This window comes from Aeromonas sp. QDB68 (assembly GCF_027707405.1).
In the GTDB taxonomy this organism is placed as follows: domain Bacteria; phylum Pseudomonadota; class Gammaproteobacteria; order Enterobacterales; family Aeromonadaceae; genus Aeromonas; species Aeromonas caviae.
The window spans coordinates 1-57,671 of record NZ_JAPCIQ010000013.1 but is presented as its reverse complement, the minus strand read 5'-3'; the positions used below and the strand labels follow the sequence as shown (position 1 = coordinate 57,671).

Here is a 57,671-nt window from a genome sequence, read left to right as displayed (position 1 = left end):
AGGGCCATTCCACCTGCCGCCTTGGCGGCCAGCAGCCGTTGCAGGGTCTCGGGCTGGATCAGCGGGGTATCGCCATAGAGCACCAGCACATCGTCTTCGTCGTTCCAGAAGGGGATGGCCTGAGCCACCGCGTGGCCGGTTCCCAGCTGCTGGGCCTGCAGTACCCAGTTCACATCTTCCGCGACGATCCGCTCCTTCAGCAGCTCGGCACCGTGGCCATAGACCAGATGCAGCTGTTCGGCACCGATCTGGCGAGCGGTATCGATCACATGGGAGACCATGGGCTTGTTGGCCACGGGGTGCAGCACCTTGGGGAGAACAGAACGCATACGAGTACCTTTACCCGCAGCCAGGATCACGACATTGAGAGACATAGCTAGCCTTTGAAACAGGTGGAAATGCTGGGCGGAGTCTATCCAACGGGCAAAAAAAAAGCGACCCGAAGGTCGCTTTTTGCATCACCGTGATTAGCGGTAATTCTTTTTGACGATATCGATAACCCGCAGCTGGGCCATCGCTTTGGCCAGCTCGGCAGATGCCTGAGCGTAGTCGATATCACCATGGGAGCTGTTGATCCGCTCTTCGGCGCGACGCTTGGCTTCCTGGGCTTTCGCCTCATCCAGGTCGTCGGCACGAATGGCGGTATCGGCCAGCACGGTCACGGCTTCGGGTTGTACTTCCAGCATGCCGCCGGAGATGTACAGCACCTCTTCGCTACCATTTTGCTTGATCAAGCGGACCAGGCCCGGCTTGATGGCAGTCAGCAACGGAGCATGACCGTGGCGGAGACCCAGCTCACCTTCGGAGCCTGATACCTGGGCAGATTGCACCCGACCGGAAAACAGTTTCCCTTCGGCGCTCACCACATCCAGGTGAAAGGAGATCATCTCAGCCATGGGCCCTCCTATCGAGGCTTACAGTTTCTTGGACTTCTCGACGACTTCGTCGATGCCGCCAACCATGTAGAACGCCTGCTCGGGCAGATCGTCGTACTCACCCTTCAGGATGCCCTGGAAGCCACGGATGGTTTCCTTCAGCGGCACGTACTTGCCCGGAGAACCGGTAAATACTTCGGCCACGAAGAACGGCTGGGACAGGAAACGCTCGATCTTACGGGCACGGGCTACGGTCAGTTTGTCTTCTTCTGACAGTTCATCCATACCCAGGATGGCGATGATGTCCTTCAGCTCCTTGTAGCGCTGCAGTACGGTCTGAACGCCACGAGCGGTCTCGTAGTGCTCCTTGCCTACCACCAGCGGATCCAGCTGACGGGAGGTGGAGTCCAGCGGGTCAACGGCCGGGTAGATACCCAGTGCCGCGATCTGACGGGACAGTACGACGGTCGCATCCAGGTGGGCGAAGGTGGTCGCCGGAGACGGGTCGGTCAAGTCATCCGCAGGGACGTAAACGGCCTGTACGGAGGTGATGGAACCGGTCTTGGTGGAGGTGATGCGCTCTTGCAGAACACCCATCTCCTCGGCCAGGGTCGGCTGGTAACCTACTGCGGAGGGCATACGGCCCAGCAGTGCGGATACCTCAGTGCCCGCGAGCGTGTAACGGTAGATGTTGTCCACGAAGAACAGCACGTCACGACCCTCGTCACGGAACTTCTCGGCCATGGTCAGGCCGGTCAGCGCCACGCGCAGACGGTTTCCGGGCGGCTCGTTCATCTGACCGTAAACCAGAGATACCTTGTCCAGTACGTTGGACTCCATCATCTCGTGGTAGAAGTCGTTACCCTCACGGGTACGCTCGCCTACACCGGCGAACACGGAGTAACCGCTGTGTTCGATCGCGATGTTACGGATCAGCTCCATCATGTTGACGGTCTTGCCTACACCGGCGCCGCCGAACAGACCAACCTTACCACCCTTGGCGAACGGACATACCAGGTCGATAACCTTGATGCCGGTCTCCAGCAGCTCGGTGCTGTTGGACTGATCTTCGTAGCTGGGGGCTTCGCGGTGGATGGACCAACGCTCTTCTTCGCCGATCGGACCCTTCTCGTCGATGGGGTCGCCCAGTACGTTCATGATACGGCCCAGGGTCGAGGTACCGACCGGTACCTGGATGGCCTTGCCGCTGTTAACTACTTCCAACCCACGACGCAGACCGTCGGAGGAACCCATGGTGATGCAACGCACGACGCCGCCGCCGATCTGTTGCTGAACTTCCAGTACCAGACCCTGGCCTTGGCCTTCGCTGACAACCTTCAGTGCATCGTACACCTGGGGCACGGCATTCTGTGGGAACTCGATGTCCACCACAGCGCCGATGATTTGGACGATGAAACCGTTACTCATGTCAAATCCTCTAAACCTTTGATAACCCTTGCCTTACACCGCAGCAGCACCGGAAACGATCTCTGTGAGCTCCTGGGTAATACTGGCCTGACGGGCCTTGTTGTATACCAGTTGCAGATCGTTAATCAGGTTGCCGGCGTTGTCAGTCGCGGCTTGCATGGCAACCATTCGGGCTGCCTGTTCACTTGCCAAGTTTTCTACCACACCCTGGTAGACCTGGGATTCGACGTAGCGAATCAGCAGGGTATCCAGCAGTTGCTTGGGATCCGGCTCATAGAGGTAGTCCCAGTGGTGCTTCTTGGCGAGCTTGCTGTCTTCTGTTACGGGCAAAGGCAGCAGTTGATCGACTTTTGGTTGCTGAACCATGGTGTTGACGAACTTGTTGTACACCAGATACAGCCTGTCAATCTCACCGTTGTCGTAAGCCTTCAGCATGACCTTCACTGAACCGATCAGGTCATTGACGCTCGGGTTGTCACCCAGTCCGGAGACGTGGGCTTTCACCTTGGCGCCGTGCCGTTCAAAGAAGTTGGAGGCCTTGTTACCGATCAATGCCAGGTCAACCTTGGCACCTTTCGCGCTCCATTGCTTCATATCATTGAGGGCAGCCTTGAACAGGTTGATGTTCAGACCACCACACAGGCCACGGTCGGTGGAGACGACGATGTAACCCACTCGCTTCACCTCACGTTCGATGAGGTAGGGGTGCTTGTATTCCAAGTTCCCCTGAGCGATATGGCCGATCACCTTGCGCATGGTTTCAGCGTACGGACGGCTGGCAGACATGCGTTCCTGCGCACGGCGCATCTTGCTCGCTGCCACCATTTCCATAGCGCTGGTGATCTTCTGAGTGTTCTTCACACTCCCGATCTTGTTACGTATCTCTTTTGCGCCGGCCATCTCTTCTCTCCATCAGGTGGCAGCTTGCGCTGCCACACACGCTTACCAGGTCTGGGTTGCCTTGAAGTCATCCAGCAACGCAGTCAGCTTGCCAACGATCGTGTCGTTGTAGTCGGCCTTGGCATTGATTTCAGCCATCAGCTCGGCATGCTGGGTATTGGCGTAAGAGAGCAGAGCGGCTTCGAAGTCGACGATCTTGCTCAGTTCGACATCGGCGAGATAACCCTTCTCGGCGGCGAACAGCACCAGGGATTGCTGGGCCACGCTCATCGGAGAGTACTGCTTCTGCTTCATCAGCTCGGTGACTTTCTGACCGTGATCCAGCTGCTTGCGAGTGGCATCGTCCAGGTCGGAAGAGAACTGGGCAAATGCCGCCAGTTCGCGGTACTGGGCCAGCGCGGTACGGATACCACCGGACAGCTTCTTGACGATCTTGGTCTGAGCAGCACCGCCCACACGGGATACGGAGATACCCGGGTCAACCGCCGGACGAATACCGGAGTTGAACAGCTGGGAGGTCAGGAAGATCTGGCCATCGGTGATGGAGATCACGTTGGTCGGAACGAACGCGGAGACGTCACCGGCCTGGGTTTCGATGATCGGCAGGGCGGTCAGGGAACCGGTCTGGCCTTTCACGGCACCATTGGTGAACTTCTCTACGTACTCGGCGTTGACGCGAGCAGCACGCTCCAGCAGACGGGAGTGCAGATAGAAGACGTCACCCGGGTAAGCTTCACGTCCAGGCGGACGGCGCAGCAGCAGGGAGATCTGGCGATAGGCAACGGCCTGCTTGGACAGGTCATCATAGATGATCAGTGCGTCTTCGCCGCGGTCACGGAAGTACTCGCCCATGGAGCAACCGGCGTAGGGAGCCAGGTACTGCAGAGCAGCCGCTTCGGAGGCAGAAGCCACGACCACGATGGTGTTGGCCAGGGCGCCGTGCTCTTCCAGCTTGCGCACCACGTTGGCGATGGTGGAGGCCTTCTGGCCGATCGCAACGTAGACGCACTTAATGCCGGAATCTTTCTGGTTGATGATGGTGTCGATGGCGATGGCGGTCTTACCAACCTGGCGGTCACCGATGATCAGCTCACGCTGGCCACGACCGATAGGGATCATGGCATCGATGGCTTTCAGACCGGTCTGGACTGGCTGGTCAACAGACTTACGCTCGATAACGCCCGGGGCGATCACTTCGATCGGCGAGAAGCCGTCGTTGTCTACCGGACCCTTACCGTCGATCGGCTGACCCAGGGTGTTGACCACCCGGCCCAACAGACCACGACCGACCGGCACTTCCAGAATGCGGCCGGTACCCTTTACCTTCATCCCTTCGGCCAGATCGGCATAGGGACCCATTACTACGGCACCAACGGAGTCACGCTCCAGGTTCAATGCCAGAGCGAAGCGGTTGCCCGGCAGCTCGATCATCTCACCCTGCATGGCATCGGCCAGACCGTGGATACGAATGATACCGTCGCTTACAGAAACGATGGTACCTTCGTTACGCGCCTCGCTTTTGACATCAAACTGCGCAATGCGCTGCTTGATCAGCTCGGCGATTTCAGTGGAATTCAGTTGCATGCTCTAATACCCCAATCAAGATTGCAGCGCATCGGCCATGCGATCCAGCTTACCGCGGACCGTGCCGTCGATAACGAGATCACCGGCCTTGATGAGCACCCCGGCCATCAAGGACGCATCTGTGCTGCAATTCAGCTTCACTTTGCGCGCGAGACGTTGTTCCAGAGAAGCCTGAATATTGGCTTTCTGCTGGTCGGTCAGTTCGATCGCCGAAATCACGTCAGCCTGAACTTCTTTGTCCAGTTCAGCCTTGAGTACGACGAATTCGGTAACGACCGCCGGCAGCACACCCAAGCGACCATTCTCGGCCATCACCCGGATCAGGTTCTGACCGTGCTCGTTGAGCTGCTCACCGCAGACACCGACAAACAGCTTTGCCAGTTCTTCGGCAGCAACGGAGCCGTTTACCAGGCTGTGCATGGTCTCGTTCTCTGCCACCTGAGCGGCGAAATCGAGCATCTCCAGCCATTGGTCAACCGCCTTGTGCTCAACGGCAAACTCGAAAGCAGCCTTGGCGTAGGGGCGAGCGATTGTAGTCAGTTCAGACATAGCCCCGTTCCCGTTACAGTTCTGCTACCAGTTTGTCGACGATGTCGCTGTTGGCAGCCTGGTCGATTTGGCGTGCCAGGATCTTCTCTGCACCCGCGATGGCAAGAGCAGCAACCTGCTTGCGCAGTTCTTCTTTGGCACGATGACGTTCAGCTTCGATCTCTGCACGGCCCTGAGCCAGGATTTTCTCCCGCTCAGCTTGGGCTCCGACAGCGGCCTCATCAATGATCTGGGCCTTGCGTTTGTTGGCCTGATCGATGATTTCAGCAGCCTGAAGCTTGGCTTCTTTCAGCTGATCGGTGGCGTTGGCCTTGGCCAGCTCCAGATCTTTCTTGGCACGCTCTGCAGAAGAGAGGCCGTCAGCGATTTCTTTCTGACGGGCTTCGATGGCAGCCATCAGCGGCGGCCATACGTACTTCATGCAAAACACTACGAAGATGAAAAAAGCAACTGCTTGGCCGAGGAGGGTGGCGTTGATATTCACAGCCGATGTCCTCTTTAGTTAGTTAATGGGTTCTGCGTGAGTCGTAATGACTTAGGCAACCGCAAACATCACATACAGACCCAGACCAACGGCGATCATCGGGATCGCATCCACCAGACCCATCACGATGAAGAACTGGGTACGCAGAACAGGGATCAGGTCAGGTTGACGAGCTGCACCTTCCAGGAACTTGCCACCCAGGATACCGATACCGATGGAGGCGCCGATAGCCGCCAGACCCATCATCATTGCAGCAGCGATGTACAGCAGGTCCATGTTCAAGTTTTCCATGAGGATCTCCATTTATTTAGATGTAATTGATTGTATAAAAAGGATTATTTGAGTTGCATCAACCATGGTCTTCCTGCGCCATCGACAGATAGACGATGGTCAGAACCATGAAGATAAACGCCTGCAAAGTGATGATCAGGATGTGGAAGATTGCCCAAGGCACGGACAGGATCCACTGTGACCACCAGGGTAACAAACCCGCAATCAGGATGAAGATCAGTTCGCCAGCATACATGTTGCCGAACAGTCGCAGACCCAATGAAACAGGCTTGGAAATCAACGTGACGGTTTCAAGGATGAAGTTAACCGGGATGGCAGCAGGGTGGTTGAAAGGCTGAAGCGTCAGCTCCTTCACGAACCCGCTGATACCCTTGACCTTGATGCTGTAGTACAGGATCAAGAAGAACACGCCCAAAGCCATGGACATGGTGATGTTAACGTCAGCAGAGGGAACCACACGCAGATAGGGAACACCCATCAACTGTGCAGCGTGAGGGATAAAGTCAACGGGGATCAGGTCCATGAAGTTCATCAGGAAGATCCACACGAACACCGTCAGGGCCAAAGGTGCTATGACCTTGTTGCGACCATGAAAGATGTCCTTGACGTTACCATTCACAAACTCGACCAGCATCTCCACAAAGCACTGCAGCTTACCGGGCACACCGCTGGTGGCCTTGACGGCAACCTTGCGGAACAACCAGATAAACAGGGCGCCTAGCACGACGGAAAATATCATGGAATCGATATTCACCGTCCAGAACCCGGACCCTACCTGCAGGTGGGTCAGGTGGTGGGAGATATATCCCTGAGGAGTCAGGACTTCTCCGGTTGCAGACATGAGTTTTCCTAATAGTGGTTGTTAAGCGTGAATGAAACTATCCACTGTACAACGAGGGCGAGGATATAAGTGGCGAAGAACGAGGCGGTGTCGACCTCAATCCCGGCGCCAAACAGCAGGGCGAAAAGTCCTGTTGTAGTAATGAGCTTAATCCCTGCCCCACCATAAAAGTCCCGCAAAACCAGGCCTACGCTCTCTTTCGTCACCTTGCGGCGCAGAACCCAGAGCGTGAACAGGGCTTGAGGAACCCAGTACATCCCCCCTCCGTAGAGAGAGGATTGTCCGGCGAACTTTCCCGCCTGATAAAACCAGACGGTGGCGATCGCCAGGATCAGGACCAGCTGACAAACGAGCATAGCCAAGGCCAGCGTCAAACCTTCCAAGGCTATTTTCTGCTTCACCAACCTACCCCTGAACATTACAGAACTGTAAAAAATCGGGATCCGAAGACCCCAGGTTCACAGCTCGAAAAGCCGGTCAAATTATACCCGTGAAGACGGCTATTGCAACATGGCAAAAATCCTTAATTTTTGCGGCTTTCCGCGCGAAATTAAGGTTATGTTCATATCGAAAGTAATGGATGTTTTATTACTACAAAAAGCGTAAAAATCACGATTCTGACAGGCCAAAATAGCCCAATACCCGGTCCAAATCTGCCAAGTTATCGTAACTTATTACTAACTTGCCGCTATCTTTCTTACCCGGCTGAAGTTGCACCTGATTGCCAATTTTTTCAGAAATCTGGCGCTCGAGATAACCAAACTGCGGATCGCGGACGGGTTCAACCCTGGTTTTTGCCGGTTCCAGTGCTTTTTGCACCAGCTTCTCGGTATCTCGCACTGTCAGCCCCTTCTGGGCCACCAGTTTGGCCAGCTCTGACTGGGCCTGGCCGCTCAGGGCCAGCAGGGCACGGGCATGCCCCATGTCGAGGTCGCCGTGTTCCACGAAGCGCTTCACGTCCTCGTTGAGCTGGTTGAGACGCAGCAGGTTGGTGACCGTGGTGCGGGACTTGCCTACCGCCTCGGCAACCTGCTGGTGAGTCAGTTCGAACTCCGTCAGCAGGCGCTGAAGGGCGACGGCCTCCTCGATGGCGTTGAGATCTTCACGCTGGATGTTCTCGATAAGTGCGATGGCGACGGCCGCCTCGTCGGCGACATCCTTGACCAGGCAGGGCACCACTTCGAGACGGGCCAGCTGGGAGGCGCGCCAGCGGCGTTCACCTGCAATGATTTCGAAACGGTTTTCACCGATGGAGCGTACCACTATGGGCTGGATCACCCCTTGTGCACGGATGGAGTTGGCCAGCTCCTCCAGCGCATCCTGGGACATATCCTTACGCGGTTGGTATTTGCCGGACTGCAACCACTCCACCGGCAGCTTGCGCAATTCCCCCTGATTGGTCGGGGCCATGGCCTGTTCGGTGCGCTGGTCGCTCATCACCTGTTTCTGGCGGGCGGCCGTGCTGGTGCTGAGCAGGGCGTCCAGCCCCTTGCCCAGCCCACGTTTCTTCGGCGTCATATGCTCTCTCGATCTGCGGTGAGCGGCTGGGACTCCTGCTCCTGGCGGCGCAGGATCTCGCCAGCCAGGGCCAGATAGGCCTTGGCCCCCACCGATGATTTGTCATAGTGCATGGCTGGCGCGCCAAAGCTCGGCGCCTCCGCCAGTCTTACGTTGCGGGGAATGATGGTGCGATAGACCTTGTCCCCGAAATGCTGTTTCAGCTGATCGGACACATCATTGGCCAGCCGGTTGCGATGATCGAACATGGTGCGCAGCACCCCTTCGATCTTCAGCTCCGGATTGACCACGGCTGCCAGCTTGCTGATGGTGTCCACCAGGGCGGTCAGCCCTTCCAGCGCATAGTATTCGCACTGCATGGGCACCAGCACGGAGTCGGCGGCGGCCATGGCGTTCACCGTCAGCATGTTGAGAGAAGGCGGGCAGTCGATGAAGACGTAGTCGTACTTGTCCCTGACCGAGGCCAGGGCGTTGCGCAGGCGGATCTCGCGGGCAAAAAACTCCATCAGGCGGATTTCTGCCGCGGTCACGTCGGCATTGGCGGCGATCAGGTGATAGCCTCCCGAGGTTTCGGGGATGATCACCTCGCCGATGGGGGCATCTTCGATCAGCAGTTCATAGGCAGTGCGTTCGACATCGTACTTGTCGACGCCACTGCCCATGGTGGCATTGCCCTGCGGATCCAGATCGATCACCAGCACCTTGCGCCGGGTAGCGGCCATGGAGGCGGCCAGATTCACACAGGTGGTGGTTTTACCCACTCCACCCTTCTGGTTGGCTATGGCAATGACTTTTCCCACACTGTCCCCTAAATGAATACGGCGGCCCTATTCGGGCTGGATGGCTTTAAACTCCAGCAGATGGCGTTCGCCTTCCAGTTCCGGCACCACCAGCTTGTGGGTGGCAACCAGACGAATGCTGTCAGGCAACTGTGCCAGCTCCTGCTCGGGGTATTGTCCCTTGAGCGCCAGGAAGCTGCCCTCGGGTGACGGCAGATGATGACACCAGCTCAGCATGTCCTCCAGGGAGGCGAAAGCCCGGCTCAGCACGCCGTCAAATCCCACCTCGGGCTGATACTCCTCCACCCGGGATTTGACGGGGGTCACATTGGTCAACCCCAGCTCCAGGATCACCTGGCGGATGAAGTTGATCCGCTTGCCCAGGCTGTCGAGCAGCACGAACTGTTTGTCCGGATTGATGATGGCCAGCGGTAGTCCGGGCAGACCCGGACCCGTTCCCACATCGATGAAGCGTTCACCGTGCAGGTGAGGACTCACCACCAGGCTGTCGAGGATATGCTTGACCAACATGGCGTCCGGATCTCGCACCGAGGTGAGATTGTAAGCCTTGTTCCACTTGTGCAGCAACTCGACCAACTGCACCAACTGGGTCTTCTGGGTTTCGGTGATAACAATTCCGGCCTGCATGAGCAGGCCGTTCAATCTTTGCAGCATGTTGTCCAACGGGGAATTCCTCAGGCGGTTTTACGCAGCAGGCCGTGTTTCTTCAGGTGCACCAGCAAGATGGAGATGGCGGCAGGGGTGATGCCGGAGATGCGAGACGCCTGACCTATGGTCTCTGGCTTGGCATCGTTGAGCTTGGCGATCACCTCGTTGGAGAGACCGTTCACGTCGCGGTAGTTCATATCCAGCGGCAGCAGGGTGTTTTCGTTGCGCAACTGTTTCTCCACCTCGTCGTGCTGACGCTCGATATAACCGGCGTACTTGATCTGGATCTCCACCTGATCCGCGGCAGCCGCATCGGTCAATGCAGGCCCCACACCCTCGATGGCCATCAGGGCATCGTAGGTCACCTCGGGGCGACGCAGCAGCTCTTCCAAGCTCTGCTCCCGGGTCAGGGGAGTGTTGACCAGGGCGTTGACGGCCTCCAGAGACGGATGCTGCGGGTGGATCCAGGTCGAGCGCATGCGCTGACGTTCCTGCTCCACCTGTTCCACCTTGGCATTGAACAGGCTCCAGCGATGATCATCCACCAGACCCAGCTCGCGGCCGATAGCGGTCAGGCGCAGATCCGCATTGTCTTCCCGCAGCAGCAGGCGATATTCGGCACGGCTGGTGAACATGCGATAGGGTTCGCGGGTTCCCAGGGTGGAGAGATCGTCCATCATCACGCCCATGTAGGCCTGATCCCGGCGTGGGTGCCAGGCTTCCTTGCCCTGGGCGCGCAAGCCCGCGTTCAGACCGGCCATCAGGCCCTGGGCAGCGGCCTCTTCATAGCCGGTGGTGCCGTTGATCTGGCCGGCGAAGAAGAGGTTCTCGATGCACTTGCTCTCCATGTTGGCCTTGAGATCCCGCGGATCGAAGAAATCGTACTCGATGGCGTAGCCAGGGCGAGTGATATGGGCATTCTCGAAGCCACGGATCGAGCGGACGATCTGCACCTGCACGTCGAACGGCAGGCTGGTGGAGATCCCGTTCGGGTAGAGCTCGTGGGTGGTCAGGCCTTCCGGTTCCACAAAGATCTGGTGCGCCGTCTTGTCGGCAAAGCGGGTGATCTTGTCCTCGATCGACGGACAGTAGCGCGGGCCTATCCCCTCGATCACCCCGGCGTACATGGGGCTGCGATCCAGGTTGTTGCGGATCACCTCGTGGGTCTGCTCATTGGTATGGGTCACGTAGCAAGGCATCTGGCGCGGATGCTGGCTGGCGTTGCCGATAAAGGAGAAGACCGGGCGAGGATCGTCGCCATGTTGCTGCTGCATCACGGAAAAATCGACGGTGCGTGCATCGATGCGTGGTGGTGTGCCCGTCTTGAGGCGATCGATGCGCAGCGGCATTTCACGCAGGCGCTGGGCGAGGGCAATCGAGGGAGGATCCCCGGCGCGGCCCCCTTTGTAGTTCTCCATGCCGATGTGGATCAGGCCGTTCAGGAAGGTACCCACGGTCAGTACGACCGTCTTGCCGCTGATGCGGATCCCGCTCTGGGTGACAACCCCGGCGACGCGATCCCCGTCCATGACCAGATCGTCGCAGGCCTGCTGGAAGATCTTCAGGTTCGGGTAGTTCTCCAGCATCTGGCGCACGACTGCCTTGTAAAGCAGACGATCCGCCTGGGCGCGAGTGGCGCGAACCGCCGGGCCCTTGGAAGAGTTGAGCGTGCGGAACTGGATCCCGCCGAGATCGATGGCCTGCGCCATGATCCCGCCAAGGGCGTCGACTTCCTTGACCAGGTGTCCCTTGCCGATCCCGCCGATCGCCGGATTGCAGGACATATGCCCCAGCGTATCTATGTTGTGGGTGAGCAACAGGGTATTGAGACCCATCCGGGCTGCCGCTGTTGCCGCTTCGGTTCCTGCATGACCGCCACCGACGACGATCACATCAAATTGTTCATGGTATTGCATTGGGGATCACCTTGATCTGCACGCCTGAAGATCTTTGTTTGCCTGGTCTGAAGGGCGGATCATTCTATCTGTTTAGCATCCGGAGGGGAACGTCTACTTCAGGATCAGTATGGATCAGGGAGCGGTTAAATAGATCTTAAGGATCTTTAGATCGATCTTTTATTGGATCTTTTATTAGGATCCACGACTTCTGTTGATAAGGCATTTTTGATCATAAAGATCATTCGGTTAAGGTCGATCGCTGCTTGTGGAAAAGCTTGGATCCGGAGGGGGCGAACGGGGGGATAACATGGGTTTTTATACACAGATACATGGTTGGCAAGATCTAATACATGAATAACTATAGGTTTTACAGAGCTTGGTACCGAAGTTATGCACAGTTATCTTGGCTTATGTGGGGAATAATCGGGAAAAACTTATCCGGATCCCCCTGTTAATAACCTGGTGGATAGGGATCTGGGGATAACCAGGGAGATCGGGGGTCGTGACCGGATCTCCCTGGCCCTGATCAGCCGATCAAGGTCATCCAGTCGTGGATCCAGGTTTCTGCGGCATCTTCCGGGATCTCGTGCTGGGTGACGTCTATCTCCAGACGCTCCCCGATCCGGTTTGCCCCGCACTCTGCCAGCAGCCGATCCAGCGTCTTGCCGCCCTGGCAGAAGGTGTCATAGCTGCGATCCCCCAGGGCGATCACTCCGTACTTGAAGGCGGCGAGATCCGGCTTCTGTTCGGCAAGATCCTGGGCAAAGGGCTGCAGATTGTCGGGTACATCCCCCGCACCATGGGTGGAAGTGACCACCAGCACGATGGCTCCTGGCTCGGTCAGGATCCTGGCCAGGCTGGCGGGGTTGTGGATCTCCGCCTGGTGGCCCGCCTGTTCAAGCAGGCCGACCACATGATCTGCGACATATTCGGAGGCCCCCAGCATGGAGCCGACGACGAGGTTGAGTTTGGCCATGGAATGGATCCTGATGTCATCGAAAAAGTGAAGAGCGGGGATCTTACCGCCAAAGCATGTGGATAAATATGGATAAAGCTTGGGGATAAGGATCCTGTCCACTTTTTTGTTGCCAAAACCGGTCTCGTGGCCGTCATGCTGCCTTCTTTCCGCCTGTTGGGACCTCATCGCACCTTTCGTTGTCAAACGACACTTTAAAACATCAATTAACAATGCAGATGCAAATGATTAGCAATTATTGAATCGATTCGATCACGGCACCTGTAGTAGCATGGCGCTGCTTTATTCGCCTGAGGCGCCGGGCTGACCGGTCCAATTGGGCACCCATAATAAGAAATCAAACATAACTTATTGATATTTGAGACACTTATATGATTGCGCAAAAAAATACCCCGAATGCCGTGATGCGAAAGAGAGGCGCACAGCTGCTGCCGCTCTCCTGTCTGCTGGCGTCCCTGCCCGTGTTGGCGGCGGAACAGGCGGATAAAGAGTTGCCCAAGGCGGGCGAAACCATGGTCGTGACCGGGACCGCCATGAAGGTCGAGGTCCCCATGGCAGAGACCCCCCGTGCCGTTTCCGTGGTCAATCGCGAAGAGCTGGACCAGCACGCCGTACTCAAGCTCGACGAGTCCCTACGCTATCGCTCCGGCGTCCTGTCCCAGTCCTATGGTTCGGACACGGATGCTGACTGGTTCAAGGTGCGCGGCTTCGATGCGGCTTCTTACCTGGATGGCAACCGCCTGTTCAGCACCGGTTACTATGTCTGGACCCCGGAACCCTTCGGCCTTGAGAGCGTGGAAGTGCTCAAAGGCCCGGCCTCCATTCTGTATGGCGAAGCCCCTCCCGGAGGCGTCATCAACGCCATCAGCAAGCGTCCGACAGCGACCCCGCAGGGTCTGGTGAACCTGCAACTGGGCAACCGGGATCTGCGCCAGGTCGGGGTGGATGTCTCTGACTCTCTTACCGACAACAGCCGTTATCGTCTGGTGGCCCTCTACAACGAGCGGGACGGCGTGCTGGATGGCACCTACAACGAGCGCGCCTATCTGGCGCCGAGCGTAACCCTGGATATTTCGGATCGCACCACGCTGACTCTGCTTTCCAGCTTCAAGCACGATGAAGGGGTGCCGACCAACGGCTTCTTCCCGGTTTACGGCACCCTGAATACCTCCGGCGGCCAGCTCGATCCCTCCACCAACCTGAGCCAGCCGGATTACGACCGCAATCGCAATACCCAGATCTCCGCCGGGTACGAGCTGGCCCACCAGCTCAACCAGACCTGGGAGTTCAAGCAGAACGTTCGCTTCAACTACAACGATCTGCTGCTGCGCCAGACCTACATCTTCCCGACCTATGAAGGCACCACCGCCTACCGCGGCCTGGTCTACCGGGATGGGGATACCAAGAGCGCCACCATGGACAATCAGATGGTGGGCTACTGGAACACCGACAGCACGGAGCAGACCCTGCTGCTGGGGGTGGATCTGCAGCGCCATGTGAATGAAGGTCAGGAAGCCGACAACTATGGCATGGGCGCCATCAACACCATGAACCCGGATTACAGCGGTTTCCCCGGTTTTGATGAATCCACCGCGACCCATCAGAAGAGCACCAAGGGCCAGAGCGGCCTCTATGCCCAGCACCAGATCCGCTGGGATGATCGCTGGCTGCTGACCGCGGGCGGTCGTTTCGACTACGTGGAAACCCACAACATCAGCGAAGCCAAGAGCAAGAACGAGAAACAGTACGACGACAACCTCTCTCTCTCCGGCAGCCTGATGTACCTGGCCGACAACGGTCTCTCCCCTTACTTCGCCTATGCGGAATCCTTCGAAGTGCTGCCGGGGATAGACCCCAACACCGGCAACTCCTACAAGCCGCTGGAAGGCAAGCTCTACGAGACCGGGGTCAAGTACGCACCCAGCTTCCTCGATGGCTACATCAACCTGGCGCTGTTCGATCTGGAGCAGACCAACTCCCTGGTCTCTACCGGCTCCGGCCAGCAGACCCAGGCCGGTGAAGTGACCTCCCAGGGGGTCGAGCTGGAAGGGAGCGTGCAGGCCACCGAGGCGTTGCGCCTGACCGCTGCCTATACCTATACCGATGCCAAGACCAACGACACCGGCAACGGCGATCGTCGTGCGAGCCTGATCCCGCGCCACCAGGCCTCCTTCTGGGGCAACTACAAGGTGCAGCAGGGCCCGGTATCCGGTCTTGAGCTGGGTTCCGGCGTGCGCTATGTGGGTTCCAGCGTCGGCATCGGCGCGGTGAATGCGGACTACACCCCCATCTATGGTTCCGCCCAGGTACCTGCACACACCGTATGGGATGCGATGATCGGGTATGACTTTGCCAAGAACTGGCGTGCCCAGATCAACGTCAACAACCTGCTGAACGACACCTATGTGGCGAGCTGCGACTACTACTGCTACTACGGCGAGCCGCGCAGCATAGTCGGCACCGTCAACTACCGCTGGTAAGCGACAGGCCGGGCGGGGGCGAAGGCTCCCGCCCTCCTTCCATTCATCTACAGGCCTGTCATGGAACTCTTGTCACTGGTTTATCGCCAATACCGTTGGCCCTTCATCGCCATTACCCTGCTCAGCCTGTTGAGTGCTGTCAGCGGGATAGGCGTCATTGCCTTCATCAATCAATCACTTATCGAATCAGTCGGGGATCCGCTGCCGATCCTGGGTCAGCTTGTCGGCCTTGTCTTGCTGCTGCTGGTGATCACGCTCGGATCCCAACTGGCCCTGACCACCCTGGGTCACCATTTCGTCTACCGGTTGCGTGGCCGCCTGCTCAAGCAACTGCTGGATACCGACGTCGCCCGTCTGCGTCAAATAGGGCAGGGGCCGCTCCTGGCCTCCCTTTCCAGCGACATCGGTCAGATCACCATCGCCTTCGTGCGCCTGCCGGAGCTGGTACAGGGCCTGGTGCTCACCCTGGGCTCCATCATCTACCTTGGCCTGCTCTCTCCCGCCTTGCTCGGTGTTACCGCCCTCTGGGTCACCGTGACCATGGTGGTGGGCTGGTTGCTGGTGAACCGGGTCTATCGCCACCTGGCGCACATGCGCCAGGCCGAAGACAGGCTCTACCAGAACTACCAGTCCATCATCGCCGGGAGCAAGGAGCTGGCGCTCAACCGCGAGCGTGCCCACTTCGTCTACCACCAGCTCTATGAGCAGAATGCCCGGGACTACCGGGAGCAGATCATCCGCGCCGATACCTACCACCTGAGCGCGGTGAACTGGTCGAACATCATGATGCTGGGTGCCATCGGCCTGGTCTTCTTCCTGGCCAACGGGCTGGGCTGGGCCAACACCAATGTGGCCGCCACCTTCGCCCTGACCCTGTTGTTCCTGCGCACTCCCTTGCTGCAAGGTATCGGAGCCTTGCCGACCCTGATCGCCGCCCAGGTGGCGTTCGACAAGATAGCTGCCCTCAATCTGGCAGAGCCGGACGAAGCGTTCCCGTTGCCGCCTGCGCCTCGCTCCTGGCAGCGCATCGAGCTGGAGCAGGTGAGCTTTCACTACCAGGGGGAGGGCGGTTTCTCCGTGGGCCCCATCAATCTGGTGATCGAGCGGGGGGAGCAGATATTCCTCATCGGTGGCAACGGCTCCGGCAAGTCGACCCTGGCCATGCTGCTGACCGGGCTCTATCAACCGGTCTCTGGCCGGATCCTGCTGGATGGGGAGCCGGTCACCGATCGCAACGGCTATCTGGGGCTCTTCTCCGCCATCTTCACCGACTACCACCTGTTCCAGCATTTGCTGGGGCCCGAGCCGAAAGAGGCGCTGGTCGCCGAGTGGCTTGAGCGGTTGCAGATGGGCAGCAAGCTTGCCATCGAGGATGGCTTCATCGCCGATATCGACCTCTCCCAGGGCCAGCGCAAGCGGGTCGCCCTGCTGCTGGCCCTGGCAGAGCAGCGGGAGGTGATGCTGTTTGACGAATGGGCCGCGGAGCAGGATCCCCAGTTCCGCCGCATCTTCTATCAGGTGCTGTTGCCGCGTCTCAAGGAGATGGGCAAGACGGTGATCGCCATCAGCCACGACGATCACTACTTCTCTCTGGCCGATCGCCTGCTGGAGATGCGCCAGGGCCGCCTCACCGAACTGACCGGCGAGCAGCGCAAGCAGGTGAGCCGGGATGCGGTCGCCCATCTGGATGGCAAGGTGCCGGCCTGATGCTGGCACCGATGAGACTGGCAGCAAGCCAGCACAGGAATTGCTTATGTTCGAGATGAAATCCGCCAGCTTCGCGGTCAATGACCGCATGCTGCTGCACCCCACCAGCCTTCGCTTCGAGCAAGGTCGGGTCTATGGCCTCATCGGCCACAACGGGTCGGGCAAATCGACCCTGATCAAGCTGCTGGCGCGCCAGCAACCCCACAGCGGCGGGGAGATCCTGTTCGATGACCAGCCGTTGTCTGCCTGGGGCAACCGGGAGTTTGCCCGTCAGGTGGCCTATCTGCCCCAGCACCTGCCGAGTGCCGAAAACCTGCTCGGCCGCGAACTGGTGGAGATGGGGCGCTACCCCTGGCGCGGACTGCTGGGCCGGATGGGAGCGGAAGATCACCGTCAGGTGGAGCGTGCCATCGCCCTGACCCACACCGAACGCTTTGCCGATCGGCTGGTGGATACCCTCTCCGGCGGTGAGCGGGGGCGAGTCTGGCTCGCCATGCTGCTGGCTCAGGAGAGCCGTTTCATCCTGCTGGACGAGCCGCTGGCCGCCCTGGACGTGGCCCATCAGGTGGAGGTGCTCACGCTCGTCAAGCAGCTCAGCCGCCAGCTCAACCTCGGGGTCATCATCGTCATTCACGACATCAACATGGCCTCCCGTTTCTGCGATCGGCTGGTGGCGCTGCACTCCGGCCGTCTGCTGACCCACGGCGAGCCCGAACAGATCATGACAGGGGAGACCCTGAACGCCATCTATGGCATCCCCATGGAGGTCATTCGCCATCCGGCCCATGACCACGCCATCGCCATCGTCTGACCGGGGGCCGCTCTTGAACCGTTTATTGAAGATGGCGCCCTGTCTGCTCAGTCTGCTGCTGCCCCTGGCAGGGGAGGCCGGGCAGCTTGTCACCGCCACCGACGCCACCAGCGCCACGCCCCGCATCGCCACAGTGGACTGGACCATAGCCGAGACCCTGCTGGCCCTGGGGGTCACCCCGATGGCGGTGGGGGATGTGGCCCCCTATCGCGCCTGGGTCGGTGAACCCCAGCTTCCTGCCGGGGTGATCGATATCGGGCTGCGTGCCCAACCCAACCGGGAACTGCTGGCGGAGCTCAAACCGGATCTTGTTCTCATCTCGCCGCTGGCGGCCCCCCTGGCGCCGACCCTCTCCCGCATCGCGCCGGTGCACTCCATCGCCCTGTATGAACCGGGCACCGATCTGTGGCAGCGACTGCGGGAAGCGACCCTGACCATAGCCGCCCTGGTCAACAAAGAGGCGGAGGCCGAACGCCAGCTCGCCGCACTGGAGCTGGATCTGGCACAGATGCAGGTGGCGCAGCCCGCCGATCTGCCCCCCTTGCTGGTGGTGCAATTCATTGATGAGCGCCATGTGCGGGTGTTTGGCCGTGGCAGCCTGTTCGAGGCAGTGATGCAGCGGCTTGGCCTGCGCAATGGCTGGCAGGGGGAAACCAATGCTTGGGGCTTTGCCGTGGCCAGTCTGGAGCAGTTGATGGCGCTGCCGCAAGCGCAGCTGGTGGTGGTCGATCCGATCCCGGTCGGGGTGAGCGAGCGGCTACAGGAGCCCGGTCTGTGGCAGCAGCTACCACAGGTGAGGGCGGCGGCCGTGCTGCATCTGCCTGCGGTGTGGAGTTTTGGCGGCGTGCTGGCGGCGCGCCGCTTTGCCGTGCAGCTCAGTACTGCGCTGCAGAGGGATGGGCAAAGCGGGGAGGGGCTGCAATGAACCAGATTTTTCCGTCGCAGCTGCGACTACCTGTCAGCCTGCTGCTGGGGCTCACGCTGGCGCTCGCCGGTTGGGAGCTGGCCGGTCAGTTGCCGGTGGCGCGTTGGCTGGCGACCCTGTTGTCGCCGGATCTGACCGATGCCCGCCAGGCGGTGGTTCATTTCAGCTGGCTGCCGCGCCTAGCCATCTGCCTGCTGGCCGGTGCCGCCCTCGGGCTCGCCGGTACCCTGATGCAGCAGGTGCTGCGCAATCCCCTGGCCTCGCCCACCACCCTGGGGGTGGCCTCCGGCGCCCAGCTGGCGCTGATGATGGTGACCCTGCTCGCCCCCTCCTGGCTGCTGATCGGGCGGGAGTGGATCGCCATGGCCGGGGGAAGCCTGGCCATGGGGCTGGTCTTCGCCCTGGCCTGGCGCCGCCAGCTCAATCCCGTGGTCATCGTCTTTGCAGGGCTGGTGATAAACCTCTATCTGGCCGCCATCAGCATGGGATTGCTGCTGTTCTTCCAGGAGGAGCTCAAAGGGTTGCTGGTGTGGGGGAGCGGATCTCTGGCCCAGAACAGCTGGAGCGGCGTCGGCTATCTGCTGCCACGGTTGCTGCTGGCCGCGATGCTGGCGGCGGTGCTGGTGCGCCCGCTGGCTGTGCTGGAGCTGGACGATGCCAGCGCAAGCAGCCTGGGGGTCTCCCTCAAGCATCTGCGCCTGGCTGGTCTGGGTCTCGCCGTGTTCGTCACCGCCTGCGTGGTGAGCGTGGTGGGGCTGATCGGTTTTATCGGGCTGGCGGCGCCCGCCATGGTGCGGTTGTTGGGGGTCAGAAAACTGGCCCAGCGGCTGCTGTGGGCACCCATCCTCGGCGCCCTGTTGCTGGCGGCCACCGATCTGCTGCTGCAGACCCTGAGCCGGTTCTGGCCTGTGCTGATCCCGACCGGCGCTATGACAGCCCTGTTGGGGGCGCCGCTGCTGCTCTGGCTGATCCCGCGTCTTGGTATCAAGCAGAGTGCGCCTAAGGCGAACTCCTCCCTGCAGTTGGCCCGCCATCCGGCGCCGACTCGCCTTGTCGGCCTGATGGTGTTGGGGCTGGCTGCGGCGGTGATCGCCTCCCTGTTGTTTGGGCAGGGGATGGGCGGCTGGGGCTGGCCGAGCTGGCTGCGGTGGCAGGCCCAGCTGGAGTGGCGCTTGCCGCGCACCCTGGCAGCGGGTGCCGCAGGCGTGTTGCTGGCGCTGGCTGGCACCTTGTTGCAGCGAGTCAGCAACAACCCCATGGCGAGCCCCGAACTGCTGGGGGTGAGCGGTGGCACCTTCATGGGGGTGATTGCGGCGGCCCTGTTGCTGCCCGCCTTGCCGCTGCCCATGATGCTGCTGGGGGGGCTGGTGGGCGCCTTCGCCTGCCTGCTGCTGCTGGTGCTTATCAACCGGCGCAACGGCTTCCAGCCGGAGCGGATACTGCTGTCTGGCATCGCCATCACGGCGCTGTTCGAGCCGTTGCAGGCCATCGCCCTGGCCAACGGTGACCTGCGGGTGCAGCAACTGCTCTCCTGGATGTCCGGCTCCACCTATTACGTCACCCAGCCGGTGGCCCTTGCCCTGGTGGTGTTGGCGCTGCTGATGCTGGCAGCCTGCCTGCTGGTGAGCCGCTGGCTCGATCTTATGCCCATGGGGCCGGCGGTAGCGACGGCTCTGGGGATCCATCTCGGCCGTGCCCAGCTCACCATCCTGCTGCTGGTGGCCGTGCTCACCGCCAGTGCCACCATGGTGATAGGTCCGCTCTCCTTTGCTGGTCTGCTGGCGCCGCACCTGGCCAGATTGATGGGGCTGGTGAGGGCGCGCTGGCACCTGCTCGGCGCTGCAGGCTGTGGCGCTTTGCTGATGGTGTCGGCGGACTGGATCGGCCAGCAGATCCTCTTTCCCCAGGAGGTGCCCGTCGGTCTGGTCTCCACCCTGTTAGGGGGTGCTTACTTCATGTGGTGCCTGCGCCGCCTCTAGGTCGATGGATGAAAAGCGCACAAAAAAAGCCCGGGATGAACCCGCAATGCTGTTCAGATAAGCACTTTTTTGACTGATTATTCATAAATTGGATTTGAGTTGAGGGGGCAAGGCTGTGTCCAGTCGATCTTCCTCCAGCCTTTATCCAGCGGGGCTTGCAATAGAAAGAGGGAGGCATCATGCCTCCCTCGCTTTTTTGTCCTGATACTACGTGGACTGGAACTCAAATTCTCTTAAGTGAACAGCATTGCGGGATGAACCCGGGCTTTTCATTGCCTGCTCTGCGGACTTACTTGCCGATGCAGAAGCTGGAGAAGATGCGGCCCAGCAGATCGTCGGAGCTGAACTCGCCGGTGATCTCGGACAGGGACTCCTGGGCCAGGCGCAGCTCCTCGGCCACCAGTTCACCAGCCACATAGACCTCAAGCTGCTCCCTGGCTACCAGCAGCCGTTCGGCGGCGCGCTCCAGTGCGTCTAGGTGGCGGCGGCGGGCCATGAAGCCCCTTTCGGTGTTGCCCTGGAAGCCCATGCAGGCCTTGAGGTGCTCGCGCAGTGCGGGCAGCCCCAGCTCGGTCTTGGCGGAGATGCGATAGACGGCATGGCCCTGCTCCTGGCTCGGTGCCAGATCCTCGCCGGTCAGGTCCGCCTTGTTGCGCACCACGGTGAGGCCGATGTTTTTTGGCAACCGATCAACGAATTCCGGCCAGATGTCGTGGGGGTCGACGGCATCCGTGGTGGTGCCGTCCACCATAAACAGCACCCGGTCGGCCTGTTCGATCTCGGCCCAGGCGCGCTCGATGCCGATCTGTTCCACCTTGTCCTGGGTATCGCGTAGGCCCGCGGTGTCGATGATGTGCAGCGGCATGCCATCCAGATGGATGTGCTCGCGCAGCACGTCGCGGGTGGTACCGGCGATCTCGGTGACGATGGCGGACTCGCGGCCTGCGAGGGCGTTGAGCAGGCTCGATTTGCCGGCGTTGGGACGACCGGCGATCACCACCTTCATCCCCTCTCGCAGCAGGGCACCCTGCTTGGCCTCGCTGCGCACGTCGTCCAGCTCGGACATGATGGCGTAGAGGTCACCCGCCACCTTGCCGTCGGAGAGAAAGTCGATCTCTTCATCCGGGAAGTCGATGGCCGCTTCCACATAGATGCGCAGCCGGGTGAGGCTCTCCACCAGCTGTTGCACCTTGCCGGAGAACTGCCCCTGCAGGGAGTGCATGGCGCTGCGGGCGGCCTGCTCGCTGGAGGCTTCGATGAGATCGGCGATGGCCTCGGCCTGGGCCAGATCCAGCTTGTCGTTGAGGAAGGCGCGCTCGCTGAACTCGCCCGGGCGGGCGGGGCGGATGCCGTCGATCTGCAGGATGCGGCGGATCAGCATGTCGAGAATGACGGGGCCGCCATGGCCCTGCAGCTCCAGCACGTCTTCGCCAGTGAAGCTGTTGGGGGCCTTGAACAGCAGGGCGATGCCCTGATCCAGCGCCTGGCCCTGCTCGTCCCTGAACGGCAGATATTCGGCATAACGCACCCTGGGGAGCTTGCCGAGCACTATCTCGGCGACCCGCTCGGCGGCAGGGCCGGAGACGCGGACTATGCCGACGCCGCCACGGCCGGGGGCGGTGGCCTGGGCCACGATGGTATCTGTTGTCATCTTGCTTGACTCGCTGGTTGGCTGAATGAGTAAGAGGGTGGGGGACATTGTAATAAAAAAGGCGGCCCGAAGGCCGCCTCTTTTGTCATCAGGAAAGATGGGCTGCGCATCAGTTGCGTGAGTGCAGGCCTTTCTTCTCCAGCTGACGATAGATGATGGTCTGCTGGATGATGGAGATGACGTTGCTCACCAGCCAGTACAGAGTCAGACCTGCCGGGAACCAGAGGAACATGAAGGTGAAGATGATCGGCATGAACTGCATCACCTTCTGCTGCATCGGGTCCGTGATGGTGGTCGGGCTCATCTTCTGCAGATACCACATGGAGGCACCCATGAGGATTGGCAGCACGAAGAAGGGGTCCTTCACCGACAGGTCGGTGATCCACAGGACGAACGGCGCGTGGCGCAGCTCGACAGACTCCATCAGTGCCCAGTAGAGGGCGATGAAGATGGGCATCTGTACCAGGATGGGCAGGCAGCCGCCCAGCGGGTTGACCTTCTCCTTCTTGTACAGCTCCATCATGCCCTGGGACATCTTCTGGCGATCGTCACCGAAGCGTTCCTTGAGCGCAGCCAGCTTGGGCTGGAGCATGCGCATCTTGGCCATGGAGGTGTACTGGGCCTTGGTCAGCGGGAACATGATGCCGCGCACCAGCAGGGTCAGCATGATAATGGCCAGACCCCAGTTCTGGACGAAACCGTGGAACACGGTCAGCAGCCAGTGCAGCGGTTGGGCGATGAACCAGAGCCAGCCGTAGTCGACGGTCAGATCCAGGTGGTTTGCCACCTTGGCCATCTGATCCTGCAGCTTGGGACCGATCCACAGCTTGCCGCTCACTTCGGCCTGCTGGCCGGCAGCGACGTCAACCAGCGGCGCCTTGTAGCCGATGATGGCCTGGTCCTTGCCCGGGATCACGCGGCTGTAGAAGCTGTTGGTGTCGTTGGCATTCGGGGCCCAGGCAGAGACGAAGTAGTGCTGCAGCATGGCGACCCAACCACCCTGGGTGGTCTTGTTCAGGTCGGCATCCTTCATCTCGTCGAAGGTGTACTTCTTGTAGCGGGAGTCTTCGCTGGAGAAGGCACCACCACGGTAGGCACTGGCCACCATGGCATGACCTTCCTGATCCTTCGGCGTGGTCATGGTCTGCTTCAGCTGACCGTAGAACTGTACCTGGACCGGCTCGGCAGACTTGTTGTCGATCTTGTAGTCGACGCCCACGGCGTAATCACCGCGCTTGAGCACGAACTCCTTGGTGAAGACCACACCCTTGCTGTCGGTCCAGGTCATCGGAACGACGACTTGATCCTGACCATCGGCCAGCTGATAGCTGGTCTGGGCGGCTTCATAGGTGGGACGACCCTGGGCCTGGCTGTCCGGACCATTGCGACCGACCAGACCGCTCTGGGCCACATAGAGGTGTGCAGGTTGGCTGGTCAGCAGGGTGAACGGCTGTTCCTTGCCTTCTTCCAGCTTGTGAGCCAGCAGTTCGGCAGATACGATGTCACCGCCCTGGGTGTCCAGGGTCAATTTGAGCACGTCGGAGGAGACGGTGATCAGCTTGCGCGCGGCGTTACCATTTGCTTGCTCGGAAACCTGAGGAATATCACCGGTCTGACCGGCTTCAGGTACGAAATGTTCGGTTTGGGCCACGGTAGTCGGGGCCGGCTTCGGAGCCTTGTCGGACTCCCACTGTTGCCAGAGCAAGAAGCTCACGAACAGCAAACCGATCAGGAGTAAATTGCGTTGTGATTCCATAGTCTTCAGTTTCTTCGCTTTGGTTGCGGAACCGGGTCATAACCACCCTCGGATAAGGGATGGCATTTTAATAGACGTTTGCTGGCTAACCAAACGCCTTTTATGAAACCGTGAAGTCGGATTGCTTCTATCGCAAATTGGGAACAAGTCGGGGTGAAACGGCAGCGCGGCCCGAGCAGGGGACTAATGATTAGCTGATACAGGCGTATCAGTTTGATTGCTACCCATTGCAACGGCGTGACAGAGTGCGCCATAGCTTTTCCAGTAACTTGAACAGCGCTTCGTTGTCCATCTCCTTCACGCCACCCTTGGCGATCACGACGATGTCGATAGCGGGCAGATTGGCTTGATTGAGGCGAAAACTTTCCCGAACCACTCGTTTTACACGGTTGCGCCAGACGGCACGCTTGAGCGCCTTTTTGGGCACGGCGAGGCCAAGACGGGGGTGTTCGAGGGAGTTGGGGCAAGCAAGAAGCGTAATTTGCGGAGAAGCGGCCCGGACAGGCTCGGCGAAAACGCGTTTGAAGTGTTCGGGAGTTAACAGACGTAACTCCCGAGAGAAGGTGTGCTGGGTAGGCATTAGACTACCAGGCGGGCACGACCCTTGGCACGACGAGCGGCCAGAACTTTGCGGCCGTTGGCAGTAGCCATGCGAGCGCGGAAACCGTGAGAGCGCTTGCGCTTCAGGTTGGACGGTTGAAAAGTACGTTTCATGATTCGATTCCGTATTTCTGTACAGTTTTGATTGTCACACTTAGCCGACGCGCCAGCTATAGCGTGTGACGACTAGCAAAAGAGGCCGAATTCTAAACAGAGTTCAGCTTCTCGTCAATCCGCCGTTCCTTTCCATCTCGCCCCGTTCGTCGACCGAGCGGGATAATCTGGCAGGATCCGGAGGATCAAGGGCCCCGAATTATACTGGCAACCCGGGGTTAAACAAGGATCCCTCAAGAAAAAAGGCGGCAGAGCCGCCAAAGAGAGAGCTATTTAAGTACTTTGCGCAGGAATTCCCGGGTACGGGGATCCTGCGGATCGACCAATATCTGATCCGGCGGGCCCTGCTCCACGATCCTGCCTCCTTCCATGAAGATCACCCGAACGGCGACATCACGGGCGAACTCGATCTCGTGGGTCACCACCACCATGGTCTGGTGCTGGCGGGCGAGCTGCTTCATCAGGCCCAGCACCTCGTCGACCCACTCGGGATCGAGGGCGGAGGTGGGCTCGTCAAACAGGATCACCTTGGAGTGGGCCGCCATGGCCCGGCCGATGCCGACGCGCTGTTGCTGGCCGCCGGAGAGGGAGGCCGGGTAGGCATCCTGTTTCTCGGCGAGGCCGATATCCTTGAGGATGCCAAGGGCGGTGGCGCGGGCCTCCGCCTTCGGCTGCTTCCAGACGGTGATCAGCCCCTCGGCGATGTTGTCCAGCGCCGTCTTGTTGGCAAACAGGGCGTAGTTCTGGAACACGAAGGAGGCGCGCTTGCGCAGCTCGATGGCCTGCTGGTCGCTGGCCTTGGCCAGATCCAGTTGCAGGTCGTCGATGGCGAGTCGGCCGGCATCCGGGGTTTCCAGCAGGTTGAGGCAGCGCAGCAGAGTCGACTTGCCGGTGCCGGAGGGGCCGATGATGACAACAATCTCCCCCTTTTTCACCTCAAGATCGATGCTGTTCAGCACCTGATTTCCGTCATAGGCCTTGGAGAGGCCGGTTAGCTTGATCATGACTGGCCTCCTTTAATAAGCACGGTTGAGCCGCACTTCCAGCAGGTGCTGCAGGCGGGTGAAGAAGATGACCACGACCCAGTAGACCAGTGCCACCGCCATGAAGCTCTCGAAGAACTTGAAGGAGGAAGAGGCCTCCATCTGCGCCTTGCCCATGATCTCCGCCACTCCCAGGGTAAACGCCAGGGAGGTGCTCTTGATCATGTCGATGAAGTAGTTCATCAGCGAAGGTGTCGCGATGCGTGCAGCCTGCGGCAGGATGATCCGTTGCATCGCCTGCAGCCGGCTCATGCCGATGCTGAGGGCGGCCTCCATCTGGCTCTTGTGGATGCCGAGGATGGCGGCCCGGATGGACTCGGCCATGTAGGCGGCAAAGTGCAGGGTCAGGCCGATGATGGCGGCGGTGAAGGCATCCATTCCCACGAAGATGGGGAAGAGTTGCGGCAGCCCGTAGTAGAGCAGGAACAGCTGGACGAGCAGGGGTGTACCTCGGAAGAACGAGATATAGAGCATCGCCAGCCAGTGAATTGCAGGAACGCGAAAGACCCGTACTATCGCCAGGATCAGCGACAGTACGAGTGCCAATACGAATCCCCACAGGGCCATTTCCATCGTGGTGCTCAGGTATTTGAGCAGAATGGGAAACAGCCCTAGCGTGTACTCGAGGTCAAATTCCATCATTTATTTGCTGGAGATGTCCGCTGCGAACCATTTTTCGGAGATTTTGGTCAGGGTGCCGTCTTTGCGCATGGCGGTGAGGGCATCGTCAACCTTCTTCAGCACGGCCTGCTTTTCCGGGGTCTTCAGGAAGGGCAGGGCGTTCTCGATGGTTTCGAACGGTGCACCGGCCTGTTGCAGCGGCAGCTTGGATTCCTTGATCAGCTGGGCGGTGGAGACGCGGTCCATCACGAAGGCGTCGATGCGGCCCAGGGCGACATCCTGCTCGAAGGCGGAGTCATAGGTGCGGATGTCGATCTTCTTGTTGGGGTCGTTCTTGCGCAGCAGCTCTTCGAAGTTGGAGCCCAGGTTGACGGCGACCTTCTTGCCTTCCAGATCCTTGATGCCGTGGATGGTGTTGTTGCCCTTGCGGACCACGATCTGGGCACCGTCATAGACATAGGGCTGGGAGAAGGCGTACTTGGCCTTGCGCTCGTCGGTGATGGTGATCTGGTTGGAGATGGTGTCGACGCGGCCGGTTTCCAGCATGCCGAACAGGCCGGAGAAGCTGGCGGTCACGAACTCGACCTTGTAGCCGGTGCGCTCACCGATCTGGTTCCACATGTCCACTTCGAAGCCCTGCAGCTTGTCCTGCTTGACGAAGGTGAACGGGAAATATTTGCCGGACATGCCGACCTTGATGGTTTCCTGGGCGATGGCCTGGCCGGACAGGCTGGCCAGCAGAATGGCGGCGCCGGAAATCAGTTTGATGGTGGATTTCATGGGGATTCCTCTCTCTGTAGTGCTGTATTTTTAGTTGTAATCACGGGTTGGCGCTGATGTTATTGGAATAAAATATAAAAAATAAATGATATTTGGTTATATAAAATAACTATGGTTGCAGCGCGCCATTCTGTCCACATTGCCGATATCCGGCTGTGGGTAACTTTGGGGATGAAATGGGATCCTGGGGCGTTGGATCCTTGAAAGTCAAGGATCTTATTTGCTGGATCCGTGCGGCAGCAACTGGAGATCCGGCCACTAAAAACGTAGAATAGCCGGTCTTTACTTAATCAATTGACGGGAGTCTAGAGTGACTGCTTCGCTATGGCAGCAGTGCCTTAACCGGCTGCAAGATGAGTTGCCCTCGGCAGAATTCAGCATGTGGATCCGGCCGCTTCAAGCGGAGTTGAGTGACAATACTCTGACCCTGTATGCACCGAACCGCTTTGTTCTGGACTGGGTACGCGACAAGTACCTGCTCCGGGTCAACGGCATCATCAACGAGCTGTGCGGAGCCGACGCTCCCACCCTGCGTTTTGATATCGGCAATCGCCCTCATCCCGTCGCGGTCGCCAGGGCGCCGGCCCGTGGTGTCGATCCTGTGAATAACTCTCCCAAGAGCTGGGAAAACAAGGCCGAAAACAAGCCCGAGCCAAACCACAAGAGCAACACCAACGTGAACTATACCTTCGAGAATTTCGTCGAGGGTAAGTCCAACCAGCTGGCCCGTGCGGCCGCCCGTCAGGTGGCCGACAATCCGGGTGGTGCCTACAACCCGCTGTTCCTCTATGGCGGCACTGGCCTTGGCAAGACTCACCTGCTGCACGCCGTTGGCAATGCCATCAAGGATCGCAAGAAAGACGCCAAAGTCATCTACATGCACTCCGAACGGTTCGTGCAGGACATGGTGAAGGCGCTGCAGAATAACGCCATTGAAGAGTTCAAGCGTTATTACCGTAGCGTCGATGCCCTGCTCATCGATGACATCCAGTTCTTCGCCAACAAGGAGCGCTCCCAGGAGGAGTTCTTCCACACCTTCAACGCCCTGCTTGAAGGCAACCAGCAGATCATTCTGACCTCGGACCGTTATCCGAAAGAGATCAACGGGGTGGAAGATCGTCTCAAGTCCCGCTTCGGCTGGGGACTCACTGTGGCGATCGAGCCGCCGGAGCTGGAGACCCGGGTTGCCATCTTGATGCGCAAGGCGGACGAGAACCAGATCCATCTGCCGGACGAAGTGGCCTTTTTCATCGCCAAACGGCTTCGCTCCAACGTCCGTGAACTGGAAGGTGCCCTCAACCGGGTGATCGCCAACGCCAACTTCACCGGCCGCGCCATCAACATCGACTTCGTGCGCGAGGCGCTGCGCGATCTGCTGGCCTTGCAGGAGAAGCTGGTCACCATCGACAACATCCAGAAGACGGTGGCGGAGTATTACAAGATCAAGCTGGCGGATCTGCTCTCCAAGCGTCGCTCCCGCTCCGTTGCCCGCCCGCGCCAGCTGGCGATGGCGCTGGCCAAGGAGCTGACCAACCACAGCTTGCCTGAGATAGGGGATGCCTTTGGTGGCCGTGACCACACCACGGTTCTTCATGCCTGCCGCAAGATCGAGCAGCTGAAGGAAGAGAGTCACGACATCAAGGAAGATTATTCCAACCTGATCCGTACCCTTTCTTCCTGATAACGGAACGGAGTGCACAGATGCAGATTGCATGTTCCAGCCTGATCCGAATCCTTTCCTCCCAATAACAACGGAGAGCACAGATGCAGCTCGAAATTAGCCGTGAGGCCCTGTTACGTCCCCTGCAACTGGTGTCCGGTGCCCTGGGTGGCCGGCCGACCCTGCCCATCCTCGGCAACGTCCTGCTCGATGTCAGCAATGGCCTGCTGTCGCTGACCGGGACCGATCTCGAGGTGGAGATGATCGGACAGGTCTATCTCAACAGCGACAGCCAGGATGGCCGCACCACAGTGCCGGCGCGCAAGCTGCTGGACATCTGTCGCGGTCTGCCGGAGGGGGCGGAGATCCGTCTCAGCACCGAGGGAGAGCGCCTCATCATCCGTTCCGGCCGCTCCCGCTTCAACCTGTCGACCCTGCCGGCGACCGAATACCCGAACATCGAGGATTGGGAATCCGTGCTCGAGTTCGACATCAGCCAGCTGGAGCTGAAAAAACTCATCGACGCGACCCAGTTCTCCATGGCGAGCCAGGACGTGCGCTACTACCTGAACGGCATGCTGTTCGAGAGCGAAGGACACGGCCTGCGTACCGTGGCGACGGACGGTCACCGGCTGGCCACCTGCCGCCGCGAAGTGGTGGGGGAATCGCTGCCCGATCATCAGGTCATCCTGCCGCGCAAAGGGGTGCTGGAGCTGGTGCGCCTGCTGGAAGCGGAAGACAAGCCGGTACGGCTGCAAGTGGGCCGCAGCAACCTGCGCGCCGCCCTGGATGGCTTCATTTTCACCTCCAAGCTGGTGGATGGCCGTTTCCCGGACTGGCGCCGCGTCATCCCCCGGGGGAGTGACAAGGCCCTGATCGCCGGTCGCGAGGATCTGCGCCAGGCCTTTGCCCGTGCCGCCATCCTCTCCAACGAGAAATTCCGTGGGGTGCGTCTCAATCTGCAGGAAAACCTGCTGCGCATCACCGCCAACAACCCGGAACAGGAAGAAGCCGAAGAGCTGCTTGACGTACAATACGCCGCTGGCGAGATGGAGATCGGCTTCAACGTCTCCTATGTGCTGGACGTGTTGAATACGTTAAAATGTGACCAAATCCGGATCAGCCTGAGCGATTCCATCAGCAGCGCCATTATTGAGGATTTTGAGAACCAAGATGCCCAGTATGTGGTGATGCCGATGCGGATCTAGTCGTGTCCCTGGTCAAACTCCAGCTCAGCGACTTTCGCAACATTCAGCACGCCAGTCTCGCGCTGTCTCCCGGCCTCAATATCCTGGTCGGGAGCAACGGCAGCGGCAAGACCAGCGTGCTGGAAGCCATTCATTACCTTGGTCTCGGCCGCTCGTTTCGTACCCATTTGACCGGGCGGGTCATCCGCCAGGGCGAGCGGGCCTTTACCCTGTTTGCCCAGTGCGAGCTGGAGGGGCGTCAGGTGCCCATCGGGCTTGCCAAGGACAAGGGGGGCGAAACCCAGCTCAAGATCGCCGGTGCCCAGGCCCAGCGCCTGGCCGATCTGGCGGAGCTGTTGCCGGTACAGTTGATCCACCCCGATGGTTTCAGCCTGCTGACCGGTGGGCCCCAGGCCCGCCGTGCCTGGCTCGACTGGGGTGTTTTCCATCAGGAGCCGACCTTCTTCTCCCTCTGGGGGCGGGTGCGTCGGCTGCTGAAGCAGCGCAATGCCTTGCTGCGCCAGAGCACCCAGTATCGTCAACTGGCGTTCTGGGATCAGGAGCTGGTGCGACTGGGTGGCGAGCTGGCGGGTTTTCGCGCCAGTTATTGTCAGGCCATTACACCCCTGATCAAGGAGATGACGGCAGATTTTCTGCCGGAGTTCGATATCAGTCTTGGATTCTATCGAGGCTGGGAAAAAGACACTCCCCTCGACGCATTGCTGGAGGCGGGGTTCGAACGGGATCGTTCGCTGGGGTACACTGGGGTCGGTCCGCAGAAGGCGGACGTGCGGCTCAAGGCGAACGGCGTGCCCGCGCAGGATATTTTGTCCAGGGGTCAGCTGAAGTTGCTGGTCTGTGCCATGCGGCTGGCCCAAGGGCTCTATTTGAATCAACATAGCAGCCGCGGCTGTATTTTTTTAATTGATGATTTTGCCTCTGAACTGGATGTCGACAAACGTCGTCTGCTGGCCGCAAGGCTGAAGCAGTGCGCGTCCCAGGTGTTCATCACCGCCATCGATACCGGTCAGCTCGCAGACATGATGGATGCGAGTGACTGCAAGCTGTTCCACGTGGAACAAGGCAAGATCTCCGAAACGTTAGAGAAGGCAGAGAGTAAGCTATGAGTGAAAATACTTACGACTCCTCGAATATCAAGGTGCTCAAGGGCCTGGATGCGGTCCGCAAGCGCCCGGGGATGTATATCGGCGATACGGACGATGGATCGGGCCTGCACCACATGGTGTTCGAGGTCGTCGACAACTCCATCGACGAGGCTCTGGCTGGCTACTGCTCCGATATCCAGGTCAAGATCCATTCCGACGGCTCCGTCTCCGTGCGCGACAACGGTCGCGGCATTCCGGTGGACATCCACCCGGAAGAGGGCCGCTCCGCCGCCGAAGTCATCATGACCGTGCTGCACGCCGGCGGCAAATTCGATGACAACTCCTACAAGGTGTCCGGCGGTCTGCACGGTGTGGGCGTCTCCGTGGTAAACGCGCTTTCCGACAAGCTGCTGCTGACCATCCGCCGCAACGGTCATGTCTACGAGCAGACCTATCACCTGGGCGAGCCGCAGGCACCCCTCAAGCAGATTGGTGACAGCACCGGTACCGGGACCGAAGTCCGCTTCTGGCCGAGCCCGACCATCTTCAGCGACACCCTGTTCCACTACGAGATCCTGGCCAAGCGTCTGCGCGAGCTATCCTTCCTCAACTCCGGCGTCTCCATCCGTCTGATGGACGAGCGTGACGGCCGCGAGGCGCACTTCTGCTACGAAGGGGGCATCAAGGCCTTCGTCGAGTACCTGAACCAGAACAAGACCCCGATCCACCCCAAGGTGTTCCACTTCACCACTGAGCAGGACGGCATCGGTGTCGAAGTCGCCATGCAGTGGAACGACGCCTATCAAGAAGGGGTCTACTGCTTCACCAACAACATTCCGCAGCGGGATGGCGGTACCCACCTGGTGGGCTTCCGTACCGCGTTGACCCGGACGCTGAACAACTACATGGACAAGGAGGACTACAGCAAGAAGGCCAAGTCCGCCGCCAGTGGTGACGACGTCCGTGAAGGTCTGATTGCCGTTATCTCCGTCAAGGTGCCTGATCCCAAGTTCTCCTCCCAGACCAAGGACAAGCTGGTCTCGTCCGAGGTGAAGACCGCCGTGGAACAGGCGATGGGTGAGAAGCTGGCGGACTTCCTGCTGGAAAACCCGGGCGACGCCAAGATCGTGGTCAACAAGATCATCGATGCGGCCCGTGCCCGCGAAGCGGCCCGCAAGGCCCGCGAACTGACCCGCCGCAAGGGCGCGCTGGATATCGCCGGTCTGCCCGGCAAGCTGGCGGACTGTCAGGAGAAAGACCCGGCGCTCTCCGAACTCTACATCGTGGAAGGGGACTCTGCTGGTGGCTCCGCCAAGCAGGGTCGCAACCGGAAGAACCAGGCCATCCTGCCCCTCAAGGGCAAGATCCTGAACGTGGAGAAGGCCCGTTTCGACAAGATGATCTCCTCCCAGGAGGTGGGTACCCTGATCACCGCTCTGGGCTGTGGCATCGGTCGCGACGAGTACAACCCGGACAAGCTGCGCTATCACAACATCATCATCATGACGGATGCGGACGTCGATGGTGCGCACATCCGTACCCTGCTGCTGACTTTCTTCTATCGTCAGATGCCGGAAATCATCGAGCGTGGCTATGTCTTCATCGCCCAGCCGCCGCTCTACAAGGTGAAGAAGGGCAAGCAGGAGCAGTACCTGAAAGACGAAGACGCATTGTTGCAGTACCAGACCGCCATGGCGCTGGACGGTGCGACCCTGCACGTCAACGAGTCTGCCCCGGCCATCGGTGGCGAGGCGCTGGAGCGTCTGGTCAACCAGCATCGCTCCGTGACTCACCTCATCACCCGCATGTCCCGCCGCGCCCCGGAAGCCGTGCTGACCCAGCTGATCTATCAGCCTGAGTTGAACGAAACCCTGCTGGCCAGCGAGAGCGATCTGCAGACCTGGTGCCAGAGCATGGAAGCCGTGCTCAACGAGAGCAACCACGGTATCCAGTACCAGATGCAGGTACGCCGCGACGAGGAGCGCAGCCTGTTCGTGCCCCACGCCGTGGTACGCCAGCACGGGGTCGACCGTGAATATCCGCTGAGCTACGACTTCCTGCAATCCTCCGAGTACCGTCAGCTGGTCTCCCTGGGCAAGGAGATCGCCAACCTGATCGAGGAAGGCGGTTACATCAAGCGTGGCGAGAAGGTGAAGCCGGTCGCCAGCTTCGTTGAAGCGGTCGAGTGGCTGATGGGCGAAGGCAAGCGTGGCATCTACATCCAGCGCTATAAAGGGCTAGGGGAGATGAACCCGGAGCAGTTGTGGGAAACCACCATGGATCCGGAAGCCCGTCGCATGCTACGCGTCACCATCGACGACGCAGTCGGCGCCGACCAGCTCTTCTCCACCCTGATGGGTGACGCCGTAGAGCCCCGTCGCGACTTCATCGAGACCAACGCCCTGCGGGTTGCCAACCTCGACGTCTAACAGACGGTCCGACAACCATCAAAAGCCGCTCCTCGTGAGCGGCTTTTTGTTTTCTGGGGCAAGGAAAAGGGCGCGTTCCACGTGAAACATGTGGGACCTAGACTCTGTCACCGCGAAAGGTGCGGCGCCACTCCCGCGGCGACACTCCGAAGCGGGCGCGAAAGTGCTTGCGCAATATGGTGGCAGATCCGAGCCCCACCAGTTCGGCGATGCGTTCCACGGTGTGGGAGCTGGACTCCAGCAGCGTCTGGCTGCGGCGCAGACGCTCCGCCATCAGCCACTCCCCGAGGGAGAGACCGGTGGCGAGCTGGAAGCGGCGGCTAAAGGTGCGTCGGCTCATCATGCAATGTTCCGCCAGGCTGTCCAGGGTGTGGGGCGCGGCCAGGTGCAGGCGCAGGTGATCGAACAGCTGGTTGATCCTGGCATCCCGGGTGGAGGCGGGTACCGGCTGCTCGATGAACTGGGCCTGGCCACCCTCCCGGTGGGGAGGCACCACCAGCCGCCTGGCCAGCTTGTTGGCAATCTGGCTGCCGTGATGCTGGCGAACCAGATAGAGGCAGCAGTCCAGGCTGACGGCGGTGCCAGCCGAGGTGATGAGCCCGTCGTCGTCGACGTAGAGGGCATTGGTATCGAGCCGCACCCGGGGGAAGCGCTGGACGAACTCCTGTTCAAATTCCCAGTGGGTGGCTGCACCGCGCCCGTCCAGCAGGCCGGCATAGGCCAGCACATAGGTGCCGAGACAGAGCCCCACGATCTGGGCTCCCCTGATCCGGGCGGCAACCAGGGCATCGAGCAGGGGTTGGGCGGGGCGCTCGGCCGGATCGCGCCAGAAGGGGATGATGATGATATCCGCCTCCAGCAGACCCTCCAGGCCATAGTCGGCCTCCATGCGAAAGCCCTGGGAGGAGGCGGGTTGTCGCGTGTCATCCCCGGCGCAGAGTCTCAGCTCGAACAACGACTGGCCCGGCATCATCTTGTCGCCAAAGATGAGGCAGGGCACCGAGCAGTGAAAGGGGCTGAAGCGATCGAAGGTGATGACGGCGACGATGAGGGGACGGGGCATGGTGGCAAACTCCTTTGCACTCGGATCCCCATCATACGGGGCAGCAACAGAAAGCCGAAGAGCCATGTGGTGCCCGGCCCCCCGCTCAGAGCACCATGGTGTCGCCATCCTCGGGCACCCTTACCCGGGCGGCCATCCCCTGGCTGTCCAGGTAGTCGCGCAGCTCCCGCCGGGACAGCAGGGCATGATTGACCGCCTCCATGTGGCTGGCGATCAGGGTGGCCTGCGGGGCGGCCTGATAGACGGCGGCCACATCCTCCTTGCCCATGATGATGGCGCCCAGACCCGTCACCTGGGCATCACCGCAGTTGAGGACGACAACCTCGGGTTGGTGCCGGTGCAGCGCTTGTTCAACCTGGGCATTCCAGACGGTGTCGCCGGCCAGATAGAGGGTCTTTTCGGCGGGATGGGAGAAGACCACTCCGCTGACCTCGCCAAGGCGATCCCCCAGCAGGGCCATGATGGTATCGCTGCCGTGTCGGCCTTCCGTCTGTTGCAGGCGGATGCCGGCGAACTCGCCGACCTCGCCCAGCAGGCGCACATCCTCGAAGCCGCATCCCCTCATGGTGTCGGCATCTTTTTGATGCTGCACGAACAGGGGAAGGTGCTTGGGGATCTTCGCTTTCGCGACATCGTCCCAGTGATCCAGATGGTCATGGGTGACGATCACCGCATCCACCTCCAGCAGGGTCGCCATGGGCAGCGGCAGCTCGACCAGGGGGTTGCGAAGATGGCTGTTGGCCATGCCTTCGAAGCCGGGGTAGCTCCCCTTGGGGGCCAGCATGGGGTCGATGAGGAAGCGGGTTCCTGCGTAGTGGATGAGCAGGGTGGCGTTGCGAACCTGGGTAATCTTCATGGCGTGCTCCGGTTTCTCGTTGGGGACACGGCCAGTATGGAGGGATGAGGGACGGATCATGAGTGGCCCGCAGGCCTATTATCGATCTAATCGGGCCATTTTTGATGGCCTGCATTTCTTTTGTTTTTACCCCTTGAAAGCCAAATGTTGGCCCCTATATAGATAACAAGGCCGGAACGCTCGACAGAGGTTTCGACCAGGCGCCCGTCCATCAGGAGGGCAAACAATCCGTTATCGCTCACAAGAGGGTAATACTATGCGTTCTATCGACTTTTCTCCGCTCTATCGTTCTGCCATCGGTTTCGATCGTCTGGCCACTCTCATCGAATCTGCCGCCAGCAATGGCAATGCCGGCTATCCCCCCTACAACATCGAGCAGCTGGGTGACAGCGACTACCGCATCAGCATGGCGGTGGCGGGCTTTACCCAGGAAGAGCTGGAGCTGAGCTTCCAGGAAAATCTGCTGACGGTGAAGGGCAGCAAGCAGGCCGACACCGAGCGCAACTACCTCTATCAGGGGATCGCCGAACGCGGCTTCGAGCGTCGCTTCCAGCTGGCCGACTATGTGCGGGTGAAGGGGGCCGACCTGAAGAACGGTCTGCTGCACATCGACCTGGTGCGCGAAGTGCCCGAGGCGATGAAGCCCCGCAAGATCGAGATCAACGGCTGACAGCCTGACCTCGTTGCATTGCTGATGTTTCCCGGGTGCCGATGGCGGGCCCGTGGAGAGTAAACCCTGTTGCTTTATAGAAGGATAGGATCATGCGTAACCTCGATTTTTCTCATCTCTATTCCAATGCCGTCGGCTTCGAGCGGATGGCCCGCGAGCTGGAAGGCCTGTTCGATCAGAAGACCTCGGCCTACCCCCCGTACAACATCGAAAAGCGGGATGACGACAGCTACCTCATCACGGTTGCCGTGGCCGGTTTCGATCGCAATGAGCTGGAGCTGGAGACCGAAAACGGTACCCTCAAGGTGAAGGGGCGCAAGGTCGCCACCATGGGCGAGCGCCAGTTCCTCCATCAGGGGATCGCCGAGCGGGACTTCGAGCTCGCCTTCAAGCTGAGCCAGCACGTGGAAGTGCAGGGGGCCAGGCTGGAGCACGGTCTGCTGACCATAGAGCTGGCCCGGGAGCTGCCGGAAGCGCTCAAGCCCCGTGCCATCCCCATCGGCAAACCCGATCAGCTGGCACTGCCCGGTTAAACAACATCGCTGACCACCTGATAGAAAAGAGGCCTGCATCTGCAGGCCTCTTTTTTTCATGCCGAAGGGGGAATCAACCGGCGTAGAGGGCGTTGATCTCGTCGGCCAGGATGGCGATGCCGCGACGCACCAGATCTTCGCTCTGGGCATAGTTGAGGCGGATGCACTCCTGGCTGTGGCGCCACTCGGGGTCGTCGATGCCGGGGAAGAAGTAGTGGCCGGGCACGATCAGCAGGTTCTTCGCCTTCAGTCGCTCATACAGCTCCTGGCAGTGGATCGGCAGGTTTTCGAACCAGAGCCAGAGGAAGAGGGCTCCCTCCGGCTTGTGGATGTGGAAGCGCGGATCCGGAATGGCCTCGCGCAGCAGCTGGACCGCGAAGGTGGCTTTCTGCTGGTAGAAGGGTTTCACCACCTGTTCGCTCAGGGTGATGATGTCACCGCTCTCGATCATCGGAATGGTGATGGCCGGACCCAGGCTGCCCGGCGCCAGATTGATGATGCCGCTCAGGTTGGTGATGGCCCGGATGATCTTCTCGTCGGCGATGACGATGCCGCAACGGGTGCCCGGCAGGCCGAGCTTGGAGAGGCTCATGCAGAGGATGGTGTTGGCGTTCCAGAACGGCTTGGCGTCGCTGAAGATGATGCCGGGGAAGGGCACGCCGTAGGCATTGTCGATGAGCAGCGGGATCCCCTTGTCACGGGCGATCTGATCGAGGTGCTCGATCTCCTCGTCGGTGAGCACGTTGCCGGTGGGGTTGGTCGGCCGGGAGACACAGATCACCCCGATGTCGTCGCCCACCTGCAGGCTCTCGAAATCCACGTGGTATTTGAACTGGCCGTCGGGCAGCTTCTCGATGGTGGGCTTGTAGGCGACGAAATGATCGTACGAGAGGGCCGAGTCGGCATAGCCGATGTATTCGGGGGCCAGGGGGAACAGCACCTTCTTCTTGCGACCGTCGGCGAACTCGCCGGCCAGCAGGTTGAACAGATAGAAGAAGGCGTTCTGGCTGCCATTGGTCAGGGCGATGTTGCGGGCGGAGATCTCCCAGCCCAGCTCCTTGCTGAGCAGGGTCGCCAGCGCCTTGGTGAACCTGTCCTTGCCCTGGGGGCCATCGTAGTTGGCCATGGCCTTGATCAGTTCGCCGTTGTCGAGCAGGGTATTGGCCTCGGCCTGAAAGCGTTCCAGCATGGCGGGGATGGGGGCCGGATTGCCGCCTCCCAGCATGATGGCGTCGGGATTCAGCAGCCCTTGATTGAGGTCGTCCATGAGTTGGGTAATACCGGCGTGGCGAGTGAACTTCTCGCCGAACAAGGAGAATTCCATTCGGTGGCAAATCCAGAGTCAGTTAAGGGGGGAGCTAGCACCATAGCTCACTTCAAAAGCGGGTGTCGATCAAAAAAACGGGGCGTTTCACGTGGAACAGGGTTGCCATGATGGAGGTGGTAAAAAAAACCATTTATAGGTTTTAAAATAACCAATATTCGATTCAGGAAGGGGGGTGGTAGCATCAAAAAATCATTTATATCAATAAAATCATGTTGTTATAAATCTGGCACAACTATTGGAATAGTTATGTGGTCATCTCAACCACACCGGAGCACGCCAGATGAAGATCCTGATCGCTACCCTGATTGCCAGCAGCCTGAGCCTGAATGCCATGGCCGCCGAGAACCCCAGACCCGAGCTGGACAGCGCCGCCCTGCAGCAGGAGATGCTGGCCTTGCAGCAGCAGGCTTCCCATGACGTGGTGGCAGAGGCCATCCACAACCTCAAGCCGCTGGCCCTGGAGACCCTGGTGGTGGAGGCGAGCTCGGCCGATGCGACTCATCCCGAGAGCTGAGGTAGCGCAAGGGGGTCTGCCCCGTGTGCTGCCTGAAGAAGGCGATGAAGGCGCTGTCGCTGGCGAACTCCAGGGCAGCGGCCACCCGGCTGATGGGCTCGGCTTCGGCCAGCAGTTCCATGGCCCGCAGCAGTCGCCACTGCTGGCGCCAGGCCTGGTAGCTCATGCCGGTCTCCCGCATGAAGATGCGGCCTATGGTCTTGTCACTGGCACCCACCCGTTCGGCCAGCCGGTTGAGCCGATCGGGCAGGGTGTCACCCCGCTTTATCTCCTGCAGCCAGCCGGTCAGACGTCCGTCTGACGGCAGCGGCAACTGCCAGGATTTCCGCGGCGCTTGCGCCAGCTCTTCTTTCAATAATGCCAGTGTGCAGGTTTGCTCTGCTTCCGGCTTGTCCCAGGGCCAGAGCGCCATCCGCTCGATGATCTCCCGCAGCAGCGGGTTGACCGCCAGCACCGCCATCTCGTTTGGCAACGCGGGCTCCGGCTGGAAGTAGAGGGAGCGATAGGCCACTACCCCGCGCATCAACACCCGGTGGGGCAGACCTGCTGGCAACCAGGCCGCTCGCGTCGGCGGCAGCAGGCAGACCTGATCGTCCAGCTCTATGGTCATGCAGCCTGCCTGGGCGAACAGCAGCTGGTGGCGCTGGTGCTGATGGCGGCCGGAGTCGTGCCAGCCGAGGGCGGCGGCAATACCGATGGCGCTGCCGTCGTGCTGGTCCGGATCAAAGGGGTGATCGGGAAGAATAAAGGCCATGTGTCCGATTCTTGCTATTTATAGTCCGCCTTATTGTAATCGGACATGTTATCCCTCTCTAGAATGGCGACCTCTTGTGAAGGAGGTGTGTCATGAACAACAGGTTGCCACCGCGCTGGCTGGTGGTCGGATTGATGATGTTTCCCCAGATAGTGGAGACCATCTACAGGCCGGTGCTGACCCATATCGCCACTGAGTTTCGGGTGAGCGAGTGGAAGGCGTCCCAGACCCTGTCGGTCTATTTTCTGGCGTTTGCGGCGGGCGTGGTCTGCTGGGGCCGACTGTGCGATCTCATCGGGCGGCGTCCCGCCATGCTGGCGGGGTTGCTGACCTATGGCGCCGGCACCCTGCTGGCGTTGCTGGCTACTCAATTTGAAACCCTGCTGCTGGCCCGGGTCATCGCGGCCTTCGGCGCCGCCGTGGGTTCCGTGGTGACCCAGACCATGCTGCGCGACAGCTATCAGGGCAGCGATCTGGCGCGGGTCTTTTCGGTGATGGGCATCGCGCTCTCCCTGAGTCCTGTGCTGGGGCTGGTGAGCGGTGGCCTGCTGGCTGATGGCTTGGGTTATCTCGGGGTATTCGGCGCCCTGCTGGCGCTGGCAATTGGCTTGTTGCTGATGGCTTGCTGGCAACTGCCGGAAACCCGCCCGGCCACCACCCAAAGGGTCGCACTCTGGCCACTGGCCTGCCGGATGGTGCGTGATACCGGCTTGTGGCGCAGCGCCGCCCTGGTCGCCCTGTTCAACACCATGCTGTTCGGCTACTACAGCCTGGCGCCGTTTCTGTTTGCCAGTCTGGGGTTGAGCGCGGGGGAATTTGGTTACTCCGGCATCGTGCTGGCGCTGGCGACCCTGGTGGGCAGCCTGCTCAACAAGCGTCTGCTGGGCCGTGGCTGGACGCCTGCCTCGTTAATACGGCTCGCCGCCGTGCTGGCGCTGGGTTCGGGTTGGCTGGTGTGGGCCAGTCAGGCATCGCTCTGGTTTCTGCTGCCCATGACGGGAGTGGTGATCGCGTTCGGGCTGGCTATCCCCAATGTGCTGAGCCAGGCGCTGCTGGCCTATCGGGAGGTGGCGGGCAGTGCCGGGGCCCTGTTCGGGCTCGGTTACTACCTGTTGCTCAGCCTGGGGTTGGCGGTTGCCGCCAGCTTGCAGGATCTCGGGCTGCTGCTCGGGGGATGCGGTCTGCTGGCCCTGTGCTGCGGTTGGCGTCGTTCCACGTGAAACATCAGCTGCCGATAAAACGGTAGCCGATGCCGGCTTCAGTTTCGATCAGGGTGGGTTGCTGGGGGTTATCTCCCAGCTTCTTGCGCAGGCTGGCGATGACGATGCGCAGGTAGTGAGTGTCCTCCTTGTGGCTCGGTCCCCAGATGTCGATGAGCAGCTGGGTCTGTTGCACCAGCTTGCCGGGGTGGCACACCAGCGCCTGCAACAGGGCGAACTCCTTGCGGGAGAGGGGGATCTCCTCGCCCTGCAGGGTCACCTTGTGGCTGTTGCTATCCAGGGTCAGGCCACAGTGGGGGAAGTGTCGACACTCGCCGCTGGTGGCACCGACTCGCTGGCGCAGCAGCACCCGGATACGGGCCATCATCTCCCCGACGCCGAACGGCTTGCTCATGTAGTCGTTGGCCCCCGCATCCAGCAGCCGCACCTTCTCCTGCTCGGAGTCCCGCGCCGAGAGCACCAGCACGGGATTGGCGTGGTGCTCGCGGATGGCGTGCAGGATTTGGATACCATCGCCATCCGGCAGGCCCAGATCCAGGATCACCAGGTCGGGGTTGAGGTGGCGATACTGCGCCATCCCCTCGGTGACGCCGACCGCCTCGCTCACCTGATGTCCCTCGGCGATCAGGCTGATCCGCAAAAAACGGCGGATGGCCGCCTCATCGTCGATGACCAGTATGTGAGCCATTCAGCCTCCCGTTTGCTGATTGAAAAGGGCGGCGACCATCAGGCCGCCGGTGCGTTGAGGGCCAGCGGCAGGGAGATGCGCATGCAGGTGCCGTTGCCGTTGGGGCCGGCGAATGCCCAGATACGGCCGCCGTGGACCTCTATCATAGCGCGGGAAATGGCGAGGCCAAGCCCGGTGCCGCGGCTGCCGCAGTCGCCGACCGGCTGGGTGTAGAAGAGGTTGAAGATCTTGTCCCGATCCGACTCGGCGATGCCGACCCCGATATCGATGATGTCGATGATGAGGTCGGGGTCCGCCAGCATCACCTTGAACTCGATGGGGGTGCCGGCCGGTGAGTAGCGGGAGGCGTTGTCGAGTATGTTGACCAGCACCTGCTCGATCAGGGCGCCGTGCACATAGAGCCGGGGGATCTGCTGATCGAAGTGCACCAGCAGCTTGTGCTGGCGCCAGGAGGAGTCGAGCCGGCGGCGGGCGCTCTCCACCAGGTCCGCCAGGTCGACCCAGTCCCGTTTCAACTGGAAGTCCGGTGAGCCGATGCGGGTCATGTCCAGCAGGTTCTGCACATAGCCGTGCAGGCGGCGCGCCTCGTCCTGCACCGAGTGCAGCAGTTCGATGCGGTCCTCCGCACTTATCCGGTCCCCGTATTCCAGCAGGGTGCTGCCGGCCCCCATGATGGTGGCCAGCGGCGTCTTCAGGTCGTGGGAGACCGAGGAGAGCAGGGCGGCGCGCATCCGGTCGGTCTCCGCCTGCAACTGGCTGTCCGCCAGCCGCTCGTTGAGATCGATCCGCGCCAGGGCGGCGCGGATATCGGTGAGCAGGGCCTGCAGCTGGTGCTCGGCGGCGGAGGTGAGCGGGCTGGCCAGCCGGATGCCCAGCACCAGGTCATCGCCGAGGTGATGATACTGGGCCTCGGCGGCGTTGAGGGTGGCGGTATGGGCACCGGCACTCTGTTTCTGGGCCAGGCACCAATCAATGGCGGCCTTGTCTGTCTGGCCCGGCCCGGTCTGGGTGTCACCGGCCCGGTACTGGTAATCCCCATCGAGCGCGAACACGGGCTGCCCAAGGGCGAGGGCGATGGCCTGGGTTCCCTGTCTCAGCACGTCCACCGGGCTGCTGGCGGTGGCCAGCCCCTGGCTCAGGGAGAGCAGGGCGTTACCGAGCTGCTGGGTCTCGCGCAGACTGACCAGTTGCTGACGCTGGCGGGAGGCGAGGCGCCCGGCCGCGATGCCGACGATGAGCAGCACGAACAGGGTGAGCAGGTCGCTGTGGCTGGCCACGCTCAGGGAGAAGTAGGGGAAGGTGAACAGCAGATTGTGGCCGACGAAGCCCAGCACGGCGGCCAGGATGGCGGGGACCAGGCTGGTGGTGAGCGCGGTGGCCAGCACCCCCAGCACGAACAGCATGGGCAGGGAGGCGGGGGGCAGCCAGTGGGAGAGGGCCCAGACCACGGCCGAGGTCCCCCCCATGATGGCCACCGCGAGCAGGCTCTGGCGAAGCTCACCCGGGCCTGCCGTAGGCAGGGTCAGGCCGGGCTTGCGCTTCTCGGTATCCACCAGCGTGATCTCGAATCCCTGCGCCTGTTTGAGCAGGTGCTGTACCAGGGATCGACGCCAGGGCGGGTTGCGGGATTTGCCGAGCAGCAATTGGGAGACCTGCTGCTGTTCGGCGGTTTCCAGCAGGGCATCGGCCACGGCCGGGCTGGAGAGGGTCAGCACCCTGGCCCCCAGCTGGGAGGCGAGGGCCAGCGCCTGCTCCAGCTCGGGGGAGCGCTGCCCCTTGCTGTCGATGTGCGCCACCAGCCAGGGCAGTTGCCTGCGCTGGGCGAAGCGGTGGCCGTAACGCACCAGGGCGGCGCCGTGCTCATCCCCGATGCAGACCATCAGCTTGCCCCGCAGCGGCAAGGTGGTCTTGCCGGCCGCCTGCCACTGCAACTGCAGATCCCCCTCCACGTGGCTGGCGGCGGTCTGCATTGCCAGCTCCCGCAGGGCGGTCAGGTTGTTGAGGGAGAAGAAGGACTGCAGGGCGGCCTTGGCCTGGTGGGGCACATAGACCTTGCCCTCCTTGAGGCGGCCGAGCAGCTCCTTGGGGGGGAGGTCTATCAGCACCAGGCTGTCGGCCTCCAGCAGCACCTGATCCGGCAGGGTCTCCTTGACCCTGACCCCGGTCAGCTGCCACACCAGATCGTTGAGGCTCTCCAGGTGCTGCACGTTGAGGGTGGTGTAGACATCGATGCCGGCACCGAGCAACTCCTCCACATCCTGCCAGCGCTTCTCGTGGCGGCTGCCGGAGGCGTTGCTGTGGGCCAGCTCGTCCACCACGGCGATGGCGGGTTTTCGCGCCAGCAGACCGTCCAGATCCATCTCCTCCAGTCGCTGCTGGCGGTGCAGGTGAAGCTTGCGCGGCTGGATGGCGAGCTTGTCGAGCAGGGCCAGGGTCTCCTGGCGGCCGTGGGTCTCCACCACCCCGATCAGGATGTCGACTCCCTCCCTGGCCTGCTCCCGCACCGCTTGCAGCATGGCGTAGGTCTTGCCGACGCCGGGGGCCGCGCCGAGAAACACCTTCAGCTTGCCCCTGTGCTCCTGCTCCAGGCTCGCCAGCAGGGCGTCCGCCCTCACTTCATCACGCATCCCCGTGCTCCCGTTGCATCGGCCGAACTGCGGCCGTGACCTCATTGCTCATGCTTGTCCCCGTTGTCGAAAGGGAGCCTTCCCGAACGGCAAGGAGCGCCCTCAGGCGCCCTTTTGATGATCGAGTTGCAGGTTCAACTGGAGAATGTTGACCACCTGCGGGCCAAGGATACCAGCTTGTGCCGCCGACTTGACCTGCTCCGTCAACTGAACGGGATCCAGCCCCCGTTGCCCGGCGACCCTATCCACCTGGGCCAGCGCTGCATCGAGGGGCAGATGGGGATCGAGGCCGGAGGCGGAGCGGGTCAGCAGGGCGGGGACCCTGGCTTCCGGCTGCGCCCTGACCGCAGCTGCGGCAAACTCGGCCCGAAGGGGCGAGCTCATCCCCAGGTTGCTTCCGCCGCCACCTATGGTGGCGAAATCGCTGGCGGAGGGGCGGGAGTGGAAGTAGTCGGCCCGCTCGAACTTCTGTGCCAGCAGGGCGCTGCCGACCACCTGCTGTTTGGCGTTGGTGAGCAGGCTGCCGTTGGCCTGCCAGGGGAAGAGCAGCTGGGCCAGCCCGGTGACGACCAGCGGATACGCTACCCCCAGCAGCAGGGTCAGGGTCAGCAGGGTTCTGATTGCTATCATGATTTTCTTGCTCCAAATGCGTTGGGTGGATGCGGGTCTGTCCCGCATCCGGTGTGCCGTTACACCAGCCCCAGGCCGGTGATGACCAGGTCGATCAACTTGATGCCTATGAAAGGCACTATCAGGCCGCCGACGCCGTAGATCAGCAGGTTGCGGCGCAGCAGGCTGGCGGCCGAGCCCTGCAGGCTGACCCCGCGCAGGGCCAGCGGCACCAGCGCGACGATGATCAGAGCGTTGAAGATGATGGCCGACAGGATGGCGCTCTCGGGGCTGCCCAGCTGCATCAGGTTCAGCACCCCCAGCTGCGGATAGGCGGCGATAAACAGGGCCGGCAGGATGGCAAAGTACTTGGCCACGTCGTTGGCGATGGAGAAGGTGGTCAGGGCGCCGCGGGTCACCAGCAGCTGCTTGCCCACCAGCACCACGTCCAGCAGCTTGGTGGGGTTGGAGTCGAGATCCACCAGGTTGCCAGCCTCCTTGGCGGCCTGGGTCCCCTCGTTCATGGCCAGGCCCACGTCGGCCTGGGCCAGCGCTGGTGCGTCGTTGGCGCCGTCCCCGCACATGGCGACCAGCCGGCCGTCGGCCTGCTCCTGACGGATGTAGGCCAGCTTCTTCTCCGGCGTCGCCTCGGCGATGAAGTCGTCCACCCCAGCCTCGGCGGCGATGGCGGCGGCGGTCAGCGGGTTGTCACCGGTGATCATCACGGTGCGGATCCCCATGTGGCGCAGGATCTGGAAGCGTGCCTTGATGCCTGGCTTGATGATGTCCTTGAGGAACACTACCCCCAGCAGCTTCTCGTGTGTGCAGACCAGCAGCGGGGTACCGCCCTGGCGGGCGATGTTGTCCACCGATTTGAGGATGAGCTCGGGCACCGCCTTGCGATCGAGCGAGAGGTAGCGCAGCACCGCGTCTACCGCCCCCTTGCGATAGTGATGGCCGTTGCGATCCAGCCCGCTCAGCCGGGTCTCGGCGCTGAAGGGGATGAGGATGTCGCTCTCCAGCTGGCTCGGCTTGGTGTGGCTCTTGCCCGCCAGGGTCAGGATGGATTTGCCCTCCGGGGTATTGTCACCGAGCGAGGCCAGCATGGCGGCCTGGGCCAGCAGGGAGGGGTCCACGCCGGGGGCCGGGATCAGCTCGTCCGCCATCCGGTTGCCGAAAGTGATGGTGCCGGTCTTGTCCAGCAGCAGGGTGCGCACGTCGCCGGCGGCTTCCACCGCCCGGCCCGACTTGGCGATCACGTTGAGCTTCACCAGCCGGTCCATGCCGGCGATGCCGATGGCGGAGAGCAGACCGCCGATGGTGGTCGGGATCAGGGTGATGAACAGCGCCAGCAGATAGAGCCGGGGCACCTGGGTACCGTTGTAGTCGAGGAACCAGGGCAGGGTGGCCACTACCAGCAGGAAGATCAGGGTCAGCCCCACCAGCAGGGCGTCCAGCGCCATCTCGTTGGGGGTCTTCTGCCGCTTGGCTCCTTCCACCAGGGCAATCATGCGATCCAGCGTGCTTTCGCCCGGGTTGTTGCTGATGTGCACCCAGATCTGGTCGGAGACGACGGTGGTGTTGCCGGTCACGCCGCTGCGGTCGGTGCCCGACTCGCGGATGACGGGGGCGGATTCGCCGGTGATGGCCGCCTCGTTGACCGAGGCGATGCCGGCGACCACTTCGCCGTCGGCGGGGATCATTTCGCCGCTGCGCACCAGCACCAGATCGCCCTTGAGCAGGCTGGTGGCCGGCACCCACTCGCCCTTGTCATCCTGCGGGCTGGTGACCCGACGAGCCTTGAGCTGGCTCATGCCGGCCTTCAGACTGTCGGCCCGCGCCTTGCCGCGCCCCTCGGCCAGGGTCTCGGCGAAGTTGGCAAACCAGAGGGTGAGCCAGAGCCAGGCGGTCAGCTGCCAGGCCAGAGAAGGAGCGACGCCGGAGAGCGGTTGCCCCAGCAGCGACTCCAGGGTCGCCATCACGGCCGCCAGCCAGAGAGTGAACAGGATGGGGCTGCCAAACAGCGCCCTGGGATTGAAGCGATAGAGGGCTTCCACCATGGCCTGCAGGATCTGTGATTTCTGTTTCTTGCCCTTCACCTGAATGGTGTCGGTGCTCATTGAAGCGGATTTGCTCATTGGAAAGCTCCCTGCATCGAATAGTTGGTCACGCAGATCAGTCGGAGGTGCAGCATCAGAAGGCTCCTCCCAGCAGGCTCAGGTGTTCCGCCACCGGGCCCAGCGCCAGCACCGGCAGGAAGGAGAGACCCCCCATCAGCAGCACGGTGACGATCAGCAGAGTGATGAAGAGCGGGCCGCTGACGGGGAAGTCCCCCTCGCTTCGCTCCTGACGCGGGGCACGGGCCAGCTGGCCGGCGATGGCCAGCACCGGAATGATGTAGCCGAAGCGGCCGAGCAGCATGGCCAGCCCGATGGCGATGCACTGCCAGCTGTCGGCGGCGGCAAAGCCGGCGAAGGCGGAGCCGTTGTTGCCGGCGGCCGAAGCGTAGGCATAGATCAGTCGTGACAGGCCATGGGGGCCATCGTGACCGATGACGGTGGCGGAGTTCGGCATCAGCAGGGTAATGCCGCCGATCACCAATACCCCGACCGGCATCACCAGCATGCTGGCGACCACCCACTTCATCTCGGTGATGCCGAGCCGTTTGCCCAGATAGGTGGGGGTGCGCCCCACCATCAGGCCGCACAGGAACACGGTCAGCAGCACGAACAGCATCATGCCGTAGATGCCGGCACCGACGCCGCCGAACACCACTTCACCCAGCAGCATGTTGATCATGCCGACCATGCCGCCGAGGGGGGTGAAGCTGTCGTGCATGGCGTTGACTGAGCCGTTGGAGGCGGCGGTGGTGGCCACTTCCCAGATGCTGGACAGCACGGGGCCGAAGCGACTCTCCTTGCCTTCCCAGTTGCCGGCTTCGCTGGTGAGGTGGGCGAGGGCGGGATCCGGTTTCAGCTCCTGGCCGATGGCGAGGCAGAGCCCCAGCACCAGCATGATGGTCATGGCGATGAGGATGGCGCGGCTGTGGGCCAGATCCTTCACGTAACGACCCAGGGTGCAGACCATGGCGGCTGCCAGGGTCAGCAGGGCGACCATTTCCAGCCAGTTGGAGAGGGCGGTCGGGTTCTCGAACGGATGGGCCGAGTTGATGCCGAAGAAGCCGCCGCCGTTGGAGCCGAGCTGCTTGATGGCGATCTGGGAGGCGGCCGGGCCGAGCGGCAGCAGCTGTTCCTGCCCTTCCAGGGCGTGGAACGGCAGGTAGGCAGACAGGCTCTGGGGCACCCCCTGCCAGACCAGCAGCAGCGCCAGGATCAGCGCCATCGGCATCAGCACGTAGAGACAGAAACGCACCAGATCCTGCCAGAAGTTGCCAAGGTGGGTGGTCTGCTGGCGGGCGATGCCGCGAAACAGGGCGATGGCGACGGCGGCGCCGGTGGCGGCGGAGACGAAGTTATGGGTGGTGAGCCCCACCATCTGGCTGAAGTAGGAGAGGCTGGCTTCGCCGGAGTAGGCCTGCCAGTTGGTGTTGGTCATGAAGCTGACCGCGGTGTTGAAGGCGAGTTGCCAGTTCAGCCCTGGCAGTTGCTGCGGGTTGAGGGGCAGCAGCCCCTGCGCCATCAGGATCAGGAACAGCAGGCCGAAACCGGCGCCGTTGAAAGCCAGCAGGCTGAGGGCGTAGGACTTCCAGTCCTGCTCGCGCCCGTCCGTGCCGCAGCAGGCCAGAGTGGCGCGCTCAAGCGGGGCCAGCCAGCGACTCTTGCCTTCAAACACCCGATACAGGTAGTTGCCAAGCAGAGGCGCCGGCAGCAGCACCAGCAGCACGAACGCGATGGGATAGATGATCTCTTGCCACATATCCGGTTCCTCACTCATGAGTGCGCGCGAGGGCGCGCAGCAGATAGCCCGCGAGGGCGAGGACCAGCAGCAGATATAGCCAATTCATAACGACTCCGTTGAGGTAATTAGCGTCAGGGATCGATGCATATCCGTGTCGATCCCATAGGTCTCATTGACGCTCAAAGGGTATGTAAAACGGGCGTAAAGGCGCCATAAAGCCCAATTTGGCTGGCGTAAAATCGGCGTAAAGAAGGCAGGTTTTGTTGGCTGGTGGACAGGCAAGGCACAAAAAACCCGGCCTGAGCCGGGTTTGGTAGCAAGTTGCTGTGACTTTGATATGCGGTTAGCGCATGGTCACAAACTCTTCCGCGCTGGTGGGATGGATGGCGACACAGTTGTCGAAGTCCGCCTTGGTGGCGCCCATCTTCATGGCGACGCCGAAGCCTTGCAGGATTTCGTCCATGGCGAAGCCGATGCCGTGCAGGCCGACCACCTTCTCTTCCGGCCCGACGCAGACCAGTTTCATCCGGGTGGGCTGGCGATGCTGGGTCAGCGCCGAATACATGGCGGTGAACTGGCTGCGGTAGACCTTGACCTGATCTTCACCGTATTCGGCAACGGCTTCCGGCTCGGTCAGGCCGATGGTGCCGATGGGCGGGTGGCTGAACACCACGGTCGGCACCAGATCGTAGTTGAGGTGCTCGCCCGGCTTGTTGTTGAACAGCCGCTCCGAGAGGCGGCGGCCTGCCGCGACAGCCACCGGGGTGAGCTGGATGCGGCCGGTGTTGTCACCGACGGCATAGAGGTTGGCGACGGCGGTGTTCTGGAACTTGTCGGTGGGGATGAAGCCCTTCTCGTCCAGGGTGATGCCGGTGGCAGCCAGATTGAGGTTGTCGGTGGCAGGCACGCGACCGATGGCCCAGATGAGGCAGTCCACGGTGAGGTGGCGACCATCTTCCAGTTGCAGGGTCAGGCTGTCGTCGGCGTTCTTGATGACGGCCTTGGGAATGGCGTGGGTGTGCAGCTTGGGCCCTTCCTGCGTCATGATCTCCACCAGGGTCTCGTGGATCATGGGGTCGAAGTTGCGCAGCGGCGCATGCTTGCGCACCACCAGATGGGTCTCGGAGCCAAGTGCCTGCATCACGCCTGCGATCTCCACGGCGATATAGCCGGCACCCACCACGGCAACCCGTTTGGGCTGGCTTTGCAGGTCGAAGAAACCGTCGGAGTCGATACCCAGTTCGGCGCCCGGAATGGTCGGGACCTCGGGGCGGCCGCCGGTGGCAATCAGGATGTGATCTGCGCTGTACTGCTCACCGTTCACCTCGACGGTATGGCTGTCGACGAAGCGGGCGAAGCCCTTGATGACAGTGATCTGGTTCTTGCCCAGCACGTTCTGGTAGGACTGGTGAATGCGCCCGATATAGGCCTGACGGGATTCGACCAGTCTGGCCCAGCTGAAGTGGTTGAGCGTGGTGTCGAAGCCGTAGTCGGCGCCATATTTCAGTGCATCGGCGATCTGGCCTGCATACCACATGGCCTTCTTCGGTACGCAGCCGACGTTGACGCAGGTGCCACCCAGCTCTTTGGCTTCGATCAGGGCGACTTTCTTGCCGTACATGGCTGCCCGGTTGGCCGAGGCGATGCCGCCGCTGCCGCCACCGATGGCGATGTAGTCAAAATGCTGTGCCATTGCGAGGTTCTCCGCTCGTTAAGAATGCAGTCACAGCATGATGGGGACAAAGCGGCCGGCCCACAAGAGCCGGTGCTCAGTTCTGCTGGATGGGCAGACGAATGTGGAACTGGGCACCCTGGCCCGGTTCGCTGGCGCAGTGGATGCGGCCGCGCAGCAGCTGGACCACCAGGTTGTAGATGATATGGGTGCCGAGCCCGCTGCCACCCTGGCCCCGCTTGGAGGTGACGAAGGGATCGAAGATGCGCGGCAGTATCTCCGGGGGGATGCCGCGGCCGTTGTCACTGTAGTCGATGACCAGCTCGTCTCCCTGCTGCGCCACCTGGATGGTGATCTTTCTGGGCCTGTCCCAGCCATCGAAACCGTGATGGATGGAGTTGAGGATCAGGTTGGAATAGATCTGGGTGAAGCTGCCCGGGAAGGAGTAGATGCTCAGCTTGGGATCGCACTGGATGTCCACCTCGCACTGGGCCTTCTTGAGCTTGTAGCCGAGGGATACCACCACCTGATGCAGGTTGTCGGCGAGGCTGAAGTTGTAGCGGGCCTCGGAGGACTGATCCACTGCCACCTGCTTGAAGCTGGCGATGAGCTCCGAAGCGCGTCTCAGGTTGCCTTGCAGCAGTTGCATCGACTCGTCGAGATTCTGGGTGAATTCGTTGAGGTAGGAGCGGGAGAGCTGCTTGGCCTCGATATGCTGCTTGAAGTCGGCCACCCGCTCCTGCAGGTAGGAGGAGGCGGTGACGCTGATGCCGATGGGGGTGTTGATCTCGTGGGCCACGCCGGCAACCAGGGAACCGAGGGAGGCCATTTTCTCCGACTCCACCAGGGTCTGCTGGGCCTGCTTGAGATCGTCATAGGCCTTGCCCAGCTGGTCGTTGGCATCGCTCAGGCTGCGGGTGCGTTCCGCCACCTTGCCTTCCAGCTGCTCGTTGAACAGGGTGATCTCCCGCTCGACCTTTTTGAGGGGGGTGATGTCATAACCAAAGCCGATCAGGTACTTGAGGTTGGGCCCCTCGTAAAAGGGAGCGAAGGTCCACTGCAGTACCAGCTCGTTGCCCTGCTGGTCGTGCATGGTGATCTCCCTGTCCTCCAGAGCGCCCTGCTCGGCCAGGGTGGCGGCCAGCTCGTCACGCTGCTCCTTGCTGACGAAGAGATCCAGCCAGTTGTGCTGCAACAGCTCCTGGTGGTGATAGCCAGTCAGCAGGATGGCCGCGGGGTTGATGCTGGCGATGTTGAGATCCGGCTCCATGCAGCAGATGACCATGTTGGCGGAGTTGATCAGGGTGGCGGAGAAGTCCCGCTCCTGCTGGAGCTGATCGGCGGCCTGATGGCGGGCGGTGAACTCGTCGTTCAGCCGGGTGCGCATCTGGTTGAGGGTGGCGGCCAGGGTATCGAATTCGTCAGGAGACTTGCGGGGCAGGGGGCGACCTTCCAGGGTCAGCTCCACCGCGAGGCGATCCAGGCTCAGTTTCTGGGCATAGCTGACGATGCGGTTGATGTGACGGATCACCAGATAGTAGATGATGACCAGGATGCAGAACGAGACGACCAGTGTCTTGATGGTCTGGCTGACCAGGATCAGCACGGATTTCTCGATGAGGCGCTGGTAGACCTGCTCCAGGGAGGCGGCGACGAACAGCTTGCCGACCACTTCCCCCTGATAGCTCAGGGTGAACTCGCGGGAGATGTCGTATTGGGGCTGCTCCACCCCCTGGGTGAGCAGGGGCACTTCCGAATTGCCCAGCATCTCCTTGACCATGACGAACTGCATGTTGGGCAGGTTCATGATGCCCTCGATCTGCACCTTCACCTGCTCTTCATCCAGATTCCAGAGACTGGCCGAGATGGGTTGCAGGAAGGAGGCCTCGATCTGGCCGATGCTGGCCTCGATGACGGTCACATCCTTGTTGTAGTCCCAGGCGAGCTGAAGCACGGTGATGAGCAGTGCCAGCACCGTACTGCAGATCAGAATGTAGGAAAGCAGACGATAAGAGAGTCCGTTAAGGCCGACGGCCTTGGAGAAGATTCCTGACATGGCGTCCTTGCGGTCTGGATTGAGTGCGGTTTAGTTTAACTGCTTCATGGACTTATGTCGTGTGTCATCCAATGGATAAAAATAAGGCCCCTTTCGGGGCCTTTTTTGTGTGGGCTGGGATCAGTGACCACCCTTGGCTTTTGCCGGGATGGATTCGTCGAATTCCGGCAGCGGCTTGTGTTCGGATGCCAGGAAGGTGTAGATGACCGGCAGCACGAACAGGGTGAACAGGGTGCCGATGGCCAGACCCGCCACGATGACGATGCCGATGCTGAAGCGCTGTGCCGCCCCCGCACCCGAGGCATAGAGCAGCGGGATAAGGCCTGCGATCATCGCCGCCGTGGTCATCAGGATGGGGCGCAGACGGACCTTGGCAGCCTGCATCACGGCTTGCATCCGGTTCAGACCATGGAGCAACTGCTCCTCCTTCGCCACCTCGCAGATCAGAATACCGTGCTTGGTAATCAGACCGACGAGGGTGATGAGACCGACCTGGGAGTAGATGTTCATGGTGGCCATGCCCCACGCCAGGGCGATCAGCGCGCCACTGATGGCCAGCGGCACCGACACCATGATGACCAGCGGGTCACGCACGGATTCGAACTGGATCGCCAGCACCAGGAAGATGATGGCCAGGGCCAGGGCGAAGGTGGCGTAGAGCGCATTCCCTTCGGTCACGAACTGGCGGGCTTCACCCATGAAGTCGTAACGATAGCCTTGGGGCAGCTTCTCTTCCGCGGTCGCCTTAAACCAGTTGATCGCATCCCCCATGGCCACGCCCGGTGCCGGCACGGCGCCGATGGTGGCGGAGTTCAGCTGGTTGAAGTGGGGCAGGGCACGGGGCTCTCCCTTCACTTCAATCTTGATCAGGCTGCCCAGCGGGATCGACTTGCCGTCGGCGGCACGCACGTAGTACCCCTTGATGGACTCGGGGTTGAGACGGAACTTGCGCTCCACCTGCGGGATCACCTCGTAGGAGCGGCCATCCAGGTCGATACGGTTGACGTAACCGTCCGCCATCATGGTGCCCATGGTGATGCCGATGTCCTGCATGGTGATGCCGTAGGCACCCGCCTTGTCCTTGTCGATGCTGATCTTCATGGTGGCCGAGTCGTAGTTCAGATCGAGATCCGAATAGACGAACTGGCCGTTGGCCTGGGTTGCCGCCAGCATCTCACCCGCGATCAGGAACAGGCTCTCGAAGCTGTTCGGGGTGGTGATGACGAACTGGATGGGCAGACCGCTCGAGGCCCCCGGCAGTTCCGGGAACTGGAAGGTGGTGATGGCCATCCCGGGGATGTCCTTCACCAGACCGGCGACCCGATCCAGCACCTCTTTCTGGCTCGCTTCACGCTGGCTCCATGGCACCATGGAGGCGATACCGAACGCCTGATTGGAGTTGAACACCCCTGAGAAGACCTGGGAGTAAGCGATCTCCGGCTGGTCGTCCAGGACTTTGTTCACGTCCGCCATGGTGTTTTCGATGTAGTCCAGGTTGGCGTTGGAAGGGGCCGTCCCCAGCACCGCCATGACGCCTTTGTCCTCGGACGGGGCCAGCTCGCTCGGAATGAACTTGAACAGCAGCGGCAGGCTGGCGAACACGATGACGGCAAACAGGATGACCACGATACGCTTTTGCATCACGGCATGGAGCATGGCGTCGTAGCGGGCCGTCATCCGGTCCAGCAAATCGTGCACGGTACGCTCGAACTTGCCGGGCTCCTCGTTGGCCCTGAGCATCTTGGCGCACATCATGGGCGACAGGGTCAGGGCGATGATGCCCGAGACGAACACGGCGCCCGCCAGGGTCAGCGCGAACTCCTTGAACAGGGAGCCGGTGATGCCCCCCATCAGGGCGATGGGCGCATACACCGCCGCCAGGGTGACCGTCATGGCGATGACGGGCACGGCGATCTCCCGGGTACCTATGATGGCGGCCCGGAACGGCTCTTCCCCTTCCTTGATGTGACGGTCGACGTTCTCCAGCACCACGATGGCGTCATCCACCACCAGACCGATGGCCAGCACCATCGCCAGCAGGGTCATGAGGTTTATGGAGAAGCCGAACATGTCCATCATCATCACCACGCCGATGAGGCTCAGGGGAATGGTGATGATGGGGATGATGACCGCCCGGAACGAACCGAGGAACAGGGTGATCACCACCAGTACGATGGCGGCCGCCTCCAGTATGGTCTTGATGACCTCGTGGATGGATTCGTTGATGGCGATGGTGGAGTCATACAGGACGTTCACCTGCATGGTGCTCGGCATGTTGCGCTTCAGGCTCGGCAGCAGCTCCAGCACATCGTGGGCGATGTTGATGGGGTTGGCTGTCGGGGCTGCGTTGATGGCCAGAACCACGGCCTCGCGGCCGTTGGCGCTGGCGCGATAGATGTCGTGGCTCTTCTCCAGGGAGACCTTGGCGATGTCGGAGAGACGGATCACCTTGCTGTCGCGGGTGGCGACCACCAGACGCTTGAGCTCTTCGATGTTGCCGACCTGGGTCTCGGCGTTGCCGTTGAACAGGGTGAAATAGCCGGTGGCCTGGCCGGTCGCGGACTGATAGTTGTTGCTGTTGAGCACCGTCATCACGTCGCTTGAGGTCAGGTCAAAGGCGGCCATCTTGGCCGGATCCAGCCACACCCGCAGGGCGAATTCGACCCCGCCATACAGATCCACCTTGGAGACCCCGCCCACGGTAAACAGCTGGGGCTTGATGACCCGCTCCAGGTAGTCGGTGATCTGGCTGGAGTTGAGCTCCGGGCTGGTGAAGCCCATGTAGAGCACCGCCGTGGTGGAGCCGGTGGAGGAGGTGACTGAAGGGTCTTCCGCCTCTTTGGGCAACTGGGAACGCACCGAGTTGACCTTGGCCAGGATGTCGGACAGCGCGGCGTTCGGATCGGTGTTGAGCTTCATGTACGCCGTCACCGTGGAACTGCCCAGCTGGCTCGAGGAGGTCATGAAGTCGATGTTGTCGGCCTGGGCGACCGCCTGCTCCAGAGGCTGGGTGATGAAGCCCTGGATCAGATCCGCACTGGCGCCATAGTAGCTGGTGTTGACCGTGATGACGGTATTGATCACCTCGGGGTATTCACGCACCTGCATCTTGAAGATGGCCTGGAAGCCCAGCAGGGCTATCAGGAAGCTGAGCGAGATCGCCAGCACAGGCCGTTTTATGAATATGTCAGTAAATCGCATCGCAGCTCTCCGCGCTTACAGCATCGGGGTTTGTGCCGGAACGGCAAGGGCATCGTTCTCGACCACGTGCACCTTGGTATCGTTGCTCAGGCGAACCTGACCCGACAGCACGATTTGATCGCCAGCCTTGATGCCGGACAGCACATGGACATCGTTGCCGCGACGCTCACCTGCCTTGACCACCACCTGCTTGGCGCGTTTCACGCCGTCAGCCTCGTGAATGACGTAGACGTTCTCGCCATAGAGGGTGAAGGAGATGGCGGACTGCGGGATCACGATCTGGTCTTTCACCGTGGGCAGTATGATGCTGGCGCGGGCGAACATGCCGGAACGGAGCTGGCCGTCGTTGTTCGGAATGTCTGCCTGCACCTGGATCAGGCCGCTCTGATAGTTGACCGCGGGCTCGATGGCCGTGATCTGGCCGTCAAACTGGGTCTGGGGATAGGCATCCACGTTGATCTTGATGGTCTGTCCCAGGGTGATTTTGGAGATGTCGGTCTGGGGCACGGTGAAGCGCAGGCGCATCACGCTGGTGTCTTCCAGGCGCACAATCTGGGTACCCGGTTCCAGATACTGGCCGAGGAAGACGTTGCGCAGGCCCACGGCACCGCTGAAGGGGGCTCGCACCTCACGACGGGCGATGGTGGCCTTCAGACTGTCGATGTCCGCCTCCAGGGAGCGGTAGCTTGCCTCGGCATCATCCAGCTGATCCCGGGAGATGGAGTTCTTCTGATAGAGGTTCTTGTAGCGCTCGAACTTGGCCCTGGCTGCCGGCAGCCTGGCCTGGGAGGAGTTCAGATTGGCTTTTTCCACACTGGAGTCCAGGCTCAGCAGCAGTTGATCCGCTTTGACATGTGCCCCGGATTCGAACCGGATGCTGTCGATGGTGCCTGACAGCTCGCTGGAGAGGGTGACCCCCTGGTTCGGCTCGATGAAGCCGATGGCTTCAATGGTGGGGACCCAGTCCTGCGCCTTGGTGACCATGGCGGTGACCGGGAACTCGGGCTCGGGCCGATTGGCCATGAACTCTGCAATCTTCTTCTGCTTGAACATATTGAAGCCGATGACACTGCCAAACAGGGCGAGTGCTATCAGCAACATGATGGCCATCCACTTTTTCATGAACAGGCTCCTGTGATGGAAACATTAGGGTTTAAAATGGCATTCCAGCTGGCCCGGATGACCGTCTCCAGCTGTTCCTGCGTCAATTCGAAATCGTGAACCCGGCGCTGCTGTGCCAGGTTGGCCACGCAATCCAGACTCAATGCTTGCAACACCAGAATGGGGAGATCGATGAAGAGTCCCTGTTGGCGTCCTTGCTCAAAGAAGCGCTCAAGTGGCGCCCACGTCGCCATTATGACCGGATCCCGCTCCAATTCAGCCCCCAATGGAGAACTTTCGTACTGCAATTTGCACTTGAGTGCATTGGGGTAGCTGGTGAAGATGGCATCGATGTTGAGCCAGAGGCGCCGATACTGCTCATAGGACACCTCTTCTACTGTCTCTTGATCAGATCTTGATCCCCTGCGCCATCAGATCCTTGGCGGCAAGAAAGCCATCCAGTTTACTTTGCAGGGCTTCCCAACCTTCCCAGAGGGCGCCCCAGCTGGCAATTCCGGTTCGCTTGCTGTCCATAAAACCGCCCAGTCTGGCTATCGCCATGTAAGCCCACTGCAAGCTACCTGCTTTCTCTTTGCGCTTGCGTTTTCCCTTGTCCAGATAGCCCAGTAGCTGACATTCATCCTGAGTCAGCACCGTTTCAGCTGACTGGCTTTCTACGTGTTCCGCTTCCTTTAGCAGCCCTTGCGCCCTGAGTGCTTGCGGCAGCGTGAAGCTTTCTCTGAGCTGTAACAGCCTGACCGCGACAAACGAGAGGATCGAGACCATCCGCTCCAGATTATCCGGCTCCTCCATGCGTTGCCTCTCGGCTCCAGCTCCGGTTTTCCATGCCTTATGGAACTCCTCGATCCGCCAGCGATGGGTGTATATGTCGATGACCCGCAAGGCTTGGGCTAGTGACTCGACGGGTTCACTGGTTAACAACAGCCATTTCAACGGGGTCTCACCCTTGGGCGGGTTAATCTCCTCGGCCAGCACCGCGTTGAGCGTGATATTCCCCTGTTTTAGCGTGATGCGCCCACTGCGCAGGCTCAAGCTCGCCTTGCGGGCTGGTCGATTTTTACGTTTACCGCGTTTATCCACCACGCCCTTTTGCGGAATGCTGATCTGATAGCCACCCAACTCCGGTTGGTTCTTCAGATGGTCGTACAGATACAACCCAGACTCTACGTCCTTGCGTGGGTGCTTGGAGCGCACCACGAAGCGCTCGTTATGCGCCAGTTTGTCCTGCAGATAAGCATGAATATCGGCTTCGCGGTCACA

At 60.9% G+C, this 57,671-nt stretch carries 50 protein-coding genes and 1 pseudogene (1 of these 51 running past the window's edge); 13 read left to right on the top strand and 38 right to left on the bottom strand.

The genetic code is table 11. The features are described 5' to 3' along the window. The 15 genes from glmU to mioC form a co-directional block, all read right to left on the bottom strand. A protein-coding gene (glmU, locus tag PG892_RS06620; protein WP_257711901.1) for a bifunctional UDP-N-acetylglucosamine diphosphorylase/glucosamine-1-phosphate N-acetyltransferase GlmU crosses the window boundary here: on the bottom strand, nt 1–374 show its 5' portion. The gene continues 988 nt to the left of window position 1, outside the view; only the first 374 of its 1,362 coding nucleotides appear in the window; its start codon is at nt 372–374; its stop codon lies beyond the left edge, outside the window. A gap of 93 nt (nt 375–467) precedes the next feature. Next, nucleotides 468–896 carry a F0F1 ATP synthase subunit epsilon gene (locus PG892_RS06615; protein ID WP_010672259.1) on the bottom strand — a complete coding sequence of 143 codons (429 nt, stop codon included), beginning with the start codon at nt 894–896 and terminating at the stop codon, nt 468–470. 18 nt (nt 897–914) lie between these two features. Then, a complete protein-coding gene (atpD, locus tag PG892_RS06610; protein WP_010672260.1) occupies nt 915–2,303 on the bottom strand; it encodes a F0F1 ATP synthase subunit beta in 1,389 nt (462 codons plus the stop codon). Between the two features lie 33 nt (nt 2,304–2,336). Continuing rightward, a complete protein-coding gene (gene atpG / locus PG892_RS06605) occupies nt 2,337–3,203 on the bottom strand; it encodes a F0F1 ATP synthase subunit gamma (RefSeq protein ID WP_010672261.1) in 867 nt (288 codons plus the stop codon). Between the two features lie 42 nt (nt 3,204–3,245). Further along, nucleotides 3,246–4,787, bottom strand: a complete 1,542-nt coding sequence (atpA, locus tag PG892_RS06600) for a F0F1 ATP synthase subunit alpha (protein WP_041214174.1) — start codon at nt 4,785–4,787, stop codon at nt 3,246–3,248. A gap of 15 nt (nt 4,788–4,802) precedes the next feature. Beyond that, nucleotides 4,803–5,336, bottom strand: a complete 534-nt coding sequence (atpH, locus tag PG892_RS06595; protein ID WP_210556810.1) for a F0F1 ATP synthase subunit delta — start codon at nt 5,334–5,336, stop codon at nt 4,803–4,805. Nucleotides 5,337–5,349: 13 nt separating this feature from the next. Continuing rightward, nucleotides 5,350–5,820, bottom strand: coding sequence for a F0F1 ATP synthase subunit B (gene atpF, locus PG892_RS06590; protein WP_010672264.1), 471 nt, complete (start codon nt 5,818–5,820; stop codon nt 5,350–5,352). Nucleotides 5,821–5,871: 51 nt separating this feature from the next. Next, complete coding sequence (gene atpE, locus PG892_RS06585; RefSeq protein ID WP_010672265.1) at nt 5,872–6,111, bottom strand: F0F1 ATP synthase subunit C; 240 nt, start codon at nt 6,109–6,111, stop codon at nt 5,872–5,874. 58 nt (nt 6,112–6,169) lie between these two features. Next, a complete protein-coding gene (atpB, locus tag PG892_RS06580; RefSeq protein ID WP_010672266.1) occupies nt 6,170–6,952 on the bottom strand; it encodes a F0F1 ATP synthase subunit A in 783 nt (260 codons plus the stop codon). An 8-nt stretch (nt 6,953–6,960) separates the two neighbouring features. Next, complete coding sequence (locus PG892_RS06575; RefSeq protein ID WP_048209371.1) at nt 6,961–7,371, bottom strand: ATP synthase subunit I; 411 nt, start codon at nt 7,369–7,371, stop codon at nt 6,961–6,963. 190 nt (nt 7,372–7,561) lie between these two features. Beyond that, a complete protein-coding gene (locus PG892_RS06570; protein WP_010672268.1) occupies nt 7,562–8,470 on the bottom strand; it encodes a ParB/RepB/Spo0J family partition protein in 909 nt (302 codons plus the stop codon). Next, complete coding sequence (locus tag PG892_RS06565) at nt 8,467–9,270, bottom strand: ParA family protein (RefSeq protein ID WP_029313362.1); 804 nt, start codon at nt 9,268–9,270, stop codon at nt 8,467–8,469. Before PG892_RS06565 ends, PG892_RS06570 begins: the two co-directional genes overlap by 4 nt. Nucleotides 9,271–9,297: 27 nt before the next feature. After that, entirely contained in the window at nt 9,298–9,924 is a 627-nt protein-coding gene (gene rsmG / locus PG892_RS06560; RefSeq protein ID WP_210556805.1) for a 16S rRNA (guanine(527)-N(7))-methyltransferase RsmG, read from the bottom strand. Between the two features lie 20 nt (nt 9,925–9,944). Then, nucleotides 9,945–11,834, bottom strand: coding sequence for a tRNA uridine-5-carboxymethylaminomethyl(34) synthesis enzyme MnmG (mnmG, locus tag PG892_RS06555; protein WP_210556804.1), 1,890 nt, complete (start codon nt 11,832–11,834; stop codon nt 9,945–9,947). Nucleotides 11,835–12,342: 508 nt separating this feature from the next. Further along, nucleotides 12,343–12,792 (bottom strand): FMN-binding protein MioC, encoded by a 450-nt coding sequence (gene mioC / locus PG892_RS06550; protein ID WP_210556803.1) that lies wholly within the window; start codon nt 12,790–12,792, stop codon nt 12,343–12,345. Between the two features lie 371 nt (nt 12,793–13,163). On the opposite strand from mioC, the gene PG892_RS06545 reads away from it, so the two are divergent. From PG892_RS06545 to fhuB, 5 genes are read left to right on the top strand one after another with little or no spacing between them, the layout of a single operon-like run. Beyond that, the gene (locus PG892_RS06545; RefSeq protein ID WP_210556801.1) at nt 13,164–15,272 is read left to right on the top strand and encodes a TonB-dependent siderophore receptor; all 2,109 of its coding nucleotides are present in this window, start codon (nt 13,164–13,166) and stop codon (nt 15,270–15,272) included. A gap of 60 nt (nt 15,273–15,332) precedes the next feature. Further along, nucleotides 15,333–16,979: a multidrug ABC transporter permease/ATP-binding protein gene (locus tag PG892_RS06540; RefSeq protein WP_210556799.1), complete on the top strand. Its 1,647-nt coding sequence runs from the start codon at nt 15,333–15,335 to the stop codon at nt 16,977–16,979. Between the two features lie 46 nt (nt 16,980–17,025). Beyond that, nucleotides 17,026–17,790 carry an ATP-binding cassette domain-containing protein gene (locus PG892_RS06535; protein WP_052815150.1) on the top strand — a complete coding sequence of 255 codons (765 nt, stop codon included), beginning with the start codon at nt 17,026–17,028 and terminating at the stop codon, nt 17,788–17,790. A 31-nt stretch (nt 17,791–17,821) separates the two neighbouring features. Continuing rightward, the gene (locus PG892_RS06530) at nt 17,822–18,715 is read left to right on the top strand and encodes an ABC transporter substrate-binding protein (RefSeq protein ID WP_210556831.1); all 894 of its coding nucleotides are present in this window, start codon (nt 17,822–17,824) and stop codon (nt 18,713–18,715) included. Then, nucleotides 18,712–20,694: a Fe(3+)-hydroxamate ABC transporter permease FhuB gene (gene fhuB, locus PG892_RS06525; RefSeq protein ID WP_210556796.1), complete on the top strand. Its 1,983-nt coding sequence runs from the start codon at nt 18,712–18,714 to the stop codon at nt 20,692–20,694. Before PG892_RS06530 ends, fhuB begins: the two co-directional genes overlap by 4 nt. Before the next feature lie 289 nt (nt 20,695–20,983). Here the strand turns inward: fhuB and mnmE are convergent, their stop codons facing one another. The 8 genes from mnmE to PG892_RS06485 form a co-directional block, all read right to left on the bottom strand. Further along, nucleotides 20,984–22,345: a tRNA uridine-5-carboxymethylaminomethyl(34) synthesis GTPase MnmE gene (mnmE, locus tag PG892_RS06520; RefSeq protein WP_270825251.1), complete on the bottom strand. Its 1,362-nt coding sequence runs from the start codon at nt 22,343–22,345 to the stop codon at nt 20,984–20,986. Between the two features lie 109 nt (nt 22,346–22,454). Next, entirely contained in the window at nt 22,455–24,101 is a 1,647-nt protein-coding gene (yidC, locus tag PG892_RS06515; RefSeq protein WP_210556359.1) for a membrane protein insertase YidC, read from the bottom strand. Between the two features lie 5 nt (nt 24,102–24,106). Then, a complete protein-coding gene (gene yidD / locus PG892_RS06510; protein WP_010672280.1) occupies nt 24,107–24,355 on the bottom strand; it encodes a membrane protein insertion efficiency factor YidD in 249 nt (82 codons plus the stop codon). Further along, nucleotides 24,322–24,681 carry a ribonuclease P protein component gene (gene rnpA, locus PG892_RS06505; protein ID WP_010672281.1) on the bottom strand — a complete coding sequence of 120 codons (360 nt, stop codon included), beginning with the start codon at nt 24,679–24,681 and terminating at the stop codon, nt 24,322–24,324. The genes yidD and rnpA overlap by 34 nt, the downstream gene beginning before the upstream one ends. Beyond that, complete coding sequence (gene rpmH / locus PG892_RS06500) at nt 24,681–24,815, bottom strand: 50S ribosomal protein L34 (RefSeq protein WP_005307156.1); 135 nt, start codon at nt 24,813–24,815, stop codon at nt 24,681–24,683. Before rpmH ends, rnpA begins: the two co-directional genes overlap by 1 nt. 269 nt (nt 24,816–25,084) lie before the next feature. Further along, a complete protein-coding gene (locus PG892_RS06495; protein WP_270825250.1) occupies nt 25,085–25,819 on the bottom strand; it encodes an amino acid ABC transporter ATP-binding protein in 735 nt (244 codons plus the stop codon). A gap of 12 nt (nt 25,820–25,831) precedes the next feature. Further along, the gene (locus PG892_RS06490; RefSeq protein ID WP_210556354.1) at nt 25,832–26,500 is read right to left on the bottom strand and encodes an amino acid ABC transporter permease; all 669 of its coding nucleotides are present in this window, start codon (nt 26,498–26,500) and stop codon (nt 25,832–25,834) included. Continuing rightward, nucleotides 26,501–27,259, bottom strand: coding sequence for an amino acid ABC transporter substrate-binding protein (locus tag PG892_RS06485; protein WP_270825248.1), 759 nt, complete (start codon nt 27,257–27,259; stop codon nt 26,501–26,503). A 310-nt stretch (nt 27,260–27,569) separates the two neighbouring features. Between PG892_RS06485 and dnaA the strand changes: the two genes are divergently transcribed. From dnaA to gyrB, 4 genes are all read left to right on the top strand, one after another. Next, the gene (dnaA, locus tag PG892_RS06480; RefSeq protein WP_039040645.1) at nt 27,570–28,940 is read left to right on the top strand and encodes a chromosomal replication initiator protein DnaA; all 1,371 of its coding nucleotides are present in this window, start codon (nt 27,570–27,572) and stop codon (nt 28,938–28,940) included. A gap of 83 nt (nt 28,941–29,023) precedes the next feature. Next, nucleotides 29,024–30,127 carry a DNA polymerase III subunit beta gene (gene dnaN / locus PG892_RS06475; protein ID WP_039040646.1) on the top strand — a complete coding sequence of 368 codons (1,104 nt, stop codon included), beginning with the start codon at nt 29,024–29,026 and terminating at the stop codon, nt 30,125–30,127. Nucleotides 30,128–30,129: 2 nt separating this feature from the next. After that, entirely contained in the window at nt 30,130–31,233 is a 1,104-nt protein-coding gene (gene recF, locus PG892_RS06470) for a DNA replication/repair protein RecF (RefSeq protein ID WP_010672287.1), read from the top strand. Next, entirely contained in the window at nt 31,230–33,641 is a 2,412-nt protein-coding gene (gyrB, locus tag PG892_RS06465) for a DNA topoisomerase (ATP-hydrolyzing) subunit B (protein WP_010672288.1), read from the top strand. Before recF ends, gyrB begins: the two co-directional genes overlap by 4 nt. Nucleotides 33,642–33,738: 97 nt before the next feature. Here the strand turns inward: gyrB and PG892_RS06460 are convergent, their stop codons facing one another. Together PG892_RS06460 and PG892_RS06455 are read right to left on the bottom strand one after the other, a co-directional pair. Further along, nucleotides 33,739–34,704 carry a GlxA family transcriptional regulator gene (locus tag PG892_RS06460; RefSeq protein ID WP_270825245.1) on the bottom strand — a complete coding sequence of 322 codons (966 nt, stop codon included), beginning with the start codon at nt 34,702–34,704 and terminating at the stop codon, nt 33,739–33,741. Between the two features lie 85 nt (nt 34,705–34,789). Next, nucleotides 34,790–35,560 (bottom strand): MBL fold metallo-hydrolase, encoded by a 771-nt coding sequence (locus PG892_RS06455; RefSeq protein WP_039040649.1) that lies wholly within the window; start codon nt 35,558–35,560, stop codon nt 34,790–34,792. 256 nt (nt 35,561–35,816) lie between these two features. Here PG892_RS06455 and PG892_RS06450 point away from each other — a divergent pair, with 256 nt between their 5' ends. Next, nucleotides 35,817–36,230, top strand: a complete 414-nt coding sequence (locus PG892_RS06450) for an Hsp20 family protein (RefSeq protein WP_010672291.1) — start codon at nt 35,817–35,819, stop codon at nt 36,228–36,230. Between the two features lie 92 nt (nt 36,231–36,322). Next, complete coding sequence (locus PG892_RS06445; RefSeq protein WP_119197098.1) at nt 36,323–36,763, top strand: Hsp20 family protein; 441 nt, start codon at nt 36,323–36,325, stop codon at nt 36,761–36,763. 73 nt (nt 36,764–36,836) lie between these two features. On the opposite strand, the gene PG892_RS06440 is transcribed toward PG892_RS06445, so the two are convergent. Next, complete coding sequence (locus PG892_RS06440; RefSeq protein ID WP_210556352.1) at nt 36,837–38,087, bottom strand: valine--pyruvate transaminase; 1,251 nt, start codon at nt 38,085–38,087, stop codon at nt 36,837–36,839. A gap of 283 nt (nt 38,088–38,370) precedes the next feature. On the opposite strand from PG892_RS06440, the gene PG892_RS06435 reads away from it, so the two are divergent. Beyond that, on the top strand, nt 38,371–38,604 hold the full coding sequence (locus PG892_RS06435) for a hypothetical protein (protein ID WP_041214189.1): 234 nt from the start codon (nt 38,371–38,373) through the stop codon (nt 38,602–38,604). Here the strand turns inward: PG892_RS06435 and PG892_RS06430 are convergent. Beyond that, on the bottom strand, nt 38,534–39,358 hold the full coding sequence (locus PG892_RS06430; protein WP_270825244.1) for an AraC family transcriptional regulator: 825 nt from the start codon (nt 39,356–39,358) through the stop codon (nt 38,534–38,536). The genes PG892_RS06435 and PG892_RS06430 overlap by 71 nt on opposite strands. 92 nt (nt 39,359–39,450) lie before the next feature. Here PG892_RS06430 and PG892_RS06425 point away from each other — a divergent pair, with 92 nt between their 5' ends. Beyond that, nucleotides 39,451–40,578, top strand: coding sequence for a multidrug effflux MFS transporter (locus PG892_RS06425; protein WP_264787090.1), 1,128 nt, complete (start codon nt 39,451–39,453; stop codon nt 40,576–40,578). A gap of 4 nt (nt 40,579–40,582) precedes the next feature. On the opposite strand, the gene PG892_RS06420 is transcribed toward PG892_RS06425, so the two are convergent. The 11 genes and pseudogenes from PG892_RS06420 to PG892_RS06370 all read right to left on the bottom strand — a co-directional run. Further along, nucleotides 40,583–41,266, bottom strand: a complete 684-nt coding sequence (locus tag PG892_RS06420) for a response regulator (RefSeq protein ID WP_210556343.1) — start codon at nt 41,264–41,266, stop codon at nt 40,583–40,585. Nucleotides 41,267–41,304: 38 nt separating this feature from the next. Then, nucleotides 41,305–43,893 carry a sensor histidine kinase gene (locus PG892_RS06415; RefSeq protein ID WP_210556341.1) on the bottom strand — a complete coding sequence of 863 codons (2,589 nt, stop codon included), beginning with the start codon at nt 43,891–43,893 and terminating at the stop codon, nt 41,305–41,307. Between the two features lie 102 nt (nt 43,894–43,995). Further along, the gene (gene kdpC, locus PG892_RS06410; RefSeq protein ID WP_210556339.1) at nt 43,996–44,523 is read right to left on the bottom strand and encodes a K(+)-transporting ATPase subunit C; all 528 of its coding nucleotides are present in this window, start codon (nt 44,521–44,523) and stop codon (nt 43,996–43,998) included. 59 nt (nt 44,524–44,582) lie between these two features. Further along, nucleotides 44,583–46,640 (bottom strand): potassium-transporting ATPase subunit KdpB, encoded by a 2,058-nt coding sequence (gene kdpB / locus PG892_RS06405; protein WP_043164304.1) that lies wholly within the window; start codon nt 46,638–46,640, stop codon nt 44,583–44,585. A gap of 55 nt (nt 46,641–46,695) precedes the next feature. Continuing rightward, a complete protein-coding gene (kdpA, locus tag PG892_RS06400; RefSeq protein ID WP_264787091.1) occupies nt 46,696–48,378 on the bottom strand; it encodes a potassium-transporting ATPase subunit KdpA in 1,683 nt (560 codons plus the stop codon). A gap of 325 nt (nt 48,379–48,703) precedes the next feature. Then, on the bottom strand, nt 48,704–50,053 hold the full coding sequence (gene gorA / locus PG892_RS06395) for a glutathione-disulfide reductase (RefSeq protein ID WP_128313070.1): 1,350 nt from the start codon (nt 50,051–50,053) through the stop codon (nt 48,704–48,706). Between the two features lie 76 nt (nt 50,054–50,129). Then, nucleotides 50,130–52,088, bottom strand: coding sequence for an ATP-binding protein (locus PG892_RS06390; RefSeq protein WP_113978752.1), 1,959 nt, complete (start codon nt 52,086–52,088; stop codon nt 50,130–50,132). 120 nt (nt 52,089–52,208) lie between these two features. Further along, nucleotides 52,209–55,289 (bottom strand): multidrug efflux RND transporter permease subunit, encoded by a 3,081-nt coding sequence (locus PG892_RS06385; RefSeq protein ID WP_039040660.1) that lies wholly within the window; start codon nt 55,287–55,289, stop codon nt 52,209–52,211. Between the two features lie 15 nt (nt 55,290–55,304). Further along, the gene (locus PG892_RS06380; protein ID WP_039040661.1) at nt 55,305–56,411 is read right to left on the bottom strand and encodes an efflux RND transporter periplasmic adaptor subunit; all 1,107 of its coding nucleotides are present in this window, start codon (nt 56,409–56,411) and stop codon (nt 55,305–55,307) included. Beyond that, complete coding sequence (locus tag PG892_RS06375) at nt 56,408–56,779, bottom strand: hypothetical protein (RefSeq protein ID WP_270825241.1); 372 nt, start codon at nt 56,777–56,779, stop codon at nt 56,408–56,410. Before PG892_RS06375 ends, PG892_RS06380 begins: the two co-directional genes overlap by 4 nt. A 19-nt stretch (nt 56,780–56,798) precedes the next feature. After that, nucleotides 56,799–57,671, bottom strand: a pseudogene (locus tag PG892_RS06370) (IS4-like element IS50R family transposase); the annotation flags it as partial.

Bases quoted from the DNA above. Each gene is read 5' to 3' on its own strand.
- atpE (WP_010672265.1), bottom strand. From the start codon at position 6,111: ATGGAAAACTTGAACATGGACCTGCTGTACATCGCTGCTGCAATGATG.
- yidD (WP_010672280.1), bottom strand. From the start codon at position 24,355: ATGGCGCACTCTGTCACGCCGTTGCAATGGGTAGCAATCAAACTGATA.
- PG892_RS06495 (WP_270825250.1), bottom strand. From the start codon at position 25,819: ATGATCAAGCTAACCGGCCTCTCCAAGGCCTATGACGGAAATCAGGTG.
- PG892_RS06575 (WP_048209371.1), bottom strand. From the start codon at position 7,371: ATGTTCAGGGGTAGGTTGGTGAAGCAGAAAATAGCCTTGGAAGGTTTG.
- PG892_RS06540 (WP_210556799.1), top strand. From the start codon at position 15,333: ATGGAACTCTTGTCACTGGTTTATCGCCAATACCGTTGGCCCTTCATC.
- rnpA (WP_010672281.1), bottom strand. From the start codon at position 24,681: ATGCCTACCCAGCACACCTTCTCTCGGGAGTTACGTCTGTTAACTCCC.
- dnaN (WP_039040646.1), top strand. From the start codon at position 29,024: ATGCAGCTCGAAATTAGCCGTGAGGCCCTGTTACGTCCCCTGCAACTG.
- PG892_RS06545 (WP_210556801.1), top strand. From the start codon at position 13,164: ATGATTGCGCAAAAAAATACCCCGAATGCCGTGATGCGAAAGAGAGGC.
- PG892_RS06435 (WP_041214189.1), top strand. From the start codon at position 38,371: ATGAAGATCCTGATCGCTACCCTGATTGCCAGCAGCCTGAGCCTGAAT.
- PG892_RS06420 (WP_210556343.1), bottom strand. From the start codon at position 41,266: ATGGCTCACATACTGGTCATCGACGATGAGGCGGCCATCCGCCGTTTT.
- atpG (WP_010672261.1), bottom strand. From the start codon at position 3,203: ATGGCCGGCGCAAAAGAGATACGTAACAAGATCGGGAGTGTGAAGAAC.
- PG892_RS06430 (WP_270825244.1), bottom strand. From the start codon at position 39,358: ATGGCCTTTATTCTTCCCGATCACCCCTTTGATCCGGACCAGCACGAC.
- PG892_RS06415 (WP_210556341.1), bottom strand. From the start codon at position 43,893: ATGCGTGATGAAGTGAGGGCGGACGCCCTGCTGGCGAGCCTGGAGCAG.
- PG892_RS06485 (WP_270825248.1), bottom strand. From the start codon at position 27,259: ATGAAATCCACCATCAAACTGATTTCCGGCGCCGCCATTCTGCTGGCC.
- atpA (WP_041214174.1), bottom strand. From the start codon at position 4,787: ATGCAACTGAATTCCACTGAAATCGCCGAGCTGATCAAGCAGCGCATT.
- fhuB (WP_210556796.1), top strand. From the start codon at position 18,712: ATGAACCAGATTTTTCCGTCGCAGCTGCGACTACCTGTCAGCCTGCTG.
- kdpB (WP_043164304.1), bottom strand. From the start codon at position 46,640: ATGAGCAAATCCGCTTCAATGAGCACCGACACCATTCAGGTGAAGGGC.
- PG892_RS06460 (WP_270825245.1), bottom strand. From the start codon at position 34,704: ATGCCCCGTCCCCTCATCGTCGCCGTCATCACCTTCGATCGCTTCAGC.
- atpB (WP_010672266.1), bottom strand. From the start codon at position 6,952: ATGTCTGCAACCGGAGAAGTCCTGACTCCTCAGGGATATATCTCCCAC.
- PG892_RS06385 (WP_039040660.1), bottom strand. From the start codon at position 55,289: ATGCGATTTACTGACATATTCATAAAACGGCCTGTGCTGGCGATCTCG.
- PG892_RS06615 (WP_010672259.1), bottom strand. From the start codon at position 896: ATGGCTGAGATGATCTCCTTTCACCTGGATGTGGTGAGCGCCGAAGGG.
- mnmG (WP_210556804.1), bottom strand. From the start codon at position 11,834: ATGCAATACCATGAACAATTTGATGTGATCGTCGTCGGTGGCGGTCAT.
- PG892_RS06425 (WP_264787090.1), top strand. From the start codon at position 39,451: ATGAACAACAGGTTGCCACCGCGCTGGCTGGTGGTCGGATTGATGATG.
- PG892_RS06535 (WP_052815150.1), top strand. From the start codon at position 17,026: ATGTTCGAGATGAAATCCGCCAGCTTCGCGGTCAATGACCGCATGCTG.
- rpmH (WP_005307156.1), bottom strand. From the start codon at position 24,815: ATGAAACGTACTTTTCAACCGTCCAACCTGAAGCGCAAGCGCTCTCAC.
- PG892_RS06570 (WP_010672268.1), bottom strand. From the start codon at position 8,470: ATGACGCCGAAGAAACGTGGGCTGGGCAAGGGGCTGGACGCCCTGCTC.
- kdpA (WP_264787091.1), bottom strand. From the start codon at position 48,378: ATGTGGCAAGAGATCATCTATCCCATCGCGTTCGTGCTGCTGGTGCTG.
- PG892_RS06490 (WP_210556354.1), bottom strand. From the start codon at position 26,500: ATGATGGAATTTGACCTCGAGTACACGCTAGGGCTGTTTCCCATTCTG.
- PG892_RS06380 (WP_039040661.1), bottom strand. From the start codon at position 56,411: ATGAAAAAGTGGATGGCCATCATGTTGCTGATAGCACTCGCCCTGTTT.
- PG892_RS06450 (WP_010672291.1), top strand. From the start codon at position 35,817: ATGCGTTCTATCGACTTTTCTCCGCTCTATCGTTCTGCCATCGGTTTC.
- atpD (WP_010672260.1), bottom strand. From the start codon at position 2,303: ATGAGTAACGGTTTCATCGTCCAAATCATCGGCGCTGTGGTGGACATC.
- rsmG (WP_210556805.1), bottom strand. From the start codon at position 9,924: ATGCTGCAAAGATTGAACGGCCTGCTCATGCAGGCCGGAATTGTTATC.
- yidC (WP_210556359.1), bottom strand. From the start codon at position 24,101: ATGGAATCACAACGCAATTTACTCCTGATCGGTTTGCTGTTCGTGAGC.
- kdpC (WP_210556339.1), bottom strand. From the start codon at position 44,523: ATGATAGCAATCAGAACCCTGCTGACCCTGACCCTGCTGCTGGGGGTA.
- PG892_RS06390 (WP_113978752.1), bottom strand. From the start codon at position 52,088: ATGTCAGGAATCTTCTCCAAGGCCGTCGGCCTTAACGGACTCTCTTAT.
- PG892_RS06455 (WP_039040649.1), bottom strand. From the start codon at position 35,560: ATGAAGATTACCCAGGTTCGCAACGCCACCCTGCTCATCCACTACGCA.
- PG892_RS06530 (WP_210556831.1), top strand. From the start codon at position 17,822: ATGGCGCCCTGTCTGCTCAGTCTGCTGCTGCCCCTGGCAGGGGAGGCC.
- gyrB (WP_010672288.1), top strand. From the start codon at position 31,230: ATGAGTGAAAATACTTACGACTCCTCGAATATCAAGGTGCTCAAGGGC.
- PG892_RS06445 (WP_119197098.1), top strand. From the start codon at position 36,323: ATGCGTAACCTCGATTTTTCTCATCTCTATTCCAATGCCGTCGGCTTC.
- mnmE (WP_270825251.1), bottom strand. From the start codon at position 22,345: ATGACAACAGATACCATCGTGGCCCAGGCCACCGCCCCCGGCCGTGGC.
- atpH (WP_210556810.1), bottom strand. From the start codon at position 5,336: ATGTCTGAACTGACTACAATCGCTCGCCCCTACGCCAAGGCTGCTTTC.
- mioC (WP_210556803.1), bottom strand. From the start codon at position 12,792: ATGGCCAAACTCAACCTCGTCGTCGGCTCCATGCTGGGGGCCTCCGAA.
- gorA (WP_128313070.1), bottom strand. From the start codon at position 50,053: ATGGCACAGCATTTTGACTACATCGCCATCGGTGGCGGCAGCGGCGGC.
- PG892_RS06440 (WP_210556352.1), bottom strand. From the start codon at position 38,087: ATGGAATTCTCCTTGTTCGGCGAGAAGTTCACTCGCCACGCCGGTATT.